Below are 56,224 nucleotides of genomic sequence, written 5' to 3' on the forward strand. Positions count from 1 at the left end.
CTTCGGCTTCGTGCTGGGTTCCGTGGCGATGTTCGCCTCGGCGCTGCTGACCGGCGGCGTCGGCCCCTGGATGCCGTTCCAGATGCTGACGATGGGCTGGGTGTCGATGGGCGCCGGTCTGCTGCCGGGGGCCGACCGGCTGCGCGGACGCCGCGAGTTGGCGCTGCTGGCCGCCTACGGTGCCGTCTCCGCGGTGCTGTACGGCCTGGTCATGAACCTCCAGGGCTGGCCGTACATCGCGGGCATGGCCTCGGGCGTCTCCTTCGTACCGGGCGATCCGCTGGACCAGAACCTCGCCCGCTACGTGGCCTACTGCCTCGCCACCTCCCTCGGCTGGGACCTCCCCCGTGCCCTGGTCACCGTGGTCCTCACCGTCACGCTGGGCGGGGCCGTCCTCAAGGCCCTGCGCCGGGCCACCCGCCGCGCCGCCTTCGACGTCCCGGTCGCGTTCGACCAGGGGTAGCTCGCCAGGGGTGACTACAGCCGCTGGATGATCGTCGCCGTCGCCAGTGCTCCGCCCGCGCACATGGTGATCAGCGCGAACTCCTTGTCCGCGCGTTCCAGTTCGTGCAGGGCGGTGGTGATGAGCCGGGCGCCGGTGGCGCCGACGGGGTGGCCCAGGGCGATGGCGCCGCCGTTCACGTTGACCTTCGCGAGGTCCTGGTCGAAGACCTGGGCCCAGGAGAGCACGACGGAGGCGAAGGCCTCGTTGATCTCGACGAGGTCGATGTCCTTGAGGGACATCCCGGCCTTGCCGAGCACCGCGCGGGTGGCGTCGATCGGGCCGTCGAGGTGGAAGTGCGGGTCGGAGCCGACCAGTGCCTGGGCGACGATGCGGGCGCGCGGCCGGAGCTTGAGGGCGCGGGCCATCCGCTTGGAGGCCCACATGATGGCGGCGGCCCCGTCGGAGATCTGTGAGGAGTTGCCGGCTGTGTGGACGGCGGTCGGCATGACGGGCTTGAGGCCGGCCAGCGCCTCCATGCTGGTGTCGCGCAGGCCCTCGTCGCGGTCGACCAGCCGCCACATGCCCCCTCCCGCGGCCTGTTCGTCCTCGGTGGTGGGGACCTGGACGGCGAACGTCTCGCGTTTGAAGCGTTCCTCGGCCCAGGCGGTGGCCGCGCGTTCCTGGGAGATCAGTCCGAGGGAGTCGACGTTCTCGCGGGTGAGTCCCCGGTGGCGGGCGATGCGTTCGGCGGCCTCGAACTGGTTGGGCAGATCGACGTTCCACTCGTCGGGCCAGGGCTTTCCGGGACCGTGCTTGGAGCCGCTGCCGAGCGGTACCCGGGACATCGCCTCGACGCCGCAGCCGATGCCGACGTCGATCACTCCGCCGGCGATCATGTTGGCGACCAGGTGGTTGGCCTGCTGGGACGAGCCGCACTGGCAGTCCACGGTGGTCGCGGCGGTCTCGTAGGGGAGGCCCATGGTCAGCCAGGCGTTGCGGGCCGGGTTCATCGACTGTTCGCCAGCGTGGGTGACGGTGCCGCCGACGATCTGTTCGACGCAGTCGGGCTGGATGCCCGTACGGGCGAGCAGTTCGCGGTAGGTCTCCCCCAGGAGGTAGGCGGGGTGGAGGTTGGCGAGCGCGCCCTGGCGCCTGCCGATCGGGGTGCGTACTGCTTCGACGATGACGGGTTCCGCGGCCATGACTGACTCGTCCTCTCCTCGCGTCCGCGGGCGTCCCGACACCCACGGAACAGAACTAGTACGCGTTCTAGTTCTGCGAACAGTCTCGTGAGCCGCCACCCGGCGCGCAAGAGGCATGCAACCCCCTTGTCCGGAACGGGAATCGCCGAGACCCTTGCCACTTATAGAACTCGTTACTACCTTCACCGCGACCCCACACCTGATGCCCCGTCAGAAGAACGATGGCCCACGGACCAGGAGTCGCCGATGCCCTGCCCAGCGCTGCCCGAGGGGTTCGACTTCACCGATCCCGACGTCTACCGGTCCCGCGTCCCGCTCCCCGAGTTCGCGCAGCTGCGGCAGACCGCGCCCGTGTGGTGGAACGCCCAGCCGCACGGCATCGCCGGCTTCGACGACGACGGCTACTGGGTCGTCACCCGCCATCAGGACGTCAAGGAGGTCTCCACCAAACCGGAGGTCTTCTCCGCGAACCTCAACACCTCGATCATCCGGTTCAACGCCTCGATGACCCGGGAACAGATCGACGTCCAGAAGCTGATCATGCTGAACATGGACCCGCCCGAGCACACCCGGGTCCGCCAGATCGTGCAGCGCGGATTCACCCCGCGCTCCATCCGGGCGCTGGAGGACGCGCTGCGCCGGCGGGCCGGGCACATCGTCGCCCAGGCCCGGGAGAACGGCTCGGGGGACTTCGTCACCGACGTCGCCTGCGAGCTCCCCCTCCAGGCCATCGCCGAACTCATCGGCATCCCCCAGGACGACCGGGCCCGCATCTTCGACTGGTCCAACAAGATGGTGGCCTACGACGATCCCGAACTGGCCATCACCGAAGAGGTCGGCTCCAACGCGGCCATGGAGCTGATCTCGTACGCGATGAACCTGGCCGCGGCGCGCAAGGAGTGCCCGGCCAAGGACATCGTCAGCCAGTTGGTGGCGGCGGAGGACGAGGGGAACCTCGGCTCCGACGAGTTCGGCTTCTTCGTGCTGCTGCTGGCGGTGGCCGGCAACGAGACCACCCGCAACGCCATCACGCACGGCATGCACGCCTTCCTCACCCACCCCGGCCAGTGGGAGCTCTACAAGCGCGAACGCCCGGCCACCGCCGCCGAGGAGATCGTGCGCTGGGCCACCCCGGTGGTGTCCTTCCAGCGCACCGCCACCCAGGACACCGAACTGGGCGGCGCACGGATCAAGAAGGGCCAGCGGGTCGGGATCTTCTACTCGTCCGCGAACAACGACCCGGAGGCCTTCGACCACCCCGAGGTCTTCGACATCACCCGCGACCCCAACCCCCACCTGGGCTTCGGGGGCGGCGGACCGCACTTCTGCCTCGGCAAGTCGCTGGCCGTACTGGAGATCAACCTGATCTTCCAGGCCATCGCGGACGCCATGCCGGACATCTCGCTGGCGGGCGATCCCCGGCGGCTGCGCTCGGCCTGGCTCAACGGCGTGAAGGAACTCCAGGTGCGGTACGGCTGAGCCGTTGCTTCGTGCGGCGCCCGGTGGTCGACAGGGACCACCGGGCGCCGTGATATGTCCGAAAACGGTTTGCCGCTCAACCTTGCCAGTCGTCAGGGGCGGTCCTACATTCGAACTCGCGAGTAAGTAACCGCGGGTAACCCGGCTTTCCCCCTCACGCGCCGCCCGGTTCCCCTGCGCACCTCCACGCACCGCTCCCCCCACATGTCGCGACAGCGTGCTCCACCGCTCTGACGAAGGGGACCCACACCATGCAGGACGCGCAAGGCAGACCCGTCACGGGACGCACCAGCTGGCGGAAGTTCGCCGTGCTGGCCGTCCCGGCCCTCGCCGGCACCGCGGCCCTGGGCATCGCCCTGGCCAACGGGGCGCTGGCCGCCTCGTTCGCCGTATCGGGACAGCAGTTCAAGGTGTCCGCCGACAGCCTCAAGGGCGACGGATTCGCCCAGTACGGCAGCGTGGACGCGAACGCCAGGGGAGATCTCCTGCCGGTCGCGGTCACCGCCATCAAGACCGCCCAACTGCACAACCTCTGTCAGTCGGTGGTCACCCACCTGCCCGTCATCGGGGACATCTCGCTCAACCTCAGCGCCGGAACGGGCAGTACGCCCGTCGAGGCCAGCAATCTGTTCGTGGACGCCACCCAGCTCTCCGGCAACGCGTCCTTCCACGCCATCGAGATCGGCCGGGACGCCTCCACGCTGGACAAGGGCCCGGACAGCGCGCAGGGCATGCAGGACCTCTTCGCCCAGCAGGCCGACGACGTCAGCATCACGAACCTCCGGCAGACCGCCTGGGCGACCAACGCCGGCACCTTCAAGCTCTCCGGCCTGCACATGAAGATCTCCAAGGGCGCGAAGGAATGCTTCTGACCTGGCGGCGCTGGCGCACGGGACGGCCCTTCTGGGGCGGTCTGGCGGCCGTCGTCGCCGGCGCCGAGATCTGCGCCATCCCTCTGGCACCTCTGAAGATCATGCTCCAACAGGGCATCGCCGGCATCCCGTCCGTCCTGATGGGACTGGTGATGATCCTGATGGGACTCTCCGCGTGGTTCGCACCGCACTACCGGGGTCTCGCGGGGGTGCTCACCGTCCTGTGTGCGGCGGCCGCGCTGGTGATGTCCAACCTGGGCGGCTTCCTGATCGGCACGGTCATCGGGATCCTCGGCGGCTCGATGATCTTCGCCTGGCAGCCGACCGAGGCGGCGGAACCGCCGTCGCCGTAACTCCCGTGCGGAACCCCTGTGGAACGCCCCCCTCTGGAACCCCCTCTGGAAGGAACCCCTCCATGACGCATGCCCAGGACCCCATATCCGCCCGGCCCCGTAGCTCCGTTGCCTTCCGCACCTCCCGTAGGCGGGCGTTGGTCGTCGCCGGTACCGGGATCGCCGCGGCGGTCGGCCTGTCGGCGGGGGTGACCGGTCCGGCGATGGCGCAGCCGGCCGGGACCGCCGCCGCCACGACCGTCAGCCCCGCCGGCCACGCCTTCACCGCCACCCTCAGCGGCAAGGCCACCTTCACCGCCGGGTCGGTGACCGTGACCTGCACGACCTCTACCTCCAGCGGCCAGGTCCCGGCCGCGCCCGGCAACCACGACGACGCCGGGCCGGTGAGCAGTTCGACCACCCCGGCGACCTACGGCTCCTGTACGACGAGCATGCCCGGGGTGAGCGCGACCGTCACCACGACCGGCACCTGGGGCGTGGCCATGCAGAACGGGACACCGGCGACCGCCGGGCTGACCATCCCCTCGGGCGGGTTCGTGCTCAGGACCAGCGGTCTGGCGTCCTGCACGGTGACCGCGGCACCCACCGCGGCGGCCACCGTCAACGGCACCTGGACCAACGGGGCGCCGTCCACCCTGACCTTCACCAACGCGTCGGTGCCGGTGAAGGTGGTGGGCGGGTTCGGCTGCCCGACCAGCGCGACGAGTTCGACGTTCAACGCCGGCTATCAGGTGCGCGACACCACCGATCCGGCGTCCCAGATCACCGTCACCGGGTGAGGCCGGCGGCCACCACCGTCACCAGGGCCACCGCCACCGCCGTGGCGCTCACGCAGGCGGTGACCAGCCGTCGCCGAAGGACCCGGTAGACACCCTCGTATTCGGTCCGCAGACTCGCGCTGCGGACCGCAATACGTTGCAGATAGGCCCGCGAGGTCTCGTGCTGGTCCTGGCAATAGCGGACCGCCACTTCCTGCCGCTGGGTGTCGGTGAGCCAGGGCAGTCCCGCGCAGAAGGCCTCCGCGCGGGTACGGGCGCGGTCCTTCTCCGCCTCCCAGAGCAGAAAGCCCTCGATTTCGTTGACGGCCCGGTCCAGATCCCGTTCGCTCTCCCGGGTCCTTTCCTCGCCGGTGCGGATGCGCTCGCTCATGCCCGGGCCTCGATTCCGGTACCGGACCGGTCCTCGTCATCCCTGGCACCCGTGAGTTCCCGGGCGATCTCCGGGTGGTGCAGATCGAATGCCGGCGATTCGGAGCGAATGCGGGGCAGGGTGAGGAAGTTGTGCCGCGGCGGCGGGCAGGACGTGGCCCATTCCAGCGAACGGCCGTATCCCCACGGGTCGTCGACCTCGACCTTCTTGCCGTACTTGGCGGTCTTCCAGACGTTGTAGAGAAACGGCAGGATCGACAGGCCGAGGAGGAAGGAGAAGATGCTGGAGACGGTGTTCAGGGTGGTGAATCCATCGGCCGCGAGATAGTCCGGAATACGGCGGATCATGCCCTCGGCACCGAGCCAGTGCTGGACGAGGAACGTGCCGTGGAAGCCCACGAACAGCGTCCAGAACGTGATCTTCCCGAGCCGCTCGTCCAGCATCTTGCCGGTGAACTTCGGCCACCAGAAGTGGAAGCCGGAGAACATCGCGAAGACGACCGTTCCGAAGACCACGTAGTGGAAATGCGCCACGACGAAGTACGTGTCGGAGATGTGGAAGTCCATCGGCGGCGAGGCCAGGATGACACCGGTCAGACCACCGAAGACGAAGGTGATCAGGAAGCCGACCGCCCAGAGCATCGGCGTCTCGAAGGACAGCGAGCCCTTCCACATCGTGCCGATCCAGTTGAAGAACTTCACACCGGTCGGAACGGCGATCAGGAACGTCATGAAGGAGAAGAACGGCAGCAGCACACCGCCGGTGACGTACATGTGGTGCGCCCACACCGTGACCGAAAGGCCGGCGATCGAAATCGTCGCCGCGATCAGACCGATGTAACCGAACATCGGCTTCCGGGAGAACACCGGAATGACCTCGGAAATGATGCCGAAGAACGGCAGCGCGATGATGTACACCTCCGGATGCCCGAAGAACCAGAAGAGGTGCTGCCAGAGGAACGCACCGCCGTTCGCGGCGTCGAAGACATGCGCACCGAATTTACGGTCCACCTCCAGCGCGAACAGCGCCGCCGCGAGCACCGGGAAGGCCAGCAGGACCAATACACCGGTCAGCAGCACGTTCCAGGTGAAGATCGGCATCCGGAACATCGTCATGCCGGGCGCACGCATGCAGAGGATGGTCGTGATGAAGTTGACCGCACCCAGAATCGTGCCGAAGCCCGAGAAGGCCAGGCCCATGATCCACATATCACCGCCGATTCCGGGGGAATGCACCGCGTCCGAGAGCGGCGCATAGGCGAACCACCCGAAGTCCGCCGCCCCTTGCGGGGTCAGGAACCCGCCCACCGCGATGAGCGAGCCGAAGAGGTAGAGCCAGTACGCGAACATGTTCAGCCGGGGAAAGGCGACATCGGGCGCGCCGATCTGCAACGGCATGATCCAGTTCGCGAAACCGGCGAACAGCGGCGTCGCGAACATCAGCAGCATGATCGTGCCGTGCATCGTGAACGCCTGGTTGAACTGCTCGTTCGACATGATCTGGTGGCCCGGCCGGGCCAGTTCGGCGCGCATGACCAGCGCCAGCAGCCCGCCGACGCAGAAGAACGCGAAGGCGGTGACCAGATAGAGCGTGCCGATCGTCTTGTGGTCAGTGGTCGTCAGCCACTTCACGGGGAGCTTCATGCCCCGTAGGTGTCCGGGACCGCCTCCGTCGTCACCGCCAACAGGGCGGGTGAACCCGGGCCGAGGGGGTGGGATGTGTCACCCGGTGCGGGTGTGAAGATCGGGGCCATGCCGGACACCAACGGTTCATGAGCACGGACGACGCCTTCGCCGAGGCCTATCGCGCGCACTACTGGGCGGTCAGCCGCTTCGTGGCGCGACGGCTGGACGGGCAGGCACACGAGGTCGAGGAAGTGGTGGCGGAGGTCTTCTCCATAGCCTGGCGGCGCCGCACCGAGCTCCCCGAATCCCCGCTGCCCTGGCTCTACGGAGTGGCCCGCAACTGCCTGGCCAATACGGTGCGCGGGCTCGGCCGCTACCGGCGACTGCTGAACCGACTCGGCAACCACGAGGCGGCGCACCGGCGGCAGACCGTGGAGAGTCCGGACGCCGAGCGGCCCGGCTCCTGGGTGCACGAGGCGCTGGCCCGGCTCTCGCCCGCCGACCAGGAGGTGCTGCGGCTGACCGCCTGGGAGGAACTGACCGTCGAGGAACTGGCGGTGACCCTCGGATGCAGCCACAGCGCGGCGGCCATGCGGCTGCACCGGGCGCGCCGCCGCCTGCGCGCGGAGATCGACCGTACGCGGACGACGGTGTCCGCACGAGCAGGAGACGACGGCAATGGGGGCCGCAATGGGTGACGAACTGGAGCTGCTGCGCGCGGCCGATCCCGCACCGGCCGGCGCGGGCCGCTGGCGGGACCGCCCTCTGGACGCCCGCGCCGAGGCGGGCCTCATCCGTCTGCTGCACCACACGCGGACCCGGCGGGCCGGGCGTCGGCTGATGCTGCGCGCGGAGGCGGCGGTGCTGGCGCTGGTGGCGGTGGTGTGCTTCCTGCTGTCCGACGCCGGCAGCAGCCCGGCGGTCGCGGCGCCCGGGCCGCTCGTCCCGCACGCCGACACCCGGCCGGTCCCGCTGGCCGAGCTCGCGCGGAGGGCGGAGGCCAGGGCCCGGGCGGCCGCACCGGGGGACGGGCCGCACCGGGGCAGCCATGTGCAGAGCTGGTACCTGAGCATGCAGGAGGGCCCGGACGCCGCGCCGCCCGTTACCGTGCCGGAAGAACGCATCACCCGGTGGAACGCGGACGGCAGCGGCTCCGAACTGGTCGTGGCCACCGACCCCCGGCATCCGGGCCGACCGGTCATCCATGACGACGACGGCCACTGGCGGACCGTCAGCGACGGCAAGGTCCTGCACCGCAGGACCTACCCGGCGGGCTCGGAGGCGCAGCACGGCGGCCTGGCCTCGCGCACGCGGCCGCCGACGGACCCGGCGAAGCTGCGCGCGGAGCTGGGGTGGCTGTACGGCGGGGCGGGCGGCACCCGCAGCGTCTCCCCCCTCCTGCAGGCGCTCTCCTCGTTCCGCGGGGAGTGGACGCCGGGCCCGCGCGAAACGGCCGCCGTCGTACGGATGCTGGCGGATGCCGGGGGACTGCGTCCGGTCGGCTCGGTCACCGACCGGCTGGGGCGCCGCGGTGAGGCGTATGTGCACGACGGCGCGGGCCTGCGGCAGATGGTGATCCTCGACCCGCGGACCGGCGAACTGCTCGGCCTGGAGGAGACCTTCACCACGGACCAACCGGACTTCAAGGTGAAGGCGGGACAGGTGATGTCCTACGAGGCGTGGCTGCCGTGACGGGGCGGGCGTGACGGGGCGGGCGTGCTCCCGAGTGGCGGGGCGGCGCGGCATGGCCGATCCTTGAGGGGACGCGACGATCCCGTCTCGGCGCGGCGGTGCTGTGTGCCGCCGCGCCGTTTCGCGTGTGGCCCCGGGCGGTACGCCACGGACACCTCGGGCGCGGTACACCCCGGACATCTCACGTGCGGCGCACCCCACCCATCTCAAGTGACACATGTCACACATCGGCGGACGGTTGCAGCCGATCCCCGCGAGATGGATCACAGACGAAAGTCCCGCACATTGCTCGGCGAAAGGGAGTTTCCCCTGCAAGGAGCGGGTATACGACCGCCTGCGCGGTCATCCGCGCACTGTCCGTGATGAACCGTTCTGCCCCTATGGTCGACCTTTGCCCCGCCGCTCGACGGCGGGCCTGCCCGTCGCTGCCATGGCGGGTCATGTCCCGCCACCCGGTGGCGGGCGGTTCCTTGTAGTCGTCCCAGAGAGCGCAGGCGAGCGAACACGTGCCGACGCAGTCTCCCGTCGCACCCGGCCCCCGTCCCCCCATCGGCAGTCGTGCCGATGCCGCACCCGGTCAGCGACCGGACCGGCACGCGGAACCGCAGCAGTCCTCACCCAAGGTGACCGTCGTCGACCCCACGATGGTCAAGCGGGCGGTGTCGGCGGCCGCGCTGGGCAATGCGATGGAGTGGTTCGACTTCGGCGTCTACAGCTACATCGCGGTCACTCTCGGGCACGTCTTCTTCCCCTCCGGGAACCCGACCGCGCAGTTGCTGTCGACGTTCGGCGCGTTCGCGGCGGCATTCCTGGTGCGTCCGGTCGGCGGCATGGTCTTCGGGCCGCTCGGTGACCGGATCGGCCGCCAGAAGGTGCTGGCGATCACCATGATCATGATGGCGGTGGGCACCTTCGCCATCGGCCTGATCCCGTCGTACGCCACCATCGGCGTCGGCGCGCCCATCCTGCTGCTCGTCGCCCGCCTGGTGCAGGGCTTCTCCACCGGTGGCGAATACGGCGGCGCCTCGACCTTCATCGCCGAGTACGCGCCCGACAAGAAGCGCGGATTCCTGGGCAGCTGGCTGGAGTTCGGCACGCTGGCCGGTTACGTCGGCGGCGCCGGCCTGGTCACGCTGATGACCGCCCTGCTGTCCACCGAGGACCTCAACTCCTGGGGCTGGCGGATCCCCTTCCTGATCGCCGGTCCGATGGGCATCATCGGCCTCTACCTCCGGATGCGGCTCGAAGAGACCCCGGCCTTCGCCCAGTTGGAGAAGGAGGCGCGGTCGAAGGAGAAGGCGCGCCGCGAGGCCGAGAAGCGGATCGGCATCCGCGAGATGGTCTTCGGCCAGTGGCGGTCGATGCTGCTGTGCGTCGGTCTGGTGCTGGTCTTCAACGTCACCGACTACATGCTGCTGTCGTACATGCCGAGCTATCTGACCTCGGAGCTGAAGTACGACGAGACGCACGGTCTGCTGGTCGTGCTCGCGGTGATGGTGCTGATGATGGTGGTCCAGCCGTTCGCGGGCCGGCTCTCCGACCGCTTCGGCCGCCGCCCGGTCATCGCCGCGGGCTGCGCCGGCTTCCTGGTGCTGTCGGTGCCCGCGCTGCTGCTGATCCGGCAGGGGTCGCTGCTCGCCATCGCGCTGGGCATGGCCGCGCTGGGGCTGCTGCTGGTCACCTTCACCTCGACCATGCCGGCCACGCTGCCCGCGCTGTTCCCGACCAAGGTGCGCTACGGCTCGCTGTCGATCGGCTTCAACATCTCGGTGTCGCTCTTCGGCGGCACCACGCCGCTGGTGGTCACCGCCCTGATCGGCGCGACCGGCAACAAGATGATGCCCGCCTACTACATGATGGCGGCGGCCGTGATCGGCGGCATCGCCGTCTGGCGGATGTCGGAGAGCGCCCGCAGGCCGCTGCCGGGCTCCCCGCCGGCCGTCGAGACCGGTGCCGAGGCCCACGAGGTCATCGAAGCGGCCCGCCGCAAGGCCAAGGCGGGCGCGGCGAACTGACCGCACCGCCCCACCCCCTGGGTGAACAGGCACGAACAGGAAAGGGCCCGGCCGGAAACCTCCGGCCGGGCCCTTCGCCTCAGCCACCTGCCGCGGCTTCCCGCTCGTACGGCCGCGGTGGTGCGGGAACAGCCGCCCGCCGAGGGGCGGGAACCGGCCACCCCCTCCCCACCGTCTGTGTCGACGCTGCCGACCGCGGAACGCCGAACTCCGGCTGCCGACCGGCCGGGCAGCGAGCAGCCTGCCGGGCGAGAGGCCCAGGTCGGACACGGTGCAGGAAGAGGGCGGGGGACGACATGGCTCTGGCGACGATCCGGCCACGGGCGCGACGGGCCGCGGCGACACGGGCCGGCGGACGGTGGCGGACCCACCGGCAGGCGCTCCTGGTGGTCCTGATGCTGCTGGCCGTCCAGCTGGTGTCGCTGGCGCGCCCGGCGTACGCCTGTGGTTGCGGGGCGATGGTGCACGACCCGAAGACCACCATGGCCGTGGGCCGGGAGACCTCGGTCGTGCGCTGGGACGGGAAGACCGAGCAGATCGTGATGAGCCTGCAGGTGAACGGCACCGCCCCCGACGCCGCGTGGATCATGCCCGTCCCGCACCGGGCCACCGTGAAACTGGGCGATCCGGCGGTCTTCGACCGCCTCGCCACGCTGACCGAACCGGCCGTCGCACAGCGCCACTACTTCTGGCCGCACGGCGGCGACTGGCCCTTCGGGCAGAACGGGGACGCCGCGGAGGCCCCGCCACCGTCGGCGGGCCGCCCCGGAGTCGGGGTCGTGGGCCGCGAGCGGCTGGGCCCGTTCGACGTCGCCCGGCTGACCGCCACCGACCCCGGCGCACTGCGCAACTGGCTGAAAACACACGGTTTCCACCTCCCCGCCCCCCTGGCGAGCGCCCTCCGCCCCTACGTCGCCCAACGCTGGGAGTACGTCGCGATCCGCCTGGCACCCGCCGAACGAGACCGCACGCTCTCCGGCACCCTCGACCCGCTGCGGCTGACCTTCACCAGCGCCCGGCTCGTCTACCCGATGCGCCTCTCCGCCCTGGCCGCGACCCCGCAATCCCTGGGCCTCTACGTCCTCGCACCGCACCGGATGGAACCGCGCAGCACGATCGGCGGCTCCCGCCCCGAGGTCTTCTTCGCAGGCCGCATCCACCCCGAGGGCCCCCTCCGCGCCCTCACCGGCAGCGGCCCCACCTTCCTCACCGCCATCGACCAGACCTTCCCCCAGCCGCACCGCATCACCGGCGACCACGAACTACGCCGCACCACCCACGACACCCCGTACCGACGCGTCAGATACGAGTACGCCCTCCTGAAGGTGGCCGGCATCCCGGCCTGGCTCATCACGGTCGCCGGCACCCTCCTTCTCCTCCAGACAGCATCCGCAGCCCTCGCCCTGACGATCGCCGCCCGCAGACGCCGCCGGCTGACGCCCGCAGACGCCGACGATTGACGCCCGCAGGCACCGACGGTTGACGCCCGCCACCGGGCGAGCGGTCCCGGCCGCCGCCCCTTACGCCGCCTTGTCGGTCCCGTACGGCACGATGGGGGTCATGAGCGTAGTCAAGATCAACGTGCTGACCGTCCCCGCCGAGCAGCGGGAGACCCTGGAGAAGCGCTTCGCCTCCCGCGCGCACGCGGTTGAGGGGTCGGACGGCTTCGAGTGGTTCGAACTCCTCCGCCCCGTCGAAGGAACCGACAGCTACCTGGTGTACACGCGGTGGCGTGACGAGGAGTCATTCCAGGCGTGGATGGAGGGCCCCATGAAGGCGGCCCATCAGGGCGGCGGCGACCGGCCGAAGCCGGCTGCCAGCGGTTCCACCCTGTGGTCGTTCGAGGTGGTACAGCAGGCGCAGCCGAAGACCGCCTAGCCTCGGTTGATGAAGTGATGCGCCCCGGCCGTTTCGTCGAGCGGTCGGGGCGCATCGGTGTGTATCGGCGTGTATCGGTGTGTATCGCCCCGCTCCGGAAAGTTTCGTCAGGCCTCGGCCACCAGCACCGTCACGCGTCCATCTCGGCAACGAGTTCGGCGAAACCCAGCGCGCGAAGGACGCTGCCGGCCGCGTCGACGACTCGCGCGCTTCCGACGATCGGCGCGATGGCCACACAGACGGCCTTTGCGTCTTCGACGGTCAGGCCGGCCTCTTTCGCCACGGTGAGGTTGGTCAGGTACGACGCGGGCGCGGCATCCATCGCGATCAGCGCGGCCAGCCGTACGAGGTGGTAGGTGCGCTCGTCGAGGCCGGAATTGGGCAGCGTCTCTATGGTCATCCGGGCAAGCTGCTCGAAGACCGGGTGGTCACCATGTGCCAGGGCACCCAGGGCTTGTTCAGGAGCTTCTGCAGTCATGATCGGCGGCTTTCGTGTGTTCTGAATTCCACACGGTCCGCGAGGCCAGGCCGGGCAGGAGAGATCGTTAACGCAGGCGGTGCCCACCTCCATGGGATTCCTTCGCGGGCTTGACGTCAAATGCACCGGGCCGGTGAGGAAGGCCGCCCGAGCCCGTGCGGAACGCCGCTCGGCGTCGACGGCACGGTGATCGGTTCGGCCCGGCCCGAGGACCCGGGGGACCGCCGCTCGCGGATCAATTCCGTTGCGGCCGGGCCCGCCCCGGCCGCGACAATGACGCCATGAGCGACGCCGCCATCCTCCGCACTCCCTGGACCATCGCCACCGAGCCGGTCGATTCGCCGGACGCGCGGGCGCTGCTGCGGGAGTACTACACCGAGGTGGCGGACCGGTACTTCACGCTGCACGAGGACCGTCTCTCGACACCGCGGGAGATCGACGAGGGGGTGGCGGAGTACCCCGTGGCCGATCTCGCGCCGCCGCACGGCGTGCTGTTGGTGGCCCGTCGCGGTGGTGAGACGGCGGGCTGCGCCGGCGTACGGCTGCTGGACGCGCGTACGGCCGAGCTCAAGCAGATGTTCGTCCGGCCCGCCGCGCGCGGCCTCGGTGGCGGTGGCGGGCTGCTGATGGCCGCCGAGGCGGCCGCGGCCCGGCTGGGCGCCGAGCGGATCCGGCTGGACACCCGCCGGGACCTGACGGAGGCCATCGCGCTCTACCGCCGGCACGGTTTCGTCGAGATCGCTCCGTACCACGACGACATCTACGCGGAGATCTTCTTCGAGAAGCGCCTCGGCGGCGGGGACGACGGTGACGACCACGACGGCGACGGCGCTCCGTCCGCGGGGCGGTCCACGTAGCGGCTCACCGTGCGAGGTCCGGGGGCCGTGGTGGCCGGGGAGGGCTGACCGGGCGCGACACCGGCTGCCGGCCGGAGCCGACGTGCGGCTCCTCCGCGTCCGAGCCGCACAGCTCCGTCGTCAACTCCCGTACGAGCTCGGTGAGATCGGTGGGCCGGTCCTTGGTCCACCAGTCCCCCAGCATCTCGGCCAGCGACTCCTGACGGGCCGCCGACAGCCGCTCCGTGACCTCCCGTCCCTGGTCGGTCAGCAGCATCAACAGGCCCTCGCGGGCGGCCAGTCCGCGCTCCTCGACCTGGCGGACGCTCTCGGCGAGTACGCCGAGCGGGACGGTGCTGCGTTCGGCGAGCAGCCCCGGTTCGACCGATCCGTCGCGGTGGATCCGCAGCAGCAGCCAGCTGGCGGCCGGTTTGAGGTCGAGGCCGGCCCGCTCGGTGATCTTCTCGTAGATGCGCTTGCGCCCCTCCATGCTGCCGAGTTTGGACAGCGCGCGGGCGCACTCGTCGCGGGACGACCGCTCCACGGGGTTGGACGACAGCACCTCGCTGGTGTCCGGTGCGGTCACGCTGCTGCGCAGCGGCTCCTCCTTGAGGAACCAGGCCAGTACGAACGCCACGAAGACGACCGGCACCGCGTAGAGGAAGACGTCGGTGATCGAGTTCGCGTAGGCGTGCAGCACGCCGGCCGCCTGCCGGGCCGGCAGCCGGGCGACGGTCCGTGGGTCCTGGGCGACCTTCGCCGGGTCGACACCGGGCGGCAGTTGCTGCCCGGCCAGGGCGGCCGCGATCCGCGGTCCGAGCTTGCTGGCGAAGATCGTGCCGAAGATGGAGACGCCGAACGAGCCGCCGATGGAGCGGAAGAACGTGGCGCCGGAGGTGGCGACGCCGAGGTCCTGGTAGGGGACGGCGTTCTGCACGATGAGGACCAGCACCTGCATGACCAGACCGAGCCCGAAGCCGAAGACGAAGAAGTAGGCGCTCATCTCGGCGACACCGCTGGACGGGTCGAGCCGGTGCAGGAGCAGCAGTCCGAGCATCACCACGGCGGTGCCGGCGATCGGGAAGACCTTGTAGTGGCCGGTGCGGCTGACGATCTGGCCGGACCCGGTGGACGAGAGCAGCATGCCGAACACCATCGGCAGCATGTGCACACCGGACAGCGTCGGCGACACACCCTGGACGACCTGCAGGAACGTCGGCAGGTACGTCATCGATCCGAACATCGCGAAGCCGATGACGAAGCCGATGACGGCGGTGAGCGAGAAGGTGCGCAGCCGGAACAGGCGCAGCGGAATGACGGGTTCGGCGGCCCGGCGCTCGATGAGGACGAAGGCCACCAGGAGGACGGCGCCCAGCACGCCGAAGCCGATGATCTGCCACGAGCCCCACGGGTAGCTGACGCCGCCGAGCGAGGTCATCAGGACGAAGCAGGTGGCGACCGCGGCGATGGTCGCGGTGCCCAGGTAGTCGATCCGGTGCGGGGTGCGGTGGCGCGGGATGTGCAGGACGGCGGCGATCACGGCGAGCGCGACGATGCCGATGGGCAGGTTGATGTAGAACACCCAGCGCCAGCTGAGGTGGTCCACGAACAGCCCGCCGAGCAGCGGCCCGAGGACGCTCGCGCCACCGAAGACCCCGCCGAACAGCCCTTGGTACTTGCCGCGTTCGCGGGGCGGCACGATGTCGCCGACGATCGCCATCGACAGCACGATCAGCCCGCCGCCGCCCAGGCCCTGGACGGCCCGGAACGCGATCAGCTCGCCCATGTTCTGCGCGATGCCGCACAGCACCGAGCCGATCAGGAAGATCACGATGGCGGTCTGGAACAGCTTCTTGCGTCCGTACTGGTCACCGAGCTTGCCCCAGAGGGGCGTCGCGGCCGTGGAGGCCAGCAGGTAGGCGGTGACCACCCAGGAGAGGTGGTCCAGGCCGCCGAGCTCGCTGACGATCGTGGGCAGCGCGGTGGCGACGATGGTCTGGTCGAGCGCAGCGAGGAGCAGGCCGAGGAGCAGCGCGCCGATGGCGACGAGAACCGTCCGCTGCGACCGGCGCTCACCCGGGACGGCAGGGGCGCTGGTGTCCGGCGCCATGTGCGTCTCCTTCGGTGCGGGTACGGCGGGTGGGTCGGGTCAGGTGGGGTAGCGGGGGCCGGCGGGTTCGGAGGCCCGCGTTTTGGGCTTCCGGACGCCTCCCGCGACGTCGTGCGTCGCGTTCCATGGTGGGTGGTTCCGGCCGATATGGCCCGCCGAGCGGTGATCGGTGTCCGTCGTCGGACGGCGGACACCTGGGGTATGCCGGGCGGATGTCCGCGAGCACCTGCGCGGGCGGGTCAGGCTCTGGATAATCACTGCCTGTTCGGGCCTCCAGGGAGGAGCGCACTCGTGACGGCATTACGGACCTGCCCGCACTGCTCGGCCCCCGTACGGAGCAACGGCCGGCCCACGTGCCTGTGTGCGGCGGCCGATGCGGACGACTTCGATCCGCTGCGGGTACGGCCGTACGTGTCACTGCCGGAGGAGACACCGCCCGACGGGACACCGACCGCCTACGGGGCGGGGGCCCACGACGGACCAGGGACCGGCTCCGGGCCGGAGGCCGCCTACGGGGCGGGCCCGCCGGCCAGGTGGACGGCGGACGCGCTGGAGGACTTACCCGGGGTGGACGCCGCCGTCCACGTAGCGAACGACCCGCCCCCCACCCCGGCACTCGCCTCCGAGCCCTTGGTGCCCCGGGCGCGCCGCCCGGCCGGACCGACCTCGCGGACGTACCGCTCGGCCCCCGACGAGCCGCTCTCCGGCCCCTCCCCCACCGTCCCCACCGCCCCCGCGGCTGCCTCCCCAGCCGATCCCCCGCCGCCCGCTCGCCCGCCCCACCGCCGGCGCGCACTGCCCGCCGCACTGGTCGCGGCCGGCGCGGCGGTGGCCGCCACCGCGGTCCTGATCAGCACCGATGCGCTGTCGAGCAGCAGGCAGGACCGCGCCGCCCCACCCGACCGCGGCACCGTCGCCCCCACCGCCGCCTTCCCCACCGGCGGGGATCCGTCCCCCACCCGGCACGCCACCCCTTCTCCCCCGCCCCCGGACCGCTCGCCCTCCTCCGCCGCCACCGGCATCGGCACCCCGCGGGCCACCGTGCGGCTCTCCCGTACGGCCGCGCCGCCCCCGCCCGCGCCCACCAGGGCCTCCGGCAGCGTCACCGACTCCCCCGGTGGCGAGGACCCGAGCTCCGCTCCCACCGGGCCGATCGTGCTGCGCGAGGGTTCCAGCGGCCCGGAGGTGACCGAGCTCCAGGGGCGGCTGCGCCAGCTGTCGCTCTATCCGGGCGCCGGGGACGGCCGGTACGACGCGGACGTACGGGACGCCGTCTCGCGCTACCAGCGGGCCTACGGCGTCACCGGCGACCCGGACGGTGTCTACGGCCCGCGGACCCGGCAGTCACTGGAGGCCCGCACCCAGGAGCCGTAGCGAGCCGGGGACCGGCCGGGCCGCGCCGACCCACCCCCGGTTGTCGCACCGCCCCCCGGTTTTGTATCGTGAAAAAACAAAGTGGTTCCGCCCGCACTCCCTGACCGGCGGGCGGAGCCGCTTGTCCTCCCTGCGCTCGTACGGTTCCGCGCCGCCCGAGCACCCGTAGCGCTCAGGAGCCCCCGCCGATGACGGCAACCACCACGCTCACCGCCCGCGCCCTGCTGCTCGACATGGACAGCACGCTCGTGAACTCCGAGGCCGTCGTGGAGCGCTGCTGGCGCCGCTGGGCGGCCGAGCAGGGGCTGGGCGCCGACGAGGTGCTCGCGGTCGTCCACGGCCGCCAGGGATGGGCCACGATGGCCGCGCTGCTCCCGGACCGCCCGATGGAACTCAACCTGGCGGACAACCGCCGGATGCTGGAGCAGGAGACGGCCGACGTGGACGGCGTGGTGCCGGTCCCCGGCGCGCCCGCCTTCCTGGCCGCCCTCGCGGACCTGCCGCACGCCCTGGTGACCTCCGCGGACGTCCCGCTCTCGGACGCGCGGATGGCCGCGGCCGGACTGCCGATGCCCGCCGTGCGGATCACCGCGGAGAACGTGAGCGCCAGCAAGCCCGATCCGGAAGGCTTCCTCAAGGGCGCCGCCGAGCTGGGCTTCGCCCCTGAGGACTGCCTGGTCTTCGAGGATTCCGAGGCGGGCATAACGGCGGGCCGCGCGGCCGGCATGAGGGTGATCGGCGTCGGCGACCGCGCCGCGGCCCACGCCCCCACCGCCCACGTCCGCGACCTCACCCACCTCCGCGTCGAGGCCCTGCCGGACGGCGGGATCGCGGTCCACGTCGAGGGCTGACGCACCAGCTCCACGCGGCGGCCGGGCCTGCCCGGGCCGCGGCCTCGGGCTCGGAGCCCGGGGCCGCCTTCAGCGGGGCCTGAGCCGCGCCGGGCCCGGAAGACTCAGCCGGCCAGCGCCTCGTACAGGCTGAACGCCGCCAGCAGGGCCATGACGCACGCCGCGATCTTCGTGATGAGCTTGAGCGGGACGTGCTTCATGAGCGTGCGGCCGCCCAGGATGCCGAGCCCGGCCACGGCCCACAGGCCCAGCACCGCGCCCACGCCGACCGACAGCGGGTCGTCGTAACGGGCCGCCAGGTTGGCGGTCATGATCTGGGTGAGATCGCCGAACTCGGCCACCAGGATCATCATGAAGCCCGCCCCGGAGACCTTCCAGAAGCTCTGGTCGGCGGGCTTGGCCACGTCTTCCTCGTCGTCGTCCTTCTTGAAGAGCAGCACCGCCGCGCCCACCAGGAAGAGCACCCCGACCACGCCCTGGACGACGCGGTGCGGGAGCAGGGTGAGCACACTGCCCGCCGCGATCGCGAGCGCGACGTGCACCAGGAAGGCGGCGGCGACCCCGGCGAAGACGTACGAGGCGCGGTAACGGGTGCCGAGCATCAGCCCGGCGAGGGCGGTCTTGTCGGGCAGTTCGGCGAGGAAGATGACGCCGAAGACGACGGCGGCGACGGTCAGGCTGAACACGGGGTGGAATACCTCGATCGGTTGGGCCGCACCAAAAGGGGCCCGGGAGAGGGGTCGCTTCGGCACGGCAGCGTCGGACACTGCGGCCGAAGGTCTCGCTGGCGCGGTGCGTACCGCCTCGCGGTATCCACATCGCGCTCCGGGCGCCGGCCCACCACGAGGGAGGGCAGTATGTCGACGGTCCGGCGGAGAGCTACTCCCCTTCTGCTGTCCTCAAGGGTACGCGGTGCAGCATCCCGCGCGCGACCAACTCCAGCACCACCGCACAGGCCGCCGCCTGCACCGCCAGCAGGGCGACGAGCACGAACAGCTGCACCGCGCCTGCCTGTACGGGCGAGGCGCCGCCCAGCAGCATGCCGACGAACGCCCCCGGAAGTGTGACCAGTCCCACGGTCCGGGTCTGGTCGAGCCCCGGCAGCAGCGCGTCCGACGCGGCCGGGCGGGCGACCTCCATCCGCGCGTCGCGGTCCAGCAGCCCCAGCGCGAGCCCCGCCTCGAACTCGCCGCGCCGGGTCTGCAGCTCGTCCAGCGCCCGCCGCCCGCCCAATACGGTCGCGGTCAGCGCGCCGCCGATGAGGATGCCGGTGACGGGGATGAGGCTGAGCCCCCGCGGCGGCACCAGACCGGTCGCCAGCAGCAGCCCGACGACCGGGACCACCCCGGTGGCGATCGGCACGGCGGCCCACCACCAGGTGTGGTTCTGGGTGATCCGCCGCCCCGCGGTCCGTACGGCAACCGCAAACATCAGCACCAGGAAACACAGCAGCCACGGAAGTGCGCGCACCACCCAGCCGATGAGGTAGGAGACCGCGGCGAGTTGTGCGGCCGCCCGCAGTCCGGCGACCGCGATGGCCCGGCCGTGGCCGAGGTGCGCCAGTGCGGCGACGGCCACGGCGGCGACCAGGAGGACGGCGAGAACGACCCCGAGGGTGGCATTGACCGGCAGCAGCACGCGCTCACTGTAGGACGGACGGCGGCGGACGCCGACACCTCAGCGGGCCAACCGGAGTGCCGTCACGCACTTATGGCTGCCCGTCACCCCTTGATCTGTCGTGAGCATGTCGCCACTCTGTTACCTGGTGCCCATCCCGTGGCAACCCCTCATCACCACCATGGGCCCGCACCGCTCGTCAACTTCCCCCCACTCCAAGGGAGTTCCGATGGCAAAGACCGTGTCGAAGGTCTACGCGCGTCGAGTTTCCATCGCCGCGGGTTCGGCCGCGGCGCTGTTCGGCACGCTGGTGCTGAGCGGACAGTCCGCCCAGGCCGCGCCGCCCGGCCCGCCGAGCGCGGCCACCGCCCGTACGTACCTCGCCCAGATCAAGCAGCAGCCCGAGGGGCCGCAGGACGGCTACAGCCGCGCCAAGTTCCCGCACTGGATCGACCAGGGGAAGAGCTGCAACACCCGTGAGGTGGTGCTCAAGCGCGACGGCAAGAACGTGCAGCAGGACGGCAGCTGTGCGGCCGTGAGCGGCACCTGGGTCTCGCCCTACGACGGTGCGACCTGGACCAAGGCGTCCGACCTCGACATCGACCACGTCGTCCCACTGTCGGAGGCCTGGAAGTCGGGCGCCGCGAAGTGGACCACGGCACGCCGCCAGGCACTCGCCAACGACCTGACGCACTCCCAGCTGATCGCCGTCACCGACAACGTCAACCAGGAGAAGGGCGACAAGGACCCGGCGAAGTGGCTGCCGCCGAAGGCGTCGTACCGCTGCCAGTACGCCCGGATGTGGGTCTGGGTGAAGCACGAGTACGGCATGACCGCGGACTCCGCGGAGAAGGCCGCCCTGAAGAAGATCCTGGACGGCTGCTGACCGACCGCCGAGGCCCGGTGTGCGGGCGTCCCGCCCCCGCCCCGCCCGTCGACCGGACACCACCGGTCGGCGGGCGCCTTCGGGGGGCGGGCACTTCCGGAGGGCGCTTCCGGCGAGCACTTCCGCCGGGCGCTTCCCACGGACGTTTCCGGCGAACCCGGTCGACTTGCCCGTACCGACGCCCCCGCCGCGGACTGTCGGCTTCCGGTTGTCGGCCACCAACCTCCGGATCCGGTGTGATTCTTCGCGCACCCGGGTGCCCGGCGGCGCGCCGGGCGGTGATGATGGGGCGCACCTCGTCGCCCGCACTCTCGGGCGCCCGCGCCCGCGCGCCGGCCGTCCGCCGCCCCAGGGAGGGCCCCTCTTGGCCGCCGACCACATCGCCGACCGCCACCCCGGCCCCGTCGCCGCCCTCGCCGTCGTCGGTGCGGGACCGCGCGGGACGAGCGTGCTGGAGCGGATCTGCGCCTCGGCCGCCGAACTGGCCCCGGGCGCCCGGCTGACCGTTCACGTCGTCGACCCGGCCCCGCCCGGAGCCGGCCAGGTATGGCGCACCGCCCAGTCGCCCGAACTCCTGATGAACACCGTCGCATCCCAGGTCACGCTCTTCACCGACGACAGCGTCGAGTGCGCCGGCCCGATACGCACCGGTCCGAGCCTGTACGCCTGGGAGGGGTGCGAGATCGGACCGGACGACTATCCGGGGCGCGCGCTGTACGGGCGCTACCTGGAGTGGGTCTTCCGCCGTACGGTGCGGACCGCCCCGGAGGAGGTGACCGTCGACGTCCACCGGGCCCGCGCGGTACGGCTGACCGAGGCCCCCGACGGATCGCAGTCGCTCGCCCTGGACGACGGCCGGACCCTGCACGGTCTGGGCGCGGTGATCCTCGCCCAGGGCCATCTGCCCACCCGACCCGGGCCCGAGGAGCAGCGGCTGGCCGCGTACGCCGCCGGACACGGCCTGCGCTATCTGCCGCCCGCCAACCCGGCCGACCTCTCCGCCGACCTGGAGGCGCTGGCCCCCGGCCGCCCGGTGGTCCTGCGCGGTCTCGGCCTCAACTTCTTCGACCACATGGCGCTGCTGACGACGGCCCGCGGCGGCCGGTTCGTCCCCGGCGCGGACGGCCGGCTGAGGTACCTGCCGTCCGGCCGCGAGCCGCGACTGTACGCAGGATCCCGGCGCGGCATTCCGTACCACGCGCGTGGTGACAACGCGAAGGGCGCGCACGGCCGTCACCTGCCGCTGCTCCTGACGCCGGACGTGATCGCCGCCTTCCGCAAGCGTGCGGACTCCGGTGATCTGCCCGACTTCCTGACGGAGGTCTGGCCCCTGGTGGCGAAGGAAGTGGAGACCGTCTACTACGAGGCGCTGCTGGCCCGACGCGGGGTGACGGCCCCCCGGGCCACGCGTCCCGGCGACTCCCACGGCTCCGGCGACCCCACCCCCTCCCGGAAGCGCCCCGAGGGCGCCACACCCTCCCGGTACCGCTTCCGCGAGCGCTTCCTCGGGACCGCGCACCGCAGCGCCGAAGAGGCCGCCGTATTGGACGCGTTCGGCATCGCGCCGGCCGACCGCTGGGACTGGCACCGGATGTCCCGGCCGAACGCGGAGCACGGTTTCGCCGGCCGCGCCGCCTTCCGGGAGTGGCTGCTGGGCCATCTGCGGGAGGACATCGCGCACGCCCGGCAGAACAACGTGTCCGGCCCCGTCAAGGCGGCCCTCGACGTCCTGCGCGATCTGCGCAACGAACTGCGGCAGATCGTCGACCACGGCGGACTGGCCGGCGCCTCCCGGCGCGATCACCTGGACCGCTGGTACACCCCGCTCAACGCCTTCCTGTCCATCGGGCCGCCGCGCCGCCGGATAGCGGAGATGGTGGCGCTCATCGAGGCGGGCGTCCTGGAGGTGGTCGGCCCCAGGATGGCGGTCCGGACGGGCTCCGCCGACGGGCGCGGGCCCGGTTTCACGGCCGCCTCCCCGGACGTCCCCGGGTCGGAGGTGACGGCGACGGCGCTGATCGAGGCCCGGCTGCCGGAGCCCGACCTGCGGCGCACCGGGGACGTGCTGCTGTCCCGGCTGCTGGCCGACGGCGGCTGCCGGCCGCACACCGTGGACGGCTACGAGACCGGCGGCCTGGACGTGACGCCGAGCCCGTACCACCTGGTCGAGGCGGACGGGCGGCCGCATCCGCGGCGGTTCGCGGTCGGGGTGCCGACGGAGGGCGTGCACTGGGTGACCGCCGCGGGGGCGCGCCCCGGGGTGGGTTCGGTGACGCTGGCCGATACGGACGCGGTGGCTCGGGCGGCGCTTCGGTCGGCACTGACCAGCCCGGACACGGCTGGTTCGGACCAAAGGTCACGTTTGACCAAAGGTTGAACTTGCAAGTACTGGTTAGGTGCCCCTAACCTATGCTCCACGGTTCCCATCGTCCCCAGAAACCGTAGGAGCTCCCCACATGTCAGCACCGCTGAACTCGTTCACCCAGAGATCGACGCCGCACGTGCTCGCGCTCTTCCGCGTCGTCGTCGGCCTGCTCTTCGCCTGCCACGGCGCCTCCTCGCTCTTCGGCGTCCTGGGTGGCGCGATGGGCCAGGGCGGCACCGTCCCCACCGGCGCCTGGCCCGGGTGGTACGCCGCCGTGATCCAGCTGGCCGGCGGCCTGCTGGTGCTGCTCGGCCTGGGCACCCGCGCCGCGGCGCTGATCAGCTCCGGTTCGATGGCGTACGCGTACTTCTCCGTCCACCAGGGCAGCGCGCTGTGGCCGATCCAGAACGGCGGTGAGGCGTCGGCGATGTTCTGCTGGGCCTTCCTGCTGATCTTCTTCACCGGCCCCGGCACCTGGGCGCTCGACCGCGTCTTCTTCGGCGACCGCGACCAGGAGCCGGCCCCGGCCGCCCAGGGGGAGCCCTCCGCCGCCTGACGCCCTCCGGGCAACTGCGCCTGCTTCACGGCCCGTACGGCACTTGGCCGTACGGGCCGTGGCGTATCCGGACCCCGTGGGCGGGGGCCGGACATCCCGGCCGAAATGGCCAGGCGTACGCTGTATGGCCGTAAAGCCGCCCCTGCCGCACCGAGCGACGTCGCGGCGGGGTTCGGACCGGGAGAAGGACGTTGTTGGAAAGCCTGGGGTCCCTCAGTGGCACCCCTTGGTTGTACGTGATCGTCAGCCTTTCGATCCTGCTCGATGTGTTCGTCCCGATCCTGCCCAGTGGCGTCCTGGTGATCGCCGCGGCCACTACGGCCGCCGGCACCACGGCCGCGGGCACCACCACCGCCGGCGACGCGGTCGCGATGGCCCCGTCCGTCCACGGGGGCACCCACCTCGCCGAGATCATCTCCCTGGTGGTCTGCGCGGCCACCGCGTCGGTACTGGGCGACATGGTCGCCTACCGGCTCGCCTGGCGCGGCGGTGACCGCTTCGACCGGGCCATCGGCCGCTCCCGCCGCCTCACCGCCGCGCAGGAACGCCTCGGCGCGGCGCTGACCCGCGGCGGTGGCGGTCTCGTCGTGCTGGCCCGCTTCGCCCCGGCCGGACGGTCCGTGGTCAGCCTCGGCGCCGGCGTCGCGCACCGTACGGTCCGCGAGTTCCTGCCCTGGTCCGCACTGGCCGGCCTGGCCTGGGCGGCGTACAGCGTGAGCCTCGGCTACTTCGGCGGCCACTGGCTCGGCACGTCCTGGATGAGCACCGCGCTCTCGGTCGTCGCCCTCTTCGCCGCCGGTTCGGCCGCCGCCTATCTGGTGCGCCGCCCGGAACGCCGCACCGCCCACTGAGACGGAGACGGGGCGGAGGCAGGGCGGAAGCCGGGCGTGAGGCGGGCGCCGGGACCGGCCGGTCGAGGGCCCGCCCGCACCGGCGGAAATCTCCTGGCCCGTTGTCAGACCCTGCTGCGACGATGAAGGACATGAGCAGCAGCGCCAGCGCCGACGACGCACCCGAGCCGTCCACCGCAGCGAGCCCCTCCACCGCGGCCCGGTCCCCCTGGCGCGCCCGCCCGGAAGCCGCCGCGGACATACCGGCCGTCCGCCGGATCAACCTCGCGGCCTTCGAGACGGCCGAAGAGGCCGATCTGGTCGACGCCCTGCGCCGTGACCGGTCGGCCTGGCTGCCCGGACTGTCGTACGTCGCCGACGCACCGGACGGCACCCCCGCCGCCCATGCCCTGCTGACCCGCTGCCATGTCGACGACGTGCCCGCCGTCGCGCTCGCCCCTTGCGCGGTGCTGCCGGCGCACCAGAAGTCCGGTGCGGGCAGTGCCGTGATCCGGGCGCTCCTCGATGCGGCCCGCGCGGCCGGCGAGCGCACCGCCCTCGTGCTCGGCCACCCGCCGTATTACCCACGCTTCGGCTTCGCCCCGGCCGCGAGCCGGTTCGGCATCCTGCCCCCACAGCCCTGGCCGGACGAGGCCTTCCTCGCGCTCTCCCTCGACGGCTCCACACCCCCGCGCGGCACGGTCCGCTACGCCACCCCCTTCGGCATCGACTGACCGAGGCGGCACCCATACGGAAGAGGGCGGTGTCCATGACGGAGTGGAAGAGCGGCACCCACAACGGAGTAGAGTCGAGCGTCACAGCCCGCCCACCGCCCAGCCGCGCATGCGGCGACGCCCTCACCACAGTCGCCCACCGCGGGCAGGGCAGGCACCGCCCGTCGGCGCCCCGGGCCGGGTCCGAACCACACACGCGAGGCACATTTCGGTGAACCAACCGCCGGTCGTCCATTGGACCGAGGCCGACCAGCCCCGTTCCGCCCGTTGGCGCTCCGAGAACGGCTCCCCGCCACCCCGCCGTATCGTCATCGCCGACGACCGGACGCGGGCCAACGACGCCTACAAACTCGCCTGTGAGGGCACCGCCCTGCTGTGGCGCGGCGACTTCCACAACGCCCGCCAGCTGCTGACGGCGATGGCTCACCGCATCGACCGCCGCCCCCGCAAACCGCTGCCCGCCGACCCCACCCAGGCATTCCATGTGCACCGCGCCGCGCAGAACCACCGCGCCCGCATCCTGGGCATGCTGCTGATCCCCCTCGACGCGTCGTACGCCGTCCCGCTCCACCGCGCCCCCGACGTCAACGAGGCCTGCACCAGGGCCTACGGGCCCCCTGCCCCTGAGTCTTCTCTCCTCTCCCTCCGCGAACTCCTCGCCCTGATCGGCGCCAACGAATGGCGCAGGAAGGGCGTGGAGATCCCGGCGCTCGGCGGCGACCGGATCCATCCCCACTACGGCGTCTTCTCCCCCGCCCGCGGCGAGTACGTCGACCTGGTCGCCGAGGCCCCCCTCCCCTCCCAGGACCTGGCGTTCGACATCGGGACCGGCACCGGCGTACTGGCCTCGGTCCTCGCCCGCCGCGGCGTGCGCCGGATCGTGGCCACGGACCAGGACCCCCGCGCGCTGGCCTGCGCCCGCGAGAACACCGAACGGCTGGGCGTGGCCGACCGGGTGGAGGTGACCGAGGCGGACCTGTTCCCGTCCGGCCGCGCCCCACTGATCGTCTGCAACCCCCCATGGGTGCCCGCGAAACCGACGTCTCCCGTGGAGCACGCGGTCTACGACCCCGGCAACCGCATGCTGCACGGCTTCCTCAACGGCCTCGCCGACCACCTCACCGAGGCCGGCGAAGGCTGGCTGATCCTCTCCGACCTGGCGGAACACCTCGGCCTTCGCCCGCGCACCGAACTCCTCGACACCATCGCCCAGGCGGGCCTCACGGTCCTCGGCCGCCTCGACATCGCCCCACGGCACCCCCGCGCCCGCGACACCTCGGACCCGCTCCACGTGGCCCGCATGGCAGAAGTGACCTCCCTCTGGCGCCTCGGCCGCACCGACCACCCCACACCCGCGGAAAGGCCCTGACCCGCAGCGCTCCGGAGCAGGGGCGGCACGCTCGTTGAACCTCACGCACCTCGTGCACCTCGTGCACCTCGTGCACCTCGTGCACCTCGCTGAGGGTTCGTCGCCGCCCGTGCCGCCGCTCCCCTACGGCTGCCGCAACCCCGCACAGGCATTGCGCACATAACGGCGCCAGTCACCCGCATCGTTACGGATCACCGCCGCCAGCCCGCACACGATCATCACCACATCGCCGACCTCGGCGTCCGCGCGCACCGTGCCCTCTTCCTTCCCCCGGGCGAGCAACTGGCCGGCGACCGCCTCGGCCTGCGCCCGCCCCTCCCCCGTCGGCTCGGTGGATCCGAACGCCGCCTCGATGGACGCGGACAGCCCACGTTCCGCGTCGAGCACCTCCCCGATGTGCTCGACGAAGGCGGCCAACCCCTCCACCGCCGTCGCGCCCGCCAGACAGCGGCTGCGCCCGAACTCGACGATCTCGGCCTGCCGTTGCTCCCCCACGGCAGCGATCAGCGCGGCCCGACTGGGGAAATGCCGGTAGACCGTGCCGATGCCCACCCCCGCCGCCCGCGCGACCTCCGGCATCTGCGCCTCGTCACCGCGCGCACGGAACACCTCCCGCGCGGCTTCCAGAACACGGGCACGGTTGCGTTCGGCATCGACCCGCGGCCTGCGCTGAGACGCAGAAGAGCCTGAAGAGGAATGGGCGGCGTGGGAGGAGCGGGAGGACGACGGGGACGAGGAGGACGACGGGGGCGAGGGGGGCGACGGGGACGAGGAAGCCGAAGAGGACGAAGACGGTGCCACACGCCGATGCTACTGCTAGGGTCGCAATACGGAATCGGATTCCGGTTCCTCTTCCTTCACTGAAAGGACCAGCGCCCCCATGCCCCACTCCACGCCGCACCCCACGACTCAGCCCACGCCGGATCCCACGCCCGATCCCACGCCGGATCCCGCACCCGCCGCCTCGCCCCTCTCCCCCTCCACCTCAGCCACTCCCCCCACCTCAGCCACTCCCTCCCCGGCCCGCTTCCTCGTCCTCCGGTCCGGCGAACGACGGCCAGGGCGCGTCCCCCTACCGCCCGGCCTCGCCGTCAAGGCCCGCACCAGCGACACCGAGGGTCGCCTCGCCATCCTGGAGAACCAGCTCCATGTGGACATCCCGCCGCACATCCACCACCACGCCGATGAGTTCGTCTACGTACTGGAGGGCGAGATGGAGGTCGACTTCAACGGGGCCACCCACCGCCTGACCCCCGGCATGTGCGTCCTGCTGCCGCACGGCGTACCGCACGCGCTCCGCAACGCCTCCCAGCCACCCGCCCGCTGCCTGCAGATCTCCTCGCCGGGCGGCTGGGACGCGTTCATGGAGGACATGTTCGAGGCCGGGCCGGTCACCATGAAGGACGGCCACCCCGACCTCGACCGCCTCAATGCCCTCGGCGCGCCATACGGCATGGAGTACCGGACCCGAAACCAGAACGGCCGGCAGCACCAGACCTGATATCGGACGGCCACCAGACCTGACGGCCCCGCCCAGTGGGGCGCTGCCCCCGCCCCACCCTCCCCTCAGGCACCATGGGCGCACCATGGACCTCCAGCGCCTCCTCGCCCGCGCCCGTCGGCTCGCCGGTTCCGCACGCCCCACCGAGCGCCGGCTGCTCGGCATCACCGGCCCACCCGGTGCCGGTAAGTCCACTCTCGCCGCCCACGTGGTCGCCGGGCTGGCCGGCCAGGCCGCACTGGTCCCGATGGACGGTTTCCACCTCGCCGAGGCGGAGTTGCGCCGCCTCGGCCGTACGGACCGCAAGGGCGCACCCGACACCTTCGACCCGGCCGGCTACGCGGCACTGCTGAGCCGCCTGCGCTCCCCCGAGCCGGACACCGCCGTCTACGCCCCCGCCTTCGACCGCCGCATCGAGGAACCGGTCGCGGGCAGCATCCCCGTAGCACCCCACATCCCCCTCATCGTCACCGAGGGCAACTACCTCCTCCTCGACTCGGGCCCCTGGTCGCGGGTGCGCGCCCTGCTCGACGAGGTCTGGTACGTGGAACTGGACACCCAGGAACGGATCCGTCGACTGATCGACCGTCACGAGCGCTTCGGCCGCCCCCGCGCCGACGCCGAGCGCTTCGTCCACGCCTCGGACGAGGCCAACGCCCGCGTAGTGGCGACGACCCGCCACCGCGCCGACCTGGTCCTCACCTTCGCCCCCGACGAAGCCCCACCCCCACAGGCCGACTGACGCCGCCGCCCAGCAGGCCGAGCACCGACAACGCGCCCCACCCCACGGACACCGCCACCGCCTTCCGCCTCCGGTCGCGGTCCGGCAGCGTCATACCGAGCAGCACGGCGTCCCCGAGGTCCGCCGCGATCCGGACATACGCGGCGGTACGCAGCGCCGGACCCTCGGGCGCCAGGGCCAGTGCCAGCCCACTCGCCGCATCCCGCCAGGCCAGCGGTCGCAACGAGATCCGGGTCGCCGACGCGACCCTCCCCTCCTCGTCGACCAGCCCCGAAGGCCGAGCCAACAGATCAGGGACCACCGACACCGCCACTCCATAGACGGCGGTCGCCACCCCCACCCCCCTCAACAGCCTCACCCTCACCAGCCCACTCCTCCCTGTCATTCCTTCCCTTCCTGCCACAAGCCTCTCCAACTCACTCCAACTCCCTACAAGCCCCCTCCATCCGACCCTCTCCACACCCCTTCCCAAAAGACATCACCGATGTCATCATGACATCATGAGTGTCATTGAGGGGGGTCGGCGCGACGCCGACGACGCCGGACGGGCGACACCCACCGAAGAATTGCTGTACGGCGTCATCCGCCGCCTGTGGCCACTGCACCGCACGGTCGTCCGCGCGGTGGAGCGCGAGCTCACAGGCACGGGCCTGACCGCCGGCGAACACGCCCTGCTGGACGCACTACGCACCGAAGGCCCGCGCACGGTGCCGCAGTTGGCGCGCACCATGGGGCTCGACAGACAGCCGGTCCAGCGCTGGGTGAACCACGCCGCGGAGCTGGGCCTGGTCGTCACGGCCCCCAACCCCGCGCACCGCCGCTCGTCCCTGATCGAGCTCACCACCGAGGGCACGGAAGTAATACGCGGCATCCAGGACTTCGAGGCCACGGAATTGCGGCAGCGCCTGGCCGATCTGCCCGCCGCAGACGTACGCACCGCACTGCACGTACTCGACCGCATCGGCGAGGAATTCCGGCACCTGGCATCCGACTCATCCGCCTCCGCAACGGAATCCGCCGCTCAAGGCACCCCAGACCGTCATGAAAGTCCCGGCATACCCGAGACGGGTGATATCAAGGAGGATCCGGACACCCCGAGCGGCCGCCACACCAGGCAACAACCCGGCCGCAAGCGCTCCCCCGGACGATGACAACAACCTCGCCACCGCCGCCCGTACCACCGCTCTCCCCGCCGCCGAAGCCCCCGCCCCCCTCCCCCGTAAAGGACGGTCGTGACATGCCCCAGACCATCACCGACTGGTCCGAGATCGACAACGGGATCGTGCCGATCGAGGACGGCGAGCTGTTCTACGAGACGGCCGGCTCGGGCCCCGCGGTGGTGCTGCTGCACGGCGGCATGCTCGACCAGCACATGTGGGACGAGCAGTTCAGCTGGCTGGTGAACTCCGGCCTGCGCGCGATCCGCTACGACTCCCGGGGCCACGGCCTGTCGTCCACGGTCACCGGGGACTACGCCAACCACGACGACCTGATCACCCTGCTCGACGCCCTCGACGTCCCCCGCGCCGTACTCGTCGGCCTCTCCCACGGCTCACGGGTCGCACTGGACACCGCCATAGCCCACCCCGACCGGGTCGCGGCCCTCGCGCTCGCCTCCCCGGGGATCAGCGGCCGCGCCTTCACCGACCCCTTCGTCCTGGAGCACATCAAGGAGCAGGTGGCCGCGATCGACGCACCGGACGGCGCGGAGCGCTATGTCGAGCACTTCCTCCGGATGTGGGTGGACGGCCCCCACCGGCAACCCGCCGCCGTCCACCCGGGGTTCCGCGAGCGGATGCGCGCCTCGGCCGAGGCCAATGTCATCGTCCATGCCGACGGCGCAGGCGCCGGCATTCCCCTCGAGGTCGGGGCCGCCGATCGCCTGGGCGAGATCCAGGCCCCCACGATCGTCCTCGACGGCGACCTGGACAGCACCGACATCTCCGCCAACGCCCACGCCATAGCGCTGACCGTCCCCGGCGCCCGAAGAATCCGCATACCGGCCGCCGGCCACATGGTGAACCTGGAGAACACCCCGCTCTTTGACCAGGAACTCCACACCTTCCTCTCGGCCTTGGACTACTCCCGCTTGGGCTACTAGCCGGGTAAGCCCCCAGAAACAGAGCCCCCAAGCAACCCAGGGGCCCTCCCATACCGACGCCTCACTACGTCGCCGAGCCGGCCGCCGCCCCCGTCACCAGATCCGGCCCCCAACGCTTCAACGCCCCCGCCAGGTCGAGCGGACGCAGCCGGTCCGACTCGTCCGGCCCCGGCCAGTCCTCCCGCGGCACCCGCCACATCACCTCGAACTCATTGCCGTCCGGATCCTTGCCGTACAGCGACTTGGAAACGAGATGATCACTGGCGCCGACCAACGCGCCCCTCTCCACCAGCCGCGCCTCAGCCGCAGCGAGTTCCCCGAGCGTGCCGACCTCCCACGCCAGGTGATACAGCCCAACTCGCCCCGCCTCCGGCCCCGGCGCTCCCTCCCCCACCGCGAACAGCCCCAAATCATGATCATTGAGCGACCCGGGAGCGCCGAGAAACGCCATCCTCCCCGGCACCTCAACATCCACCGCAAGCCCCAGCGCCTCGGTGTAAAACGCCACCGCCCTCGCCACATCCCGCACATACAACACCGCATGGTTAAGCCGCCGCACGGCCATAAACCCCTCCTCCGCTCTCCTCACCACAGCACCCACGCACCACGCCCGGATGCCACCACACCCTCTACTCGCGACCCATCCCAGCCCCCAGCCCCGAGCTATCTACTTGAGACTTCAAGCTTCTCTATCCCGACGATACCCCCCACCCCCACCCCGAACAACAGCGCCCACCCACACCGCCACAACACACAAAAAGCCCCCAACTCGAACGAGTCGGGGGCTACCGACCTCATCACGGTCCGCAGTGGTGGATACGGCAAGATTCGTACCCATTCCTCCGCCGCATGGCTCACGCCGCTGGGCTTGAGCGCTCCGTCAAGATCAACCTCGCACTCGCCCCCCGCCACGCAGGAGGCAATGGCGCACCGAACCCCCGACTCAGCCGCTGTGGCTGACCGGGAGGCTCATAACGGCACCCCGGTCTCCGTGCCGGCGATCGCGCTTGGATTCCGAGCGGGGTGAGATCGTCGGCTTGAGCTGGGCTGACGCCGACCTGGATAGGGAGGGAGATCCGCGCAGGCAAGCGGCACCAGCAGACCCCGGCGGGGAGAGGTGCACGTATGAGGACGGCCCCAAGGGACGACGGCGCCGTCAGTCCCTACCGCTGCCGGTGTCGCTCCGCGCGTGGTGATGGAGATCCTCGGTCACAGACAGATCGCGATCACGATGGACAGGTACACGCACCTCGTGCAGGAGGCGCAGCAGAAGGCCGTGAGACACATGGACCGTCTGCTGAAGCAGCGTCCCGGGACCGGGTGATCAGCGCCGCTGACGTCAAACCGGGATGTCAAAGGCCCCCGCCGTACGGAGCTTGGAAGGCGACAGGGATGGGGCGGGCCGCGGATTTACTCCTCCGGAGCTCGTCTCAAGAACTCGCGTAGCTGGAGGGCTCTCTTCAGGTCCTCCCTGAACACATCGGGTCGTTGCTCGGCCAGGGGCTTGCGGATGTCGACGGCGCGGGTGATGGCGGCCAGGGCATCTTCCCGCCGACCCAGGTCCGCCAGTCGGATGGACTGGTTGTTCAGCGAGGTGGCGAGGGCGGGGAGGAAGGCATCGGGGCGTTGTTCGACCAGGGTCTCGCGGATGTCGACGGCACGAGTGACGGCGGCCAGGGCCTCGTCCAACCGCCCCAGAGCCGCCAGACGGTTCGACTGGTTGTCCAGAGAGGTGGCGAAGGCAGGAAGGAAGGCGCCGGGGCGTTGCTCGACCAGGGTCGTGTGGATGTCGACGGCACGAATGACGGCGGCCAGGGCCTCGTCCAACCGCCCCAGAGCCGCCAGACGGTTCGACTGGTTGTTCAGCGAGCTGGCGAGGGCGGGGAGGAAAGCGCCGGGGCGTTGCTCGACCAGGGTCTCGCGGATGTCGACGGCACGGGTGACGGCGGCCAGGGCCTCTTCCCGCCGACCCAGAGCCGCCAGACGGACGGACTGGTTGTTCAGCGAGCCGGCGAGGGCAGGAAGGAAGGCGTCGGGGCGTTGCTCGGCCAGGGGCTTGTGGATGTCGACGGCGCGGGTGATGGCGACCAGGGCCTCTTCCCGCCGGCCCAGAGCCGCCAGACGGTTCGACTGGTTGTTCAGCGAAGTGGCGAGGTCGGGGAGGAAGGCGTCGGGGCGTTGCTCGGCCAGGGTTTGGTAGGTCTCGGCGGCGCGGGTGATGGCGGTCAGGGCCTCTTCCAACCGCCCCAGGTCCGCCAAACGGTTCGACTGGTTGTTCAGCGAGCTGGCGAGGTCGGGGAGGAAGGCGTCGGGGCGTTGCTCGGCCAGGGTCTTGCGGATGTCAACGGCGCGGGTGATGGCGACCAGGGCCTCTTCCCGCCGACCCAGAGCCGCCAGACGGTTCGACTGGTTGTTCAGCGATCCGGCGAGGGCAGGGAGGAAGGCGTCGGGGCGTTGCTTGGCCAGGGTCCGGTGGATGCCGACGGCGCGGGTGACGGCGGTCAGCGCCTCTTCCAGCAGCCCCAGAGCCGCCAGTCGGATGGACTGGTTGTTCAGCGAGCCGGCGAGGTCGGGGAGACAGGCGGCGTCGGAGCCTTGCTCGACCACAGTCTTGCGGATGTCGACGGCGCGGGTGATGGCGGCCAGCGCCTCTTCCAGCAGCCCCAGAGCCGCCAGATGGTTCGACTGGTTGTTCAGCGAAGTGGCGAGGTCGGGGAGGAAGGCGTCGGAACGTTGCTCGACCAGGGTCCGGTGGATGTCGACGGCGCGGGTGATGGCGGCCAGCGCCTCTTCCCGCCGACCCAGAGCCGCCAGACGGTTCGACTGGTTGTTCAGCGAGGTGGCGAGGCCAGGCAGGTCGGGATCTTGTGTGTCGTGGTGTTCCACCAAGGCCGTGCAGAGGGCGACGGCCCACTCGTTGAGCGCGAGGGTGGAGTCCGGTAGCTGGTCACTGAGCTGGTGCAGCAGAGCGACGTCGTGCGTCGTGCGGGTCAGGTGTGTCAGGGCGGTGATCAGTGGTGCGGGGTAGGCAGTACGTGTTGCGGTGGTCAGGGCGGCCGGTCCCAGCACTGTCGGGGTGGTGGCGATGGCAGCGCACAGGATGTTCCTGGTGGTGTCGTGATGATGAGGGTGCTGGGCGGTGCGGGCCAGGACCGTCAGGGCATGGGCGGCGTGGGTGTCGGAAAGGACGGTCAGGACGCGCGTGAACAGGGCCGGTTCACGGCCTATCTGGGTACCGAGGTGGTACTCGGCGATCCGGTCGGGCTGGAGGCTGCCCCATACGGAGCCTGCTTGGCTGGGGTAAAGATCGGCAAGCCATGTCGCCAGCGCGCCACGGACAGCAGTCGCGCCGTCGTCAGCCAGACCAGGAAGCAGGGCCAGAAGCATGCGGGCGTGGTCACGGTCCGTCGCGGGGGCAAGGCAGGCCAGGGCGACGGCGAGCGCACGGGTTTCGCTTCCGCTGCGCTCCCCGGTCAGCCCCCGCTCCGGGCTGTTGGCGGTCTCGTCCCAGTACTTCTGCTCATGCCCCAGGAGCCGGCCCTCCAGCGAGGCTGCCTGACTGCCGGTGGGCTGTGGGATACCGGTGGCATCCAACAGCGCAAGCAGAGCGGCCATCTGCACCGTCAAGGGAGTGTCGAACTCGGATCCGGTCAAGGCGGGGGCGGGCAGTGCACCCGGTGCGATGAGAGCAGGCAGGAGGGCTGCCCAATCGGTTCCGGGAGAAACCCGGCGCAGCCGGGTGCTGAAGTCACGCAGGGCCTGCCGGTAGGCAGTGGCGCGGTCGTGAAGGGTGTGGTGCAGGGCGGGGACCGGCGTGACGGTGGCGGCGGCCAGAGCCTGGCTGTGGGGCTGTGCGCTGGCCCGGGTCCACCAGTCGCCGGCGGCGCGGGCCAGAGCCAAAACGCGCACGGGGCCCGTGGTCTGGTCGTGGTCGACCGCCTCAAGCAGGGCGTGAAGCTGCGGGGTGCGGGTCTCGGCGTAGTCGACGACGACCAGTAGCGGCCGTCGCACCTGGGACAGGGAATCCAGCGGCGTCCGGGTATCGGTGGTCAGGCGGATCGCGGTCCAGCCCTGGCCGGTCATGCGCAGGGCGAGTTCGGCGGCCAGCCTGGTCTTACCGGCACCGCCCGCCCCTGTCAGCAGCCGTGCCTGGACAGGGCTCTCGCCCCACGACCAGATCCCGGCCGCCGCCCCGGCGGGAGCGTCGGGCTGTGCTTGGTTCGGGGTGGGCTGGCACCAGCGGGTCAGGTCCTTCAGCAGGTCCTCACGTCCCATGAAGGACACCACGGCCTGCTCCGGGCGCAGCAAATCAGCCGGGGAACGCGGCGGCCGGGGGCTGGCGGTGCGGTCGATGACGTGCTGCAAGTCCGCAGGCTCCAGCAGCATCGCCCGGCCGGTGTGCTCCTCGACCAGCTCCCGTACCACCGGATCGGAAGCCAGCACATAGGCGGGCACCGCCTCCAGTTGGGTGTGGCTGTGGCCGGGTGGGTCTCCGGCCACCACCCCTGTCAGCAGCGGTGGCATCCCCGGTGTGCTGCCGCACCACAACGCGGCCCCGGACATCCCGCCCCACGGTGAACCGCCGTCGACAGCTTCGGCCCCCATGTCCCCGGCCAGGACGTACCGGTCACGATCCCGGCCGCTGAGAGGCAAGACCCGCCCGTCACGCTGCACACAGGACACCGCATCCCCGCCGGCCTTCCCCACGACTGGGTAGCCCAGTGCCTGGGCCGGGCAGGCCTGCATCGTCACCATCCGCCCCCACCGCACCGCTGGCAAGGGCCTGTCCGACAGCTCCTCCCCGGCCAGCAGCAGCGCCGCGTCCCATCCCTGCGGGCCGTCCTCGAACCGGTCCCACACCACCCGGCACCGCACCCGCCCAGGCCGCCCGGGCAGTTGCACCGACACCTGTGCACGGTCCTTGAGCACGTGCGCCGCGGTCAGCACCAGCCGCCCGCCCAGCACATACCCCGACCCCTGGGCACCACCAGAGCGCACCACCGCGACCCGAGCCGCATCCACCCCGCCCGGCCTCCTCAGCCTTGAATCCCGGTTCCAGATTTGCGATCCCCACGCCTATGCCCGCGCGGGGTGATGCCTCCCCGGTTACTCGCCGAACCGGGATCCGAGCATCTCGCCCGTCGCATCCGGCCGGTCGGTCCGCACGTGATACGCGCCGCTGGTCACGGTGTCCTTCGGTGTCAGTACCAGCTTCACCCGATGGACCGACGCCTTCGACACCGAGGCTTCCGCACCGGCCGACACCACCCATGCCTTCACCCCGGCCCTGCCCTTGCCCTCCTTGCGCATCTCCACCGAAAACTCCAGCTCGACCGGTCCCACCTCAAACCGCGGACCGGTACCACTGCCGGCTGCTGCCTCCACCAACTCCGCCCGCAGATGCTCCACTGCCTCCGCGATCCCGATCTCTTCAGCCACCTCGACCCCCTCCCTTTCGAAGTCACACGACTGCCGTGCTCACCGAACAGCGCACCCGCGCAGACGACCCACCCCAACCGAGTAGTTCCCGCCCCCCTTCATGCGCCAACAAATGAACGGAACTCGCCAAGGCGCGCACCATTTGTGATCGCATATGAACCTGGCGTGCAAGATGAGCGCCTTGAGAGTCGCGAGGTGGCTGCCCTAAAGCCGTGGAGCCGACCGCCCCAGCCACGACGTACCCCTTCTCTGACAGCAGGCGACTGATAGTTCAGCGCGCGGGACGGGCACTGGCCGGGCTGGAGCGGGGCGGGGCGGAGACAGGAGCGCAGGCCCGGCCGGGGGTCGGGCCGCGCGCGGCGAGCGGAGCGAGCCGCCTTGAACTCGAACTCGTAGAGAAAGTTGTTACTCAGGCATCCGACGGGATGTGCCAGAGCGGGGCCTGGTACTGCTCCGGGCGGCGGCTGAGGAGTAGTGCTCTGAGGTCTTGGCGCTGGTTGCCGCTCAGTCCGAAAGCTTCGGTGAGCCGGCGGAACGTCGTGTGCGTGATTCCTCGGCGCCGAGCATCGGCCTCGAACTCGTCGAGCTGGTGGACAACGGCTTCCGGATCGAGCTTCTGGGTGGGTTGGCTGCCGAGCCAACTGGCCTTGTTGCGCTCGTAGTCGATTTCGGAGAAGCCGCAGATGTCCCGGCTGTGCTGCTCGACCTGGTGCAGATTCTCCGTGGCGAGGATGGCCCGGGCGAGTTGGTTGCGGGTCAGGGCCTCGTCGAGATCGGCCTCGTACACGACGGGGCCTTCGTCCGTGAGCGGGACCGGTAGGCCGGCGTCTCGTACTTCGCACAGACCGCGGGCGCCTCGTGCGGTGGCGGCCAGCATGGCCGTTGCCTCGGAAGGGTGCCACTCCAGTACCGAGCTGACGGGCGTGACGTGCTCGGCGGTGAACGTCAGGACAACAGGTCCCATGCGGTCGCGTAGGGAGTCGGCGGGGAGTTCGCCGTCCAGGCCGGGGCCGGCGACCAGGAGCCGTACGGGGAAGTTGAGTTCGCAGCATGCTGCGAGGGTGAGCGCGTCGGCGAGTGGGCTGCGGAGGGTGGGCTCGTCGCCCTGGGCGAGGATGTCGCCGCCGACGTCCAGGAGGTCGATGGAGTCGGGCTCCAAGTGCTGGACGAGCTCTTCGAGTTGGCGAACCATGCCTTCGGCGCCGTGGTGGGGGTCGATGAGCGCGAAGGTCTGCGGGAGCTCAGCCGCCAGTCGGGGGAGCGTCGAGCCCGCGGGAGCAATCGGTGTCGCGTCGGCGGGCACCGTCTGGACGCTTCGGGTGAGAGGGCGGAGACCGGTGAAATTGGCCGGCCCTCTCGGGCCCGGGACGGGGTCGATCAAGAGGCGGTCCCATGCGTAGGTGAGGACCACCGCCGGAGCCTCGTCGCCATAGAGGGCGGCGTTCAGCATCGCAGCGGCGACCGCGTCGCCGCCTCCTCCCGCTGCCACGATCAAACGCGTCACATGCGTCAGCGTACGGGCTGCGGGGCGGGAAGCCCTGCTCTGGCCTTCGTCAGTTCCCACCCTTGCCCGCCGCCGGCCTCTCGGACGTGCACTTCCACGATCTGACGTGCACTTCCACGATCTACGGCACACGGGCAACACACTCGCCGCGACCGGCGGCGCGACCACCTTTGAGCTGATGCACCGCATGGGGCACTCGTCCGTGCGTGCGGCGTCGATCTACCAGCAGCTGCAACACCTGGTCAACGGTCGTGATCAAGCGATTGCCGATCACGTGGACGAGCAGATCCGGCGGGCGAAGCCGGACCGGAGCGGCTCGCACGGGTCGTCTGGCACGTAAGTGGCACGATCCCGGCGGTCCCGTATCCGCAGCAGAAAACGATCAAGGCCCAGGAATCCGAGTTCACATCGGATGACCTGGGCCTTTGTCGTTCTGCGTAAGGAGTGGGCACAACAGGATTCGAACCTGTGACATCTGCTTTGTAAGAGCAGCGCTCTACCGCTGAGCTATGCGCCCTGGCCGAGCCGACAGACTACCTTGCCGTCGGGGTTGGTCTGCAATCCAGTGGGCGAAGTGCGAACTTACCGGCCGGTGTGTTCGTTTCCGGTGGGTGCGAGAATGACATTCGGTCCTGGGGCGATCCGATCGGGAGAGGGAAGTGACGGCGACACATACGCAGCCGCTTGAGCAGCGAGAACGTCGTCGTGCGCGAGGTGGCCCGGTCCGTGACGTGGTGGGGCTGATGTTGTTGCCGTTGCCGCTGGTGGCTGCGGTGGCGACGATGTCGTTCGCGGGTGGCGGCACGCGTCGGTGGTTCGGGCGCGGGGAGAGTCAGCGGGCCGACGCACAGGCCGCGAAGGACGCCGCGGCCGCGGCGTTCTACGAGCTGGACACCGCGCAGCGGGATCTGCGGATCACCATAGAGACGATCACCGCGGTCGACAGTTCGCCGCGGGCGCGCCAGGCCGCGCAGGATTACGAGGACTTCGGGCGGCGGATCGACGAGGTCAGCCAGGCGTACATCACCGCGGTCGACGCCCATGACCTGGACCGGGACGATCTGGACGGCGGTGCGGTGGCGCGGGCGCGGGCCGATCTGACCCGTGCCAAGGACGAGCTGAACCGGGTGAAGGGTGAGCTCGACCGGTTCGCGCAGGGGCTGGCGCCGCTGCTGCAGACCGCCGAGACCCAGCTGGCGCAGCTCGCTCCCGCCGTCGAGCGGGCCCGGCAGGCGCTGCTGGCGGCGAGCAACGCGCTGGACACGGTCCGTGCGCAGGATCTGCGGGCGGACGAGCTCGCCGCCCGGCTGGCCGCGCTCGGCCCCGAGCTGACCAAGCTCAACCAGGGCGCCGGGCAGCACGGCGTCCAGGAGACGATCCGGCGCGCGGACGACGTGCAGCGCAAGGCCGGGGAGATACGGGCCGAGGCCGAGCGGCTGCCGGCGCGAGCGGCGGAGATCGACAAACGGCTGGTGTCATTGCGGACCCGGGCGCAGGCGATCACGACGCGGGCCGGGAAGGTCGAGCCGATCCTCAGCGAGCTGCGCCGGCGCTACAGCGCGGCGTGCTGGCAGGACCTGCAGCACGTGCCGGAGCAGGCCGCGCAGTCCGTCGAGCAGGCCGAGGTCAAGCTGCGGGAGGCGCAGCAGGCGCGGGACGAGCAGCGCTGGGCGGACGCGACGAGCCGGCTGGCGACCGTACGGGCGTTGCTGGACACCACCGACGAGGCGGTGTCGGCGGCCGGTGACCGGCTGCAGCGGCTCGATGCGGTCTCGTTCGACCGGCAGAAGGAGGTCGACCGGACGCGCTTCGCGATCCGGGACGCCCAGCGGCTGGCGATGGCCGGACGCAGCACCCCGGACCCCCGGCACGCGCAGCCGCTGGACGACGCGGTGGCGCGGCTGGACCGTGCGGTCGCGGGCCTGGAGGGGCGGCATCCGGACTGGTGGCACTTCCTGACGGAGACCGAGGCGGTACGGCGGACGGCCGCCCGGGTGGTGCAGGAGATTCGTGAGGCCCGGGGCGGTACGGGGACGGGCGGCTGATCTCCGTACGGGGAGGGTCGGCTGGTCTTCGTACGGGACGGCCCAGCTGATCTCCGTACGGGACGGCCCAGCTGATCTCCGTACGTGGCGTGGCGGCGTCCGCCGTCAGCCGCCCGTATCCACACCGCCCCGCCCCGCGTCAGTCCCACTCCCCTACGCGGCCACCCCCGTACCGCCCGCCCCCTCAACGCGTCGTCCCGGCCGGGGCCGCGCCATGGGAGCAATGGCGCGATGCGGCGGGTGGGCGGATCCTGGAGATTGGATTGAGTACGGCCCAGGCGGTACCTCTTGCAAAGGAGGCCGGACATGGCTACTGGGGCTCCTGGCCAGGCTCTGCCCGGGGGGCGGTTCCACCGGGCGAAGCGACACACCCGGCTCGATGAGCATCTGCCCGTGGACCACGGGCTGAGCAGGGTCTACCGCATCGGCGCCGGCGTGATGGGCCTGATATTGCTCGCATTCGGCGTCCTCGGACTGACCCACAACATCGGCTTCTTCGACACCGGCGGCGACATGGTGGCCGGGCTGCAGACCAACGGCGCCCTGAGCGTGCTGTCGATCGTCGTCGGAGTGATCCTCTTCGCCGGCATGGTGATCGGCGGGAACTTCGCCTCGAACCTCAACCTCATCTTCGGCATCCTCTTCCTCCTCAGCGGGTTCGTGAACCTGGCGCTGCTGCAGACCGACGCGAACTTCCTCGCCTTCAAGATCCAGAACGTGCTGTTCAGCTTCGTGGTGGGCCTGATGCTGATGGTCTTCGGGATGTACGGACGGGTCAGCGGCGGCCTCCCGTCGGACAACCCGTACTGGCGCGCCCGGCACCCGGAGGAAGCGGAACGCTTCGACCGCGGCGAGTGGCATCCCGTATCCGGTATGACGGCCGGACGGCAGGCGATGCTCGTCAAGATCCAGGGTGCGTCGCACGCCGGGCGTGGTTCGTTCGGGCCCGGGACCAGCGGGAGTGGCATCCGCCGCAGTACGGCCACCGAGGCGCACGGCCCCGCCGGAGGCGGTGACAGTAGTGGCAGCGGTCGCGGTGGCACCAGCGGTACCGGGCCGGGGGCGTCCGGCCGGTCGAGCGGAACGAGCGGATCCAGTAGGGCGGGCGGCGCGAGCGGTTCCGGCGGCAACGAGCCGTGAGCCGACCGTGAGCCGGCGTCGCGCGGAGGCGTCAGGGCGTGCCGAGGAGGGATCGGGGTTCGGCACGCCCTGACGTCGCACGCATCGGACCTCGTACGGCCCGGCGTCGGACGCATCGGACGTCGTACTCGCACACATCGGTTGTCGGACACATCGGACGTCGTACGGCCCGGCGTGGCACGCACGCATCGGATGGCGTACGGCCCAACCCGACGCCGCGCGCCCCGAGACGCATCGAGTGGCGTACGCGTCGGACCCGTCGGACCGGAGGCCAGGCAGAAGCAGGGAGTGGCAGCATGAGCCGGTCGGGGCAGCCCGCCCCCGCCGCGGGGAGCGGTGTGCAGCACGCGGCGGTCGAAGCGCTCGCCAAGCGGATCCTCAACGGCGTCTACGGCGAGGGCGAGTCCCTCGTCATGCCGGAACTGATGGCGGAGCTGGACGTCAGCCAGACCGTACTGCGCGAGACGGTCAAGGTGCTGACCACCAAGGGACTGCTCGGCACCGATCAGCAGCGTGGGACGTTCGTCCTGCCCCGGGCGGAGTGGAACCTGCTGGACACGGACGTACTGCGCTGGAAGCTCGCGGCCGGTGTGTCCTCCGACTTCTTCGCGGACGTGCTCGAACTGCGGCGTTCCATCGAGCCGGCCGCGGCCGCGCTCGCCGCGGAGCGCCGTACCGACGAGGACCTGGCGGCCCTGGACGCGGCGCTGAGCACCATGGCGGCGACCGACGACGATCCGGAGCTGCTCGTCCGCGCCGACGCGGACTTCCACACGGCGCTGCTGATCGCGTCGAACAACCGGTTCTATGCGCAGATGCACCGGGTGATCGTGCCGGTGCTCGTCCAGCGTGACCGGGCGGTGCTCGGTGCCGACGGCGCCTTCGAGCACCCGCACGCGGTGCACGCCACGGTCCGCGACGCGGTGCGGGACCGGGACGTGGACGGCGCGTACATGGCGATGCTCGAACTGCTGGACAAGTCGGCACGCGAGCATCCCTAGGCACGCGCACGGACCGCTGTCGCCCGCCCGCAGCACTGCGGTTGCTCGCCCATACCTCTGCGGCCCGCCCGTACCGCTCCTGCTCGCCCGTACCGCTGCGGCTGCGGCTCCTACCGCTGCCGCTACGTCTCGCTCTTCCGCCACCGCGCAGCTCCCGCATGCCCTGCCGCCGCCCCGTTACGCCCCTCTCCGCACGGGGCAGGAACCACCGTCACGGAAGCCATCTCGCAGAAACCACCGTCACGGAAACCAACGAAAACGGCACAGCCTCAGCCCAGCCCCCGCCCCGGCCCCACCGGGCCGGCCCACCGCTCCGGAGGGATCCGCATGAAGATCAGCCGTATCGAGACCTTCCTCGCTCCGCCGCGCTGGATGTTCGTGCGGGTCGAGACCGATGAGGGGCTGGTCGGCTGGGGTGAGCCGGTGGTCGAGGGGCGGGCGGAGCCGGTGCGGGCGGCCGTGGAGGTGCTGGCCGAGTACCTCCTGGGCCAGGAACCGGAGCGGATCGAGGACCACTGGCAGGTCATGACCAAGGGCGGGTTCTACCGCGGCGGGCCCGTCCTGTCGTCCGCCGTCGCCGGGCTGGACCAGGCGCTGTGGGACATCAAGGGCAAGCGGCACGGCCTGCCCGTCCACCAGCTGTTGGGCGGACCGGTCCGCGAGAAGATCCGGGCCTACGCATGGGTCGGCGGCGACGAACCGGAAGCCATCCGCGACGCCGTCACCGCACAGGCCGAGGCCGGCTTCACGGCCGTCAAGATGAACGGCTGCGGCCGGATGAGCCCGGTGGCGACCCGCGCCGAGGTACGGGCGTGCCTGCAGCGTGCCGAGACCGCACGGGAAGTCCTCGGCGACGACCGGGACTTCGGTCTCGACTTCCACGGCCGGGTCTCCCCCGCCAATGCCCGCAGGCTCCTCCCCCTGCTGGCCGAGCACGCACCGATGTTCGTCGAGGAGCCGGTGCTGTCCGACTACATGCAAGCCCTCCCTGATCTCGTCAACGCCTCCAACATCCCCCTCGCACTCGGTGAACGTCTCTTCACCCGGCGGGAGTTCCTGGCTCCGCTTCAGGCCGGGGTGGCGATCCTCCAGCCCGACATCTCGCACGCCGGGGGCATCTCCGAACTCCGCCGGATCGCCGCGCTCGCGGAGACCTACGGGGCGCAGCTCGCCCCGCACTGCCCCCTCGGGCCGGTCGCCCTGGCCGCCAGCCTCCAAGTCGCCTTCACCACCCCGAACTTCCTCATCCAGGAGCAGTCCCTCGGCATCCACTACCACCGGGACGCGGAGCTGCTCGACTACGTCGTGGACCCGGAGCCGTTCCGCTTCCACGGCGGCTCACTGCTGCGGACCGAACGTCCCGGCCTCGGCGTGGAGGTCGACGAGGCCGCCGTACGGGCCGCCGACGCGCGCGGACACGCCTGGCGGAACCCGGTGTGGCGCCATGAGGACGGATCGTTCGCCGAATGGTGACCGGGACGGTGAGCCGAACGGTGGGCCGAATGGTGACCCGGACGGCGAGTGAACGGTGAGCCGAACGGTGAGCCGGATGGTGCCCCGGACGATGAGCCGAACGGTGAGCCGGATGGTGCCCCGGACGATCAGCCGACCGGTGAGCTGAATGGTGACCCGACCGGCGCCGTATTGTCCGGCGCGCCTGTCAGTCCGGACCGGAATAATCGGAGTCGGAGGCAGCACCCGCGCGACCGGACGACCCACCTGCCTGGCATCTGCCGGGCGGGAACGGGAGAAAGTAGGAAACGCCATGGACTTCAGCACAGCGCTCCGCACCGAGCGGCTGGTCGCCATCATCCGGGGCAGTGACGCGGAGGCGTCCTTCCGTACGGTCATGGCCCTCGCGGAGGCGGGGCTGCCGCTGGTCGAGATCTCGCTCAGCGGGAAGGACGCGCTGGGCGTCATCCGGCGGGCGCGCGCCGAGCTCGGCGATGCCGCCTGGATCGGCGCGGGCACCGTCCTGACCGGCGGCGACGCCCGGCGCGCCGCGGAGGCGGGAGCGAACCTCATCGTCACGCCCGGTCTGGGGGCGGGGCTGGAGGAGTCCGTCCGGCAGGGGCTGGCGACGCTCGCCGGGGTGCTGACGCCGTCCGAGGTGATCGCGGCCGAGGCGCTGGGTGTCTCGGCGCTGAAGCTGTTCCCGGCGTCGGCGGGCGGTCCGGCGTATTTGCAGGCGCTCCGCGCGCCCTTCCCCGAGCTGCCGTTCGTGCCGGTCGGCGGGGTGGACGCGGCGATCGCGCAGGCGTACTTCGACGCCGGGGCGGTGGCCGTGGGGGTGGGCTCACCGCTGGTCGGGGACGCGGCGGACGGCGGTGATCTGGACGAGCTGCGCAAGCGCGCGGCGGAGTTCCGTGCGGTATGCGCCCGATGACGGGAGGAGTCCCGGTCGCAGGAGAGGGCTCGGCGGCCGGGGAGGCGGGCCCGGGGCCGGGGACGGAAGAGGACGCAGCGGGCCCGGGGGCGTCGGCGGAGGAGGCGGAGGCAAGCGCGCGGCCGCTTCCCCCGGCGCGGCCCGGCCGGCCCGACGTCCTCACCTTCGGCGAGACCATGGTCGCGCTGCGCGGCAGCGGACCGCTGAAGCTCGGCGGCACGATGGAGGTGTCCGTCGCCGGGGCGGAGAGCAACGTCGCGATCGGCCTGGCCCGGCTCGGGCACGCCGTGCGCTGGGCCGGCGCGGTCGGCGACGACGAGGCCGGGCAGCTGGTGCTCCGTACGCTGCGGGCCGAGGGCGTCGGGGTGTCCGGCGCCACCGTCGATCCCGGTGCGCCCACCGGGCTGCTGATGTTCGAGCCGCGGCTGCCCGACGTCACCCGCGTGCACTACTACCGCGCGGGTTCGGCCAGCTCCCGGCTCACGGCGCACGCGGTCGAGGCCGCCTTCGACGCCGCGCCGCCGCGCGTCCTCCATCTGACGGGCATCACCCCGGCCCTCGGCCCCGCGGCCCGCGCGGCGTCCCGGCACGCCCTCGAACTGGCCCACCGGGACGGCTCGTTGATCTGCCTCGACGTCAACTTCCGGGCCCGCCTGTGGACCGCCGAGGACGCGGCGGCCGTGCTCCGGCAGTGGATGCCGTTCGTGGACGTGCTGATCGCCTCGGACGACGAACTCCCGCTCTGCCTGCCGGAGGGGGCGGGCGGGGCGGGCGGGCCCGGAGCCGGACGGGTCGCCGCGCTCGCCGAGCGGGCCGCGCCGCTGCTGGACCTGGGCGTCGCCGAGGTGGTGGCGAAACTGGGCGCGGACGGGGCGGCGGTCTTCACCGGCGAGGGGGCGCTCCACCGGCCCGCCACACCGGTCCGCGCCGTGGACGCCGTGGGTGCCGGGGACGCGTTCGTGGCGGGATACCTCTCGGCGCTGCTGGACGGCGAGGGGCCCGCGGAACGCCTGGAGCGGGCCGTCACCACCGGCGCGTTCGCGGTCGCCTCGCACGGCGACTGGGAGGGCGCACCGACCCGTGCCGAGCTGGGCCTGCTGGGCGCGCCGCCCGGCACCGTCGTGCGCTGACCGGCGGCGCGGCTAATCTGTGGCCATGCCTCGTTACGAATACCGGTGCCGCCCCTGCGGCTCCACCTTCGAGCTGAACCGGCCGATGGCCGAGTCCTCCGCCCCGGCCGTCTGCCCGGAAGGCCACGAGGACACCGTGAAGCTGCTCTCCACGGTCGCCGTCGGCGGCTCGGCGGCCGCCCCGGCCCGGAGCGCGCCCAGCGGCGGGGGCGGCGGCTGCTGCGGGGGCGGCTGCTGCGGCTGACCCGCCACGGCCCGCCCCGCGGCGGGCCGTACGTCATCCCGTCGGCGGGCGGCCGGTCGGCTGCCCGCCCGTACATGCCCGCTACCGCTTGCGGGCCAGCGTCACCCCGTCCGCCACGGTGAGCATCACCGCCTCCATCCGGGCGTCCGCCTGCACATGGTCGTTGAACGCCCGGATCGCCAGCGCCGATCCGGTGGCCGCCGGGTTGACGACCTCGCCCTTGTAGAGGACGTTGTCCGCGACGATCAGGCCGCCCGGCCGCAGCCGCGGTACCAGCTCTTCCCAGTACGCGATGTAGCCGCCCTTGTCCGCGTCGAGGTACGCGAGGTCGATGTGCGGTTCGGCCGGCATCGCCCGCAGCGTCTCCAGGGCGGGCGCGATCCGCAGGTCGATGCGGTCCGCGACGCCGGCGGCGGCCCACGCCTCCCGGCCGTACGCCGTCCACTCCTCGGAGATGTCGCAGGCGACCAGCGTGCCGTCCGCGGGCAGCGCCTGGGCCATGGACAGCGCCGAGAAGCCGGTGAACGTGCCGACCTCGACCACGTGCCGGGCGCCGATCAGCCGTACCAGGAACGCCAGCAGCGCCCCCTGCTCCTCGGCGGACTGCATCCCCGCGGCGTCGGGGAACTTCTGGTGGGTGAGGTCCACGATCTCGCGCTGGGCGGGGTTCAGCTGCGGGTTGTGCGCGAGGACGTAGTCGTACATCTCCGCCGTGATCGGCGTGCTCTTGGACTCGGCCACTGGCTCTCCTCCGGATCAAGGACGGTGTCGGCCGATCACCGGAACTGCGGCCGACCGCCCTCGCGAGACTAGCCGAGGTCCGGGGCCGCCCCGCGGTTATCCACAGCCCCGAGGAAGGCCCGGACGATCTCCTCGCCCGCGGCGGCGCCCCGGGCGTCGAGCGCGGTGACGTGGTCGGCCCGCCAGCCGGAGTCGGCCAGTTCGCCGTGGCCCGGCCGCCAGCCGCGGTCCGCGGCCAGCAGCAGGTCCGCGTCGAGCAGGGAGTCACCGGCGGCGAGCACCTGGGACGCCCCCGTACGGCGGGCCACCTCCGCCACGGCCGCGCTCTTGGTCAGCGGCCGGGGCACGGCGTAGATCTTGCGGCCCTGCAGGGAGACGGTCCAGCCGCGCTCCTCCGCCCAGCGGGCGAGCTCCTTGACCCAGGTGTCGGGCAGCAGCGGCCGCTCCACAACGAGGTAGGCGAAGAGGTCCTCGGCGACCCGCTCCTTGAGCAGCCAGGCGGGGTCGGCGGTGCGGACCAGGTGTTCCCGGACCTCGTCCAGCGGCGCGCACTGCGCGGCGAGCCGCTCGGCGACCGTGCGCCGCCAGTCCGGGTCGGACTCGCCCCGGACGAGCAGATGGCCGCCGTTGGCGCAGATCGCGAACTCCGGTGGCGGGCCGGGCAGATGGATGCGGCCGTACTGCTCGCGGGTGCGGGTGGTGGTCGGCACGAAGGTGGTGCCGGCGGCGAGTTCGGCGAGCAGCCCGGCGGCCGTCTCCGTCATGTAGGAGAGCGGTGCGCCCTGGTAGACCTCGACGCACAGCAGCCGTGGGGCCGCCGCGTCGGGCATGGCCAGGCCGAGGGCCGCGGCCGAGTAGATCAGCGTGCGGTCGAGATCGCTGGCGACCAAAAGAGGGGCAGCGCGCAGCGCTTCCGGGGAAGGGTGGTGGTGGGCGAGGGGCCGGCCGCTCATGAGGAGACCACCGCCTTGCCGTCGGCACCGGTGGCGCCGCGGGTGAAGCGCGGGTGGATCAATCCCACGCAGGTGTAGGGGAGTTCGTCGACCTCTTCGACGGGTACGCCCCGTTGTTCCGCCAGGAGACGGACATGGTCGAGGTCGGTCCCGGCGCCGCGGCGGGCCAGGATCTTCCAGGGGACCCGGCGCAGCAGTACGCGGGTGGTCTCGCCGACGCCGGGCTTGACGAGGTTGACGTCGTGGATGCCGTACTCCTCGCTGATCCGCTCGACGGCCGTCCAGCCCTCCCAGGTGGGGGCCCGGTCGGCGCCGGCCAGCTCCTTCACCTCCGCGGTGACGTCCTCGGCGACCTCGTCGAAGCAGGCGCCGACCGCGTCCAGGAAAGCCCGCGACACATCGGCGCCGGCCAGTTCGCGGTAGAACTTGGCGCCGTGGAAGTCGTCCGGGCCGACCAGGTCGTCGCGCAGGACCGTGCGCGATATGAGGCCGGAGACGGTGGAGTTGAGGCAGGCGGACGGGATGAGGAAGTCGTCGCGGGTGCCGTAGGTCTCGACGCAGCCGCCGGGGTCGGCGAGCACGGCGATCCGGGGGTCGAAGCCGGGGAAGTCCGCCAGGGCCCGGGCGAGTTCGCGGGTGATGGCGCCCTTGCCCGTCCAGCCGTCGACGAAGACGACGTCCGCCGGGTCGTGGTGGGCGGCCAGCCAGCGCAGTGCGGTGGTGTCGATGCCCCGGCCGCGGACGATCGAGACGGCGTAGTGCGGCAGGTCGAGGCCGTGTGCGTGCCGGGCCCAGCGGCGCATCAGCACGCCGACGGGGGTGCCGGCCCGGGCCAGGGACACCAATACGGGGCGGGGGCTGCGCTCGGCGAGCACGGTCTCGGTGACGGTACCGACGGCGCGCGCGATCCGGCGCGCGGAGCTCTGCAGCGCGCTGTGGAACAGCGCCTGGTAGCGCTCGCTCGGCTGGTATTCGACCGGCAGCGACTCGGCGTAGTGGGCGCCGCCGCGCTGGATCGCCTCCTCGCGTTCCTCGGTGGGCGCTTCCAGGGTGACGTCGGAGAGGTCCTGCAGCAGCCAGCCGACCTCGTCGGCGTCGTAGGAGGAGAAGGCGGGGCCGCGCAGCGGCTCGGGCAGGGGCATGGGGGCGGCCTGGGGTTGCGGGGCGTACGAGGGGATGACGGCGAGCAGCAGCCGGTCGGTGTGGCCGGCGAGCCGGTCCAGCAGCCCTCCGGCGGCGTGTAGTTCGGGGCGGTCGCCGTGCGAGTCCACCACGGCGACGACGGCGTCGAAGCGGCGGGCCGGGTCGCTGCCGGCCGCGACGTTGTAGGCGTACCGCTCCCCCGGGCCGTCGGCGGGCCGGTCGTGGGCGGGGAAGGACAGCCGGGTGCGTATCGCGTAGCCGGGGTCGTCCACGGCCAGGACGGGCGAGCGGGTGGTGGTCGAGAAGCGGACCTCCGCGTCAGCGCCGAGGTGCGGTTCGAGCGCCCCGGCCAGCCGCAGCGGCGCGTACATCAGCTCCTCGTTGCCGAGGACGAGGACGCGGCGGGCGCCGTCCAGATGCGGGGCGAGACGGGCCGCCAGGTCGGGGAGTACGGCCTCCAGGCGGGCGCGGTGCGCCGGGGTGAAGCCGTGCCGCCCCCCGTCCGGCAGCCCGGCGGGCCAGCCGAGGTCGACGCGTACGGCGTCCGCGCGGCCGCCGGCTCCGTATCCGGGCGGGCCGTGTGGAGCCGCCGGTACCGGCTGCGTGCGGGCCTCGTGCTCCGCGACCAGCGCCTGACCGCGGGCCAGGACGTCCTCGGGAAGGCGTACGCCCCCCGCGGCGAGCGTCACGAGGTCGACCCGGGCGCCCAGTTCCGCCGCGAACTCCTCCAGCCGGCCGCGGTCGGCGTCGGAGCGCATGTCGACCAGGGCGACGACGACGTAGTGGTCGCGCGGGAAGCGGGTGTGCAGCGCGCTGATGGTGTTCAGGACCGTCCGGCCGGTGGAGAACTCGTCGTCGACGAGCACCAGCGGCCCGTCTCCCGCGAGGAGTTGTGGGTCCTCGGGAAGCAGCAGGTGCGAGGTGGCGTGGCTGTGCTCCTCCTCGAACCCGGCCTGGTGGGCCACCCCTTCGACCGGCCGGCGGGTGGAGTGCAGATACGGCGCGAGCGCCAGGCCGTCGGCGACGGAGTGCCCGAGGCCGGTGGCGGTCTCGGCGTAGCCCAGGACGACGGCGCGGGCGGCCGCCTCGTCACCCAGCAGCGTGCGCACCCGGCGCCCCAGGCCCACACCGGCGCCGTGCACCGCGTCCGGCCGCTGCGGCACGTGCTTGCCCAGCACGTTCGAGACGAGCAGGTGGGCCCGCTTGGGGTTGCGCCGCAGCGCGAGTCCCAGCAGGCCGGTCAGCTCGTCCCCGCCGCTCAGCGAGACGCCGAGCCGGCCGGCGACCCATTCTCCCGTCCAGACCACGCGTTCCGTCTCCTCCGTCGTACCGTTCATGTCGTTCGCCGTGTCCCAGGTCCCAGGTGGTGCTCAGGTCTGCGGCAGGCTCGCCGTCAGCAGTTCCACGAACCCGATGCCCTCCCGCGCGACGCCGAACGCCTCGGCGCGCAGCAGGGTGCGCTCCGCCCAGGCGCGGTGCGGCTTCACCTCATTCATCTTGTTCGTGTACGCCGAGCGGAGCACCCCGCCGTCGCAGCGTTCCGGCCGCAGGATGTCGGCCGCGTCGCTGAACTCCTCGTGGCTGACGACCGAGAGGGCGTGCACCGGCGCGACGTGCGAGGGGTGGATGCAGGTCTTGCCCTGCAGGCCGTTGGCGCGGTCCAGTTCGATCTCGCGCAGCAGGCCGTCCATGTCGTGCTCGATCAGCGCGGTGCGCAGCTCCTCGGCGCGGCCGAGGAAGGGCGAGCGGCGCAGCTGGGGCTTGAACATCCGCTCGTGCAGCCGGAAGTACTCCCAGACCGGACCGGTGACGGTGAATCCGGTGCCGTCCGCCCGGCCCAGCACGTTGACCACGTCGGCGATCACGGAGGCCACGATCTGGACGTCGTACGCGGTCATGTCGGGCGCCCTGCGCAGCCCGTAGGCGGAGCAGAAGTCCGTGACGCCCAGCCGGAGGGCGAGGACGCGGTCCCGGTATTTGTCGACGGTGCGGGCTATGCCCTGGAGCGTCTCGGGACGGCTCTCCAGGTGGAGCAGTTCCGGGGACTCCAGTACCGGCATCGCGAACAGCCGCCGGTCGCATACGGACTCGGCCGCGGTCAGCGCTTCGAGGAACGGCACGCCACGTTCTTCGGTGAACTTCGGAAGTACAAATCCGGACAGCCGGCGCACGGCCGGTCCGATACGGCGGATCAGATCCGGAATCTGCCCGGGCGCCCGTACGCGGATGAACAGCAGCGGCAGGTCCGTGCCCGCCTCGGCCGCCTCGTCGAGCAGTCCGAGCTGCCGTACGAGGTTCTCCTCGCCGGCCGCGACGTCCCCGTCGCTGATGGAATCCTCCAGACAGAGCACCATGGACAGCACGCCGCGCCCGGCCTGTTTGAGGACATCGGCGGCGAGTCGCGGCCGGGTGGCGGGGCTGTAGAGGGTGGCACCGAGGGCGACCGCGAGCGTGCGGGCCGGGGAATCGGCGGTGAACTCCACCGGCTCCTGGTGGAACAGTGTCTTCCGGATGTCGGGCGGAAGATGCCCAAAATGCCGCATATAACTCCCCGATTACCTGCGGGACCCGGGCACCCCCGCTGCGTCTCGCTGTCTGGATCCAGCCGGTAATCGTACGTCTGTGGGGGTGGGGTTGGTTCCCACGGGCGTGAAAATCACGTAACCCTCGTGAGGCGCCCGGGTGTCGGGACGGACGCCCGACGCACCGGCTCGCGTGCCCCGCGTTGTCCCTGCCACCTCCGGGAAGGCAGGATTGCGGCATGACGCACGCGATGTTGAAAGGGTCGAACGTACCCCTCGACGCCACGGCCGTCCGGGCCGTCCTGCGCTGGACACCCGGCGCCGACGTCCCCGACGTCGATGCCTCGGCACTGCTGGTGGGGCCCGAGGGGCGCGTGCGTTCCGACGAGGACTTCGTCTTCTACAACCAGCCGCGGCATCCCAGCGGTCTGGTGCGGCATCTGCCCAAGGCCCGGCTCGACGAAAGTCTGGCCGAAACCATCGAGGCGGACCTGGCCGGCCTGGATCCGTCGATCGACCGGGTCGTACTGGCCGCATCGTCCGACGGCGGTGCCTTCGCGGGCGTAGCCGACCTGCGGGTGCTGCTGTACGACGCGGCTGCGGGCGACGGTGAGCCGATCGCGGTCTTCGACGTGGAGCCCGAGACCGGCGACGAGACCGCCCTGATCTGCGGGGAGTTGTACCGCCGTGCCGAGTCCTGGAAGTTCCGCGCCCTGGGGCAGGGGTACGAGAGCGGCCTGACGGGCCTGGCGACCGAGTTCGGCATCTCGGTGGAGGACAACGACGGCGCGGCCGGCGGCGACGCGCCCGCGGATGCCGGGGCAACGGCCCCCGCGGCAGCACCGGAAGCGGCGTCGTCCGCCTCGGACGCCACGACGGCGGTCGCCCCGTCCCCGCGGAGCGAGCCGGCCCCTGCCGACGCCGTCACCCCGCCCCCGAGCACCTGGCCCGAAGGGGCGTCCGGCCCGGGAGCCGCGGCGGACGCGGAGAGCTACCCGCTGGCGGACCCGGAGGCCGTCACCCAGCACGTGGCGGACGCGATGCCCGAGCCGTTCTCGGCCGCTCCGCTGCCGCCGCCCGGCGCCGCACCCCAGGCACCCGCGGCCGCGCCGACGACCGGCGGCGGTTACGGCTACCCGGCGCACGTCCCGCCGCCGCCCACCCAGCCCCCGGCCCAGCCCGGCTACGGCTACCCGGGCCCGCCGCCGCAGTACGCACCGCAGCAGCCGCCCGCGTACGGCTATCCGCAGCAACCGCCGCCCCCGGCCCCGGCGTACGGCTACCCGACCCAGCAGTACCCCGCGCCGGACCCGTCCTTCGTGCTGCCGCCGCAGGGCCCCCAGTTCCAGCGCCGGTAGCCGACGGCCGGCCGACCGGGCGGGGTGCGGGTCAGACCTTGGACTTGTACCCGCGCCCCCACTGGAGCCCCCAGCCGTACAGCCGGTCGAGCTCCGCCTGGAAGCCGTAGACGTACTTGACCTCGCGGCGCACCGTGAGCTCGCCCTTGGCGTTCTCCAGCGTGAAGATCGCGCAGGACCGGGCCTGCGGCGCCCGCTCGTCGAGCTTGACCTCCACCCGCGGTCCGCTGCTGGGATAGAGCGTCACGACCGCATGCGTGCGGTCGAAGGCCGGTGTGCCGTCGTAGATGTAGACGAAGATCAGTAACCGCTTGATCTCGTCGCGGTGGTCCAGGTTGATGTACAGCGTCTCGCCGGAGCCCGAACCGAACCGGTCGTCGCCGCTGAGCTGGACGAACGGCGGGCCGTTGAGGTCGCCGAGGAAGTTGCCCAGCGGCTGCACCACGCCCTTGGTGCCGTCCTTCAGCTCATACAGGCAGGCCAGGTCCAGGTCGACGTTGACCACGGCCGGCCCCTGCGCCTGGACGATCTCGGGCTTGAACAGCTTGCCCGGGTGCCGCAGCAGCCCGCCCCTGCCCTGCCCGACCCGCTCGTGGAAGTCGGAGGTCCGCATCTGCCAGTGCAGATTGACCCGCAGATGCCCGGCCGCCGCGCCCTGCTTGGTCAGCGAGATGACCGGACTGCGTTTCGTCAGCTCGACGACGTACGACGCCCCGCCGCTGTCGAAGTCGTATTTCTGGGCGCCACCGCGCCACAGGTTCCCCAGGAACGACACCTTGCCCACCCCATTGTTCGGCCCCAATTACCGCGGGGCGGCCCGGGGTCCATACCCCATGGCCGCCCCGCAGAGAGCGTTCCTCAATCAGACCCGCGTCACACTCCGGACACGACTTCCTGTTCGGCTCCGGAGGTGTCGCCCGGCTTGCCCTCGCGCCGGTTGCGGATCACCGACGAGGCGAACGAGAGGCCGATCAGCGCCACGCCGATCATGCCGGTGACGACCTCGGGGATCTCGTACTTGATCGAGGCGAGCAGGATGACGGCGAGCGCGCCGATGGCGTAGTGCGCGCCGTGCTCCAGGTAGACGTAGTCGTCGAGGGTGCCCTTGCGGACCAGGAAGACCGTCAGCGAGCGGATGTACATCGCGCCGATGCCCAGGCCCAGCGCCATCATGAAGATGTCGTTGGTGATGGCGAACGAGCTGATGACGCCGTCGAAGGAGAAGGACGCGTCGATGACCTCGAGGTAGAGGAACATGAAGAACGCGGCCTTGCCGGCCAGGCCGAGCGCCGAGCCGGCGCCCTTCGTCGCGGGCGTCGCGGCGGCCGCGGTGGCCTCCTCGCCGTCCTCGTCCTCGTCGTCCTCCTCCAGCTTGCCCTCGAAGTAGCCCGAGATGCCGCCGACGACGAGGTACGTGATCAGGCCCGCGACGCCGGACAGCAGGACCGTGGCGGTCTTGTCACCACCGCCGTGCGCGACGTTCGTCGCCACCGTCATCGCGCTCACCAGCAGGGCGACCAGCGCGATGATCACGGAGAGCATGTCGAGCTTGCCCATCTTGGCCATCGGCTTCTCGATCCAGGAGAGCCACTTGTAGTCGCGCTCCTCGAAGATGAAGTCGAGGAAGATCATCAGCAGGAACATCCCGCCGAAGGCCGCGATGGCCGGGTGGGCGCTGGTGACCAGCTCCTGGTAGTGCACCTTGTCGTTGAGGGCGAGCTTGACCGCCTCGATCGGCCCCAGCTTCGCGGTGATCGCGACGATGACGACCGGGAAGACCAGCCGCATACCGAACACGGCGATAAGGATGCCGACGGTAAGGAAGATCTTCTGCCAGAAGGCGTTCATCTTGCGCAGGATGCCTGCGTTGATGACGGCGTTGTCGAACGAGAGCGAGATCTCCAGAACGGACAGGATCCCGACAATCGCGAGCCCCTGCCACCCCCAGAGCACGCCGGCCAAGGCGAGACCGACCACCGTGATGGCGAACGACCAGCCAAAGGTTTTCAGGAGCACTGCCTACCCAATCCCTCGCTGTGTGGGTCCCCCGCGCGCAGCGCGCGGCGCTTTACGAAACGTTGACCCCGAAGTCTAGAGCGATGCCCCGCAGACCCGACGCGTACCCCTGTCCTACCGCCCGGAACTTCCATTCGCCGTTGTAGCGGTACACCTCACCGAAGATCATCGCGGTTTCGCTCGACGCGTCCTCGCTCAGGTCGTAACGGGCGAGTTCACTGCCGTCGGCCTGATTGACGATTCGGATGAAAGCATTGCTGACCTGGCCGAAACTCTGGCCCCTCAGATCCGCCTCATGGATCGAGACCGGAAAGACGATCTTGTCGACCTGCTCGGGGACCTGCGAGAGGTCCACCAGGATCGACTCGTCGTCGCCCTCGCCCTCACCGGTGAGGTTGTCACCGGTGTGCTCGACGGAGCCCTCGGGGCTCTTGAGGTTGTTGTAGAAGACGAAGTACTCGTCGCCCAGCACCCGGCCCTCCCGGCACAGCAGCGCGCTGGCGTCGAGGTCGAAGGGTGCGCCGGTCGTGGACCGCGCGTCCCAGCCGAGGCCGACCATGATCTGGGTGAGATTCGGCGCGGCCTTGGACAGGGAGACGTTGCCCCCCTTGGCGAGCGTGACACTCATCGTTCGCTTCCTCCCCGGTGTCGTACGGGCCCGCCCTGGCGCGGCCCGGGTCCTTCACGCGCGCCCGGCGCCGCACTCCCCGGACGGGGCGTACGGCGCCGGGCGCGGTCACTCTCCTGGCCGGGCGGCCACCGCGGCGGCGCTGCCCGGCCGAACGTCGGCGATCGGCTCGGGGCCGATCAGACGTTGACGCCGAAGTCCTGGGCGATGCCGCGCAGGCCGGAGGCGTAGCCCTGGCCGATGGCGCGGAACTTCCACTCCGCGCCGTTGCGGTACAGCTCGCCGAAGACCATGGCGGTCTCGGTCGAGGCGTCCTCGCTCAGGTCGTAGCGCGCCAGCTCCTTGTCGTCGGCCTGGTTGACCACGCGGATGAAGGCGTTGCGGACCTGGCCGAAACTCTGCTGGCGGGTCTCGGCGTCGTAGATCGACACCGGGAAGACGATCTTGGCGACATCGGCCGGCACGGCGGCGAGGTTCACCTTGATCTGCTCGTCGTCGCCCTCGCCCTCGCCGGTGATGTTGTCACCGGTGTGTTCGACCGAACCGTCCGGGCTCTTCAGGTTGTTGAAGAACACGAAGTTCTGGTCGTTGGCCACCTTGCCCTGGTCGTTCGTCAGCAGGGCGCTGGCGTCCAGGTCGAAGTCCGTACCGGTGGTGGTACGCGCGTCCCAGCCCAGACCGACGACGACCGCGGTCAGATTGGGGGCTTCCTTCGTCAGCGAGACGTTGCCGCCCTTGCTGAGGCTGACTCCCACGAGTCCTCCCGTAGATTCGAGGGGTACGTAAAGATTTGCGCCCCCATCGTGCATGGCATCGGATCAACGAATTGATCCTAGTGACCGGTTCCCACCGATTGCAGATATCGCACCCGGATCGGTGCGGATGTCGGCGCGGCGGGACCGGCGGGTGGGAGA

Annotated in this window: 52 protein-coding genes, 1 tRNA gene and 2 pseudogenes (1 of these 55 only partly in view); 33 read left to right on the forward strand and 22 right to left on the reverse strand. The window is 71.3% G+C overall.

What is annotated here, in order from left to right; genetic code table 11:
* On the forward strand, positions 1-463 hold the 3' portion of the coding sequence (locus tag V2J85_RS21170; RefSeq protein ID WP_330822456.1) for an ECF transporter S component. It extends 353 nt beyond the left edge of the window; 463 of the gene's 816 nt are visible here — the last part of the coding sequence; its start codon lies off the left edge, out of view; it ends in the stop codon at positions 461-463.
* A 14-nt stretch (positions 464-477) separates the two neighbouring features.
* Here the strand turns inward: V2J85_RS21170 and V2J85_RS21175 are convergent, their stop codons facing one another.
* Positions 478-1,647, reverse strand: coding sequence for a steroid 3-ketoacyl-CoA thiolase (locus V2J85_RS21175; RefSeq protein ID WP_261951794.1), 1,170 nt, complete (start codon positions 1,645-1,647; stop codon positions 478-480).
* Between the two features lie 246 nt (positions 1,648-1,893).
* Here V2J85_RS21175 and V2J85_RS21180 point away from each other — a divergent pair, with 246 nt between their 5' ends.
* The 4 genes from V2J85_RS21180 to V2J85_RS21195 all read left to right on the forward strand — a co-directional run bounded on the left by V2J85_RS21180 (position 1,894) and on the right by V2J85_RS21195 (position 5,130).
* The gene (locus tag V2J85_RS21180) at positions 1,894-3,126 is read left to right on the forward strand and encodes a cytochrome P450 (RefSeq protein ID WP_330822457.1); all 1,233 of its coding nucleotides are present in this window, start codon (positions 1,894-1,896) and stop codon (positions 3,124-3,126) included.
* A gap of 251 nt (positions 3,127-3,377) precedes the next feature.
* Positions 3,378-3,998: a DUF6230 family protein gene (locus V2J85_RS21185; protein WP_261951792.1), complete on the forward strand. Its 621-nt coding sequence runs from the start codon at positions 3,378-3,380 to the stop codon at positions 3,996-3,998.
* Complete coding sequence (locus tag V2J85_RS21190; RefSeq protein ID WP_261951791.1) at positions 3,989-4,351, forward strand: DUF6114 domain-containing protein; 363 nt, start codon at positions 3,989-3,991, stop codon at positions 4,349-4,351. Before V2J85_RS21185 ends, V2J85_RS21190 begins: the two co-directional genes overlap by 10 nt.
* 62 nt (positions 4,352-4,413) lie before the next feature.
* A complete protein-coding gene (locus V2J85_RS21195; RefSeq protein ID WP_330822458.1) occupies positions 4,414-5,130 on the forward strand; it encodes a hypothetical protein in 717 nt (238 codons plus the stop codon).
* Here V2J85_RS21195 and V2J85_RS21200 read toward each other — a convergent pair.
* Complete coding sequence (locus V2J85_RS21200) at positions 5,120-5,500, reverse strand: hypothetical protein (protein WP_261951789.1); 381 nt, start codon at positions 5,498-5,500, stop codon at positions 5,120-5,122. The genes V2J85_RS21195 and V2J85_RS21200 overlap by 11 nt on opposite strands.
* Positions 5,497-7,143 (reverse strand): aa3-type cytochrome oxidase subunit I, encoded by a 1,647-nt coding sequence (gene ctaD / locus V2J85_RS21205; protein ID WP_474064966.1) that lies wholly within the window; start codon positions 7,141-7,143, stop codon positions 5,497-5,499. Before ctaD ends, V2J85_RS21200 begins: the two co-directional genes overlap by 4 nt.
* Before the next feature lie 128 nt (positions 7,144-7,271).
* Here ctaD and V2J85_RS21210 point away from each other — a divergent pair, with 128 nt between their 5' ends.
* From V2J85_RS21210 to V2J85_RS21230, 5 genes are all read left to right on the forward strand, one after another.
* Positions 7,272-7,823, forward strand: coding sequence for an RNA polymerase sigma factor (locus tag V2J85_RS21210; RefSeq protein WP_261951788.1), 552 nt, complete (start codon positions 7,272-7,274; stop codon positions 7,821-7,823).
* Entirely contained in the window at positions 7,816-8,817 is a 1,002-nt protein-coding gene (locus V2J85_RS21215; RefSeq protein WP_330822459.1) for a CU044_5270 family protein, read from the forward strand. The genes V2J85_RS21210 and V2J85_RS21215 overlap by 8 nt, the downstream gene beginning before the upstream one ends.
* A gap of 506 nt (positions 8,818-9,323) precedes the next feature.
* Entirely contained in the window at positions 9,324-10,832 is a 1,509-nt protein-coding gene (gene proP / locus V2J85_RS21220; protein WP_410011153.1) for a glycine betaine/L-proline transporter ProP, read from the forward strand.
* Between the two features lie 395 nt (positions 10,833-11,227).
* Positions 11,228-12,292: a DUF2330 domain-containing protein gene (locus tag V2J85_RS21225; RefSeq protein WP_261957145.1), complete on the forward strand. Its 1,065-nt coding sequence runs from the start codon at positions 11,228-11,230 to the stop codon at positions 12,290-12,292.
* 100 nt (positions 12,293-12,392) lie between these two features.
* Positions 12,393-12,710 (forward strand): antibiotic biosynthesis monooxygenase family protein, encoded by a 318-nt coding sequence (locus V2J85_RS21230; protein WP_261951785.1) that lies wholly within the window; start codon positions 12,393-12,395, stop codon positions 12,708-12,710.
* Positions 12,711-12,840: 130 nt separating this feature from the next.
* Here the strand turns inward: V2J85_RS21230 and V2J85_RS21235 are convergent, their stop codons facing one another.
* A complete protein-coding gene (locus tag V2J85_RS21235; protein WP_261951784.1) occupies positions 12,841-13,188 on the reverse strand; it encodes a carboxymuconolactone decarboxylase family protein in 348 nt (115 codons plus the stop codon).
* 281 nt (positions 13,189-13,469) lie between these two features.
* On the opposite strand from V2J85_RS21235, the gene V2J85_RS21240 reads away from it, so the two are divergent.
* Positions 13,470-14,045 carry a GNAT family N-acetyltransferase gene (locus V2J85_RS21240; protein ID WP_261951783.1) on the forward strand — a complete coding sequence of 192 codons (576 nt, stop codon included), beginning with the start codon at positions 13,470-13,472 and terminating at the stop codon, positions 14,043-14,045.
* 4 nt (positions 14,046-14,049) lie between these two features.
* Here V2J85_RS21240 and V2J85_RS21245 read toward each other — a convergent pair whose 3' ends face one another.
* A complete protein-coding gene (locus V2J85_RS21245) occupies positions 14,050-16,134 on the reverse strand; it encodes an MDR family MFS transporter (RefSeq protein WP_330822460.1) in 2,085 nt (694 codons plus the stop codon).
* Positions 16,135-16,425: 291 nt separating this feature from the next.
* Here V2J85_RS21245 and V2J85_RS21250 point away from each other — a divergent pair, with 291 nt between their 5' ends.
* Positions 16,426-17,508: a peptidoglycan-binding domain-containing protein gene (locus V2J85_RS21250; protein ID WP_330822461.1), complete on the forward strand. Its 1,083-nt coding sequence runs from the start codon at positions 16,426-16,428 to the stop codon at positions 17,506-17,508.
* Between the two features lie 188 nt (positions 17,509-17,696).
* Entirely contained in the window at positions 17,697-18,359 is a 663-nt protein-coding gene (locus V2J85_RS21255; protein WP_261951780.1) for an HAD-IA family hydrolase, read from the forward strand.
* Positions 18,360-18,463: 104 nt separating this feature from the next.
* On the opposite strand, the gene V2J85_RS21260 is transcribed toward V2J85_RS21255, so the two are convergent.
* Entirely contained in the window at positions 18,464-19,045 is a 582-nt protein-coding gene (locus V2J85_RS21260; protein WP_261951779.1) for a TMEM165/GDT1 family protein, read from the reverse strand.
* A gap of 193 nt (positions 19,046-19,238) precedes the next feature.
* On the reverse strand, positions 19,239-19,997 hold the full coding sequence (locus tag V2J85_RS21265; protein ID WP_261951778.1) for an ABC transporter permease: 759 nt from the start codon (positions 19,995-19,997) through the stop codon (positions 19,239-19,241).
* A 220-nt stretch (positions 19,998-20,217) separates the two neighbouring features.
* Here V2J85_RS21265 and V2J85_RS21270 point away from each other — a divergent pair, with 220 nt between their 5' ends.
* The 6 genes from V2J85_RS21270 to V2J85_RS21295 all read left to right on the forward strand — a co-directional run bounded on the left by V2J85_RS21270 (position 20,218) and on the right by V2J85_RS21295 (position 26,716).
* Positions 20,218-20,862, forward strand: coding sequence for an HNH endonuclease family protein (locus V2J85_RS21270; protein ID WP_261957144.1), 645 nt, complete (start codon positions 20,218-20,220; stop codon positions 20,860-20,862).
* Between the two features lie 364 nt (positions 20,863-21,226).
* Positions 21,227-23,239: an FAD/NAD(P)-binding protein gene (locus V2J85_RS21275; protein ID WP_330822462.1), complete on the forward strand. Its 2,013-nt coding sequence runs from the start codon at positions 21,227-21,229 to the stop codon at positions 23,237-23,239.
* A 79-nt stretch (positions 23,240-23,318) separates the two neighbouring features.
* Positions 23,319-23,783, forward strand: a complete 465-nt coding sequence (locus V2J85_RS21280; RefSeq protein ID WP_261951776.1) for a DoxX family protein — start codon at positions 23,319-23,321, stop codon at positions 23,781-23,783.
* A gap of 191 nt (positions 23,784-23,974) precedes the next feature.
* Positions 23,975-24,634 carry a DedA family protein gene (locus V2J85_RS21285; RefSeq protein ID WP_261951775.1) on the forward strand — a complete coding sequence of 220 codons (660 nt, stop codon included), beginning with the start codon at positions 23,975-23,977 and terminating at the stop codon, positions 24,632-24,634.
* A gap of 131 nt (positions 24,635-24,765) precedes the next feature.
* Positions 24,766-25,347, forward strand: a complete 582-nt coding sequence (locus V2J85_RS21290) for a GNAT family N-acetyltransferase (RefSeq protein ID WP_261951774.1) — start codon at positions 24,766-24,768, stop codon at positions 25,345-25,347.
* A 211-nt stretch (positions 25,348-25,558) separates the two neighbouring features.
* Entirely contained in the window at positions 25,559-26,716 is a 1,158-nt protein-coding gene (locus V2J85_RS21295) for a class I SAM-dependent methyltransferase (protein WP_330822463.1), read from the forward strand.
* A 123-nt stretch (positions 26,717-26,839) separates the two neighbouring features.
* Here V2J85_RS21295 and V2J85_RS21300 read toward each other — a convergent pair whose 3' ends face one another.
* Positions 26,840-27,517 carry a TetR/AcrR family transcriptional regulator gene (locus V2J85_RS21300; protein ID WP_261951772.1) on the reverse strand — a complete coding sequence of 226 codons (678 nt, stop codon included), beginning with the start codon at positions 27,515-27,517 and terminating at the stop codon, positions 26,840-26,842.
* Between the two features lie 79 nt (positions 27,518-27,596).
* Between V2J85_RS21300 and V2J85_RS21305 the strand changes: the two genes are divergently transcribed.
* Positions 27,597-28,217: a cupin domain-containing protein gene (locus tag V2J85_RS21305; protein WP_330822464.1), complete on the forward strand. Its 621-nt coding sequence runs from the start codon at positions 27,597-27,599 to the stop codon at positions 28,215-28,217.
* Positions 28,218-28,302: 85 nt separating this feature from the next.
* Positions 28,303-28,959, forward strand: a complete 657-nt coding sequence (locus V2J85_RS21310; RefSeq protein WP_261951770.1) for a nucleoside/nucleotide kinase family protein — start codon at positions 28,303-28,305, stop codon at positions 28,957-28,959.
* On the opposite strand, the gene V2J85_RS21315 is transcribed toward V2J85_RS21310, so the two are convergent.
* The gene (locus V2J85_RS21315; protein WP_330822465.1) at positions 28,916-29,323 is read right to left on the reverse strand and encodes a hypothetical protein; all 408 of its coding nucleotides are present in this window, start codon (positions 29,321-29,323) and stop codon (positions 28,916-28,918) included. The genes V2J85_RS21310 and V2J85_RS21315 overlap by 44 nt on opposite strands.
* Before the next feature lie 136 nt (positions 29,324-29,459).
* Between V2J85_RS21315 and V2J85_RS21320 the strand changes: the two genes are divergently transcribed.
* Both V2J85_RS21320 and V2J85_RS21325 read left to right on the forward strand, forming a co-directional pair.
* Positions 29,460-30,110 (forward strand): MarR family winged helix-turn-helix transcriptional regulator, encoded by a 651-nt coding sequence (locus tag V2J85_RS21320; protein WP_261951768.1) that lies wholly within the window; start codon positions 29,460-29,462, stop codon positions 30,108-30,110.
* Positions 30,111-30,196: 86 nt separating this feature from the next.
* Entirely contained in the window at positions 30,197-31,060 is an 864-nt protein-coding gene (locus V2J85_RS21325; RefSeq protein ID WP_330822466.1) for an alpha/beta fold hydrolase, read from the forward strand.
* Between the two features lie 64 nt (positions 31,061-31,124).
* Here the strand turns inward: V2J85_RS21325 and V2J85_RS21330 are convergent, their stop codons facing one another.
* The gene (locus V2J85_RS21330) at positions 31,125-31,625 is read right to left on the reverse strand and encodes a VOC family protein (protein ID WP_330822467.1); all 501 of its coding nucleotides are present in this window, start codon (positions 31,623-31,625) and stop codon (positions 31,125-31,127) included.
* Positions 31,626-32,225: 600 nt separating this feature from the next.
* Between V2J85_RS21330 and V2J85_RS41395 the strand changes: the two are divergent.
* Positions 32,226-32,384: pseudogene (locus V2J85_RS41395) on the forward strand (site-specific integrase); the annotation flags it as partial.
* An 86-nt stretch (positions 32,385-32,470) separates the two neighbouring features.
* Here V2J85_RS41395 and V2J85_RS21335 read toward each other — a convergent pair.
* From V2J85_RS21335 to V2J85_RS21345, 3 genes are all read right to left on the reverse strand, one after another.
* Positions 32,471-36,025 carry a tetratricopeptide repeat protein gene (locus tag V2J85_RS21335; protein ID WP_330822468.1) on the reverse strand — a complete coding sequence of 1,185 codons (3,555 nt, stop codon included), beginning with the start codon at positions 36,023-36,025 and terminating at the stop codon, positions 32,471-32,473.
* Between the two features lie 141 nt (positions 36,026-36,166).
* Complete coding sequence (locus V2J85_RS21340) at positions 36,167-36,499, reverse strand: trypco2 family protein (protein ID WP_261951764.1); 333 nt, start codon at positions 36,497-36,499, stop codon at positions 36,167-36,169.
* 409 nt (positions 36,500-36,908) lie between these two features.
* Positions 36,909-37,949: a DUF1152 domain-containing protein gene (locus tag V2J85_RS21345; RefSeq protein ID WP_419836819.1), complete on the reverse strand. Its 1,041-nt coding sequence runs from the start codon at positions 37,947-37,949 to the stop codon at positions 36,909-36,911.
* 157 nt (positions 37,950-38,106) lie between these two features.
* Here V2J85_RS21345 and V2J85_RS21350 point away from each other — a divergent pair.
* Positions 38,107-38,343, forward strand: a pseudogene (locus tag V2J85_RS21350) (site-specific integrase); the annotation flags it as partial.
* A gap of 105 nt (positions 38,344-38,448) precedes the next feature.
* Here the strand turns inward: V2J85_RS21350 and V2J85_RS21355 are convergent.
* A tRNA-Val gene (locus V2J85_RS21355) sits at positions 38,449-38,520 on the reverse strand.
* 142 nt (positions 38,521-38,662) lie between these two features.
* On the opposite strand from V2J85_RS21355, the gene V2J85_RS21360 reads away from it, so the two are divergent.
* From V2J85_RS21360 to V2J85_RS21390, 7 genes are all read left to right on the forward strand, one after another.
* Entirely contained in the window at positions 38,663-40,048 is a 1,386-nt protein-coding gene (locus V2J85_RS21360; RefSeq protein WP_330822470.1) for a coiled-coil domain-containing protein, read from the forward strand.
* 306 nt (positions 40,049-40,354) lie between these two features.
* Positions 40,355-41,188, forward strand: coding sequence for a DUF4383 domain-containing protein (locus V2J85_RS21365; protein WP_330822471.1), 834 nt, complete (start codon positions 40,355-40,357; stop codon positions 41,186-41,188).
* 296 nt (positions 41,189-41,484) lie between these two features.
* Entirely contained in the window at positions 41,485-42,189 is a 705-nt protein-coding gene (locus tag V2J85_RS21370; RefSeq protein ID WP_330822472.1) for a FadR/GntR family transcriptional regulator, read from the forward strand.
* A 327-nt stretch (positions 42,190-42,516) separates the two neighbouring features.
* A complete protein-coding gene (dgoD, locus tag V2J85_RS21375) occupies positions 42,517-43,662 on the forward strand; it encodes a galactonate dehydratase (protein WP_330822473.1) in 1,146 nt (381 codons plus the stop codon).
* A gap of 292 nt (positions 43,663-43,954) precedes the next feature.
* Positions 43,955-44,575, forward strand: a complete 621-nt coding sequence (locus tag V2J85_RS21380; RefSeq protein WP_261951758.1) for a bifunctional 4-hydroxy-2-oxoglutarate aldolase/2-dehydro-3-deoxy-phosphogluconate aldolase — start codon at positions 43,955-43,957, stop codon at positions 44,573-44,575.
* On the forward strand, positions 44,572-45,705 hold the full coding sequence (locus V2J85_RS21385) for a sugar kinase (protein ID WP_330822474.1): 1,134 nt from the start codon (positions 44,572-44,574) through the stop codon (positions 45,703-45,705). The genes V2J85_RS21380 and V2J85_RS21385 overlap by 4 nt, the downstream gene beginning before the upstream one ends.
* A gap of 25 nt (positions 45,706-45,730) precedes the next feature.
* Complete coding sequence (locus tag V2J85_RS21390) at positions 45,731-45,949, forward strand: FmdB family zinc ribbon protein (RefSeq protein WP_030806040.1); 219 nt, start codon at positions 45,731-45,733, stop codon at positions 45,947-45,949.
* Between the two features lie 81 nt (positions 45,950-46,030).
* On the opposite strand, the gene V2J85_RS21395 is transcribed toward V2J85_RS21390, so the two are convergent.
* From V2J85_RS21395 to V2J85_RS21410, 4 genes are all read right to left on the reverse strand, one after another.
* Positions 46,031-46,654: an O-methyltransferase gene (locus V2J85_RS21395; RefSeq protein WP_261957143.1), complete on the reverse strand. Its 624-nt coding sequence runs from the start codon at positions 46,652-46,654 to the stop codon at positions 46,031-46,033.
* Between the two features lie 104 nt (positions 46,655-46,758).
* Complete coding sequence (locus tag V2J85_RS21400) at positions 46,759-47,643, reverse strand: HAD family hydrolase (protein WP_419836818.1); 885 nt, start codon at positions 47,641-47,643, stop codon at positions 46,759-46,761.
* Complete coding sequence (locus V2J85_RS21405; RefSeq protein ID WP_330822475.1) at positions 47,640-50,123, reverse strand: phosphoribosyltransferase; 2,484 nt, start codon at positions 50,121-50,123, stop codon at positions 47,640-47,642. The genes V2J85_RS21400 and V2J85_RS21405 overlap by 4 nt, the downstream gene beginning before the upstream one ends.
* Positions 50,124-50,156: 33 nt before the next feature.
* A complete protein-coding gene (locus tag V2J85_RS21410; protein ID WP_261951755.1) occupies positions 50,157-51,329 on the reverse strand; it encodes an HpcH/HpaI aldolase/citrate lyase family protein in 1,173 nt (390 codons plus the stop codon).
* A 218-nt stretch (positions 51,330-51,547) separates the two neighbouring features.
* Between V2J85_RS21410 and V2J85_RS21415 the strand changes: the two genes are divergently transcribed.
* Positions 51,548-52,666 (forward strand): TerD family protein, encoded by a 1,119-nt coding sequence (locus tag V2J85_RS21415; RefSeq protein WP_261951754.1) that lies wholly within the window; start codon positions 51,548-51,550, stop codon positions 52,664-52,666.
* Positions 52,667-52,697: 31 nt separating this feature from the next.
* On the opposite strand, the gene V2J85_RS21420 is transcribed toward V2J85_RS21415, so the two are convergent.
* The 4 genes from V2J85_RS21420 to V2J85_RS21435 all read right to left on the reverse strand — a co-directional run bounded on the left by V2J85_RS21420 (position 52,698) and on the right by V2J85_RS21435 (position 56,065).
* Entirely contained in the window at positions 52,698-53,441 is a 744-nt protein-coding gene (locus V2J85_RS21420) for a TerD family protein (RefSeq protein WP_261951753.1), read from the reverse strand.
* Between the two features lie 98 nt (positions 53,442-53,539).
* The gene (locus V2J85_RS21425) at positions 53,540-54,682 is read right to left on the reverse strand and encodes a DUF475 domain-containing protein (protein WP_330822476.1); all 1,143 of its coding nucleotides are present in this window, start codon (positions 54,680-54,682) and stop codon (positions 53,540-53,542) included.
* Between the two features lie 52 nt (positions 54,683-54,734).
* Entirely contained in the window at positions 54,735-55,310 is a 576-nt protein-coding gene (locus tag V2J85_RS21430) for a TerD family protein (RefSeq protein WP_261951751.1), read from the reverse strand.
* A gap of 179 nt (positions 55,311-55,489) precedes the next feature.
* Positions 55,490-56,065: a TerD family protein gene (locus V2J85_RS21435; protein ID WP_261951750.1), complete on the reverse strand. Its 576-nt coding sequence runs from the start codon at positions 56,063-56,065 to the stop codon at positions 55,490-55,492.
* Between the last annotated feature and the right edge of the window lie 159 nt (positions 56,066-56,224).

Source organism: Streptomyces bugieae (genome assembly GCF_036352915.1).
In the GTDB taxonomy this organism is placed as follows: Bacteria; Actinomycetota; Actinomycetes; order Streptomycetales; family Streptomycetaceae; genus Streptomyces; species Streptomyces endophytica.

Excerpts from the sequence above, each read along its gene's own strand:
- V2J85_RS21200 (WP_261951789.1), bottom strand. The coding sequence starts at position 5,500 with ATGAGCGAGCGCATCCGCACCGGCGAGGAAAGGACCCGGGAGAGCGAA.
- V2J85_RS21380 (WP_261951758.1), top strand. The coding sequence starts at position 43,955 with ATGGACTTCAGCACAGCGCTCCGCACCGAGCGGCTGGTCGCCATCATC.
- V2J85_RS21410 (WP_261951755.1), bottom strand. The coding sequence starts at position 51,329 with ATGCGGCATTTTGGGCATCTTCCGCCCGACATCCGGAAGACACTGTTC.
- V2J85_RS21180 (WP_330822457.1), top strand. The coding sequence starts at position 1,894 with ATGCCCTGCCCAGCGCTGCCCGAGGGGTTCGACTTCACCGATCCCGAC.
- V2J85_RS21310 (WP_261951770.1), top strand. The coding sequence starts at position 28,303 with ATGGACCTCCAGCGCCTCCTCGCCCGCGCCCGTCGGCTCGCCGGTTCC.
- V2J85_RS21185 (WP_261951792.1), top strand. The coding sequence starts at position 3,378 with ATGCAGGACGCGCAAGGCAGACCCGTCACGGGACGCACCAGCTGGCGG.
- V2J85_RS21240 (WP_261951783.1), top strand. The coding sequence starts at position 13,470 with ATGAGCGACGCCGCCATCCTCCGCACTCCCTGGACCATCGCCACCGAG.
- V2J85_RS21195 (WP_330822458.1), top strand. The coding sequence starts at position 4,414 with ATGACGCATGCCCAGGACCCCATATCCGCCCGGCCCCGTAGCTCCGTT.
- V2J85_RS21430 (WP_261951751.1), bottom strand. The coding sequence starts at position 55,310 with ATGAGTGTCACGCTCGCCAAGGGGGGCAACGTCTCCCTGTCCAAGGCC.
- V2J85_RS21255 (WP_261951780.1), top strand. The coding sequence starts at position 17,697 with ATGACGGCAACCACCACGCTCACCGCCCGCGCCCTGCTGCTCGACATG.
- V2J85_RS21370 (WP_330822472.1), top strand. The coding sequence starts at position 41,485 with ATGAGCCGGTCGGGGCAGCCCGCCCCCGCCGCGGGGAGCGGTGTGCAG.
- V2J85_RS21245 (WP_330822460.1), bottom strand. The coding sequence starts at position 16,134 with ATGGCGCCGGACACCAGCGCCCCTGCCGTCCCGGGTGAGCGCCGGTCG.
- V2J85_RS21405 (WP_330822475.1), bottom strand. The coding sequence starts at position 50,123 with ATGAACGGTACGACGGAGGAGACGGAACGCGTGGTCTGGACGGGAGAA.
- V2J85_RS21415 (WP_261951754.1), top strand. The coding sequence starts at position 51,548 with ATGACGCACGCGATGTTGAAAGGGTCGAACGTACCCCTCGACGCCACG.
- V2J85_RS21175 (WP_261951794.1), bottom strand. The coding sequence starts at position 1,647 with ATGGCCGCGGAACCCGTCATCGTCGAAGCAGTACGCACCCCGATCGGC.
- V2J85_RS21330 (WP_330822467.1), bottom strand. The coding sequence starts at position 31,625 with ATGGCCGTGCGGCGGCTTAACCATGCGGTGTTGTATGTGCGGGATGTG.
- V2J85_RS21235 (WP_261951784.1), bottom strand. The coding sequence starts at position 13,188 with ATGACTGCAGAAGCTCCTGAACAAGCCCTGGGTGCCCTGGCACATGGT.
- V2J85_RS21230 (WP_261951785.1), top strand. The coding sequence starts at position 12,393 with ATGAGCGTAGTCAAGATCAACGTGCTGACCGTCCCCGCCGAGCAGCGG.
- V2J85_RS21290 (WP_261951774.1), top strand. The coding sequence starts at position 24,766 with ATGAGCAGCAGCGCCAGCGCCGACGACGCACCCGAGCCGTCCACCGCA.
- V2J85_RS21280 (WP_261951776.1), top strand. The coding sequence starts at position 23,319 with ATGTCAGCACCGCTGAACTCGTTCACCCAGAGATCGACGCCGCACGTG.
- V2J85_RS21395 (WP_261957143.1), bottom strand. The coding sequence starts at position 46,654 with ATGTACGACTACGTCCTCGCGCACAACCCGCAGCTGAACCCCGCCCAG.
- V2J85_RS21400 (WP_419836818.1), bottom strand. The coding sequence starts at position 47,643 with ATGAGCGGCCGGCCCCTCGCCCACCACCACCCTTCCCCGGAAGCGCTG.
- dgoD (WP_330822473.1), top strand. The coding sequence starts at position 42,517 with ATGAAGATCAGCCGTATCGAGACCTTCCTCGCTCCGCCGCGCTGGATG.
- V2J85_RS21365 (WP_330822471.1), top strand. The coding sequence starts at position 40,355 with ATGGCTACTGGGGCTCCTGGCCAGGCTCTGCCCGGGGGGCGGTTCCAC.
- ctaD (WP_474064966.1), bottom strand. The coding sequence starts at position 7,143 with ATGAAGCTCCCCGTGAAGTGGCTGACGACCACTGACCACAAGACGATC.
- V2J85_RS21345 (WP_419836819.1), bottom strand. The coding sequence starts at position 37,949 with ATGCTGAACGCCGCCCTCTATGGCGACGAGGCTCCGGCGGTGGTCCTC.
- V2J85_RS21215 (WP_330822459.1), top strand. The coding sequence starts at position 7,816 with ATGGGTGACGAACTGGAGCTGCTGCGCGCGGCCGATCCCGCACCGGCC.
- V2J85_RS21305 (WP_330822464.1), top strand. The coding sequence starts at position 27,597 with ATGCCCCACTCCACGCCGCACCCCACGACTCAGCCCACGCCGGATCCC.
- V2J85_RS21190 (WP_261951791.1), top strand. The coding sequence starts at position 3,989 with ATGCTTCTGACCTGGCGGCGCTGGCGCACGGGACGGCCCTTCTGGGGC.
- V2J85_RS21210 (WP_261951788.1), top strand. The coding sequence starts at position 7,272 with ATGAGCACGGACGACGCCTTCGCCGAGGCCTATCGCGCGCACTACTGG.
- V2J85_RS21320 (WP_261951768.1), top strand. The coding sequence starts at position 29,460 with ATGAGTGTCATTGAGGGGGGTCGGCGCGACGCCGACGACGCCGGACGG.
- V2J85_RS21385 (WP_330822474.1), top strand. The coding sequence starts at position 44,572 with ATGACGGGAGGAGTCCCGGTCGCAGGAGAGGGCTCGGCGGCCGGGGAG.
- V2J85_RS21390 (WP_030806040.1), top strand. The coding sequence starts at position 45,731 with ATGCCTCGTTACGAATACCGGTGCCGCCCCTGCGGCTCCACCTTCGAG.
- V2J85_RS21325 (WP_330822466.1), top strand. The coding sequence starts at position 30,197 with ATGCCCCAGACCATCACCGACTGGTCCGAGATCGACAACGGGATCGTG.
- V2J85_RS21225 (WP_261957145.1), top strand. The coding sequence starts at position 11,228 with ATGCTGCTGGCCGTCCAGCTGGTGTCGCTGGCGCGCCCGGCGTACGCC.